At 29.9% G+C, this 57,027-nt stretch carries 61 protein-coding genes and 2 pseudogenes (1 of these 63 running past the window's edge); 34 read left to right on the forward strand and 29 right to left on the reverse strand.

Features of this window, described 5'->3' with window-relative positions:
- The 3 genes and pseudogenes from Q0L44_RS00990 to Q0L44_RS01000 all read right to left on the reverse strand — a co-directional run.
- Positions 1–167, reverse strand: the 5' portion of a protein-coding gene (locus Q0L44_RS00990) for a hypothetical protein (protein ID WP_296634043.1). It extends 97 nt beyond the left edge of the window; 167 of the gene's 264 nt are visible here — the first part of the coding sequence; it begins with the start codon at positions 165–167; its stop codon lies beyond the left edge, outside the window.
- Between the two features lie 48 nt (positions 168–215).
- Positions 216–389 (reverse strand): annotated as a pseudogene (locus Q0L44_RS00995) (sigma factor); the annotation flags it as partial.
- A 69-nt stretch (positions 390–458) separates the two neighbouring features.
- Entirely contained in the window at positions 459–938 is a 480-nt protein-coding gene (locus Q0L44_RS01000; protein ID WP_296634045.1) for a nuclear transport factor 2 family protein, read from the reverse strand.
- Between the two features lie 122 nt (positions 939–1,060).
- On the opposite strand from Q0L44_RS01000, the gene panB reads away from it, so the two are divergent.
- Genes panB through Q0L44_RS01020 form a run of 4 tightly spaced genes read left to right on the forward strand, consistent with a single transcriptional unit; the run spans position 1,061 to position 3,437 of the window.
- Positions 1,061–1,879, forward strand: coding sequence for a 3-methyl-2-oxobutanoate hydroxymethyltransferase (panB, locus tag Q0L44_RS01005; RefSeq protein WP_296634048.1), 819 nt, complete (start codon positions 1,061–1,063; stop codon positions 1,877–1,879).
- Entirely contained in the window at positions 1,860–2,096 is a 237-nt protein-coding gene (locus tag Q0L44_RS01010) for a hypothetical protein (protein ID WP_296634050.1), read from the forward strand. Before panB ends, Q0L44_RS01010 begins: the two co-directional genes overlap by 20 nt.
- A 4-nt stretch (positions 2,097–2,100) precedes the next feature.
- Positions 2,101–3,042, forward strand: a complete 942-nt coding sequence (locus tag Q0L44_RS01015; protein ID WP_296634051.1) for a 2-hydroxyacid dehydrogenase — start codon at positions 2,101–2,103, stop codon at positions 3,040–3,042.
- Positions 3,039–3,437: a DoxX family membrane protein gene (locus Q0L44_RS01020; protein ID WP_296634053.1), complete on the forward strand. Its 399-nt coding sequence runs from the start codon at positions 3,039–3,041 to the stop codon at positions 3,435–3,437. Before Q0L44_RS01015 ends, Q0L44_RS01020 begins: the two co-directional genes overlap by 4 nt.
- Before the next feature lie 140 nt (positions 3,438–3,577).
- Here the strand turns inward: Q0L44_RS01020 and Q0L44_RS01025 are convergent, their stop codons facing one another.
- The 4 genes from Q0L44_RS01025 to Q0L44_RS01040 are packed head-to-tail and all read right to left on the reverse strand — an operon-like array spanning position 3,578 to position 9,961.
- Positions 3,578–4,438, reverse strand: a complete 861-nt coding sequence (locus tag Q0L44_RS01025) for a class I SAM-dependent methyltransferase (protein ID WP_296634056.1) — start codon at positions 4,436–4,438, stop codon at positions 3,578–3,580.
- Between the two features lie 46 nt (positions 4,439–4,484).
- Positions 4,485–6,362 carry a tRNA uridine-5-carboxymethylaminomethyl(34) synthesis enzyme MnmG gene (gene mnmG, locus Q0L44_RS01030; RefSeq protein ID WP_296634058.1) on the reverse strand — a complete coding sequence of 626 codons (1,878 nt, stop codon included), beginning with the start codon at positions 6,360–6,362 and terminating at the stop codon, positions 4,485–4,487.
- A 44-nt stretch (positions 6,363–6,406) separates the two neighbouring features.
- On the reverse strand, positions 6,407–6,820 hold the full coding sequence (gene ybeY / locus Q0L44_RS01035; protein WP_296634060.1) for an rRNA maturation RNase YbeY: 414 nt from the start codon (positions 6,818–6,820) through the stop codon (positions 6,407–6,409).
- A gap of 3 nt (positions 6,821–6,823) precedes the next feature.
- Positions 6,824–9,961, reverse strand: coding sequence for a DUF4175 family protein (locus Q0L44_RS01040; RefSeq protein WP_296634063.1), 3,138 nt, complete (start codon positions 9,959–9,961; stop codon positions 6,824–6,826).
- Positions 9,962–10,340: 379 nt separating this feature from the next.
- Here Q0L44_RS01040 and Q0L44_RS01045 point away from each other — a divergent pair, with 379 nt between their 5' ends.
- The 4 genes from Q0L44_RS01045 (at position 10,341) to Q0L44_RS01060 (ending at position 14,360) form a co-directional block, all read left to right on the forward strand.
- Entirely contained in the window at positions 10,341–11,021 is a 681-nt protein-coding gene (locus Q0L44_RS01045) for a transporter (RefSeq protein WP_296634197.1), read from the forward strand.
- A gap of 191 nt (positions 11,022–11,212) precedes the next feature.
- Positions 11,213–12,736 (forward strand): glutamate--tRNA ligase, encoded by a 1,524-nt coding sequence (gltX, locus tag Q0L44_RS01050; RefSeq protein ID WP_296634065.1) that lies wholly within the window; start codon positions 11,213–11,215, stop codon positions 12,734–12,736.
- Complete coding sequence (locus Q0L44_RS01055) at positions 12,736–13,284, forward strand: hypothetical protein (protein WP_296634067.1); 549 nt, start codon at positions 12,736–12,738, stop codon at positions 13,282–13,284. Before gltX ends, Q0L44_RS01055 begins: the two co-directional genes overlap by 1 nt.
- Positions 13,285–13,433: 149 nt before the next feature.
- Positions 13,434–14,360, forward strand: a complete 927-nt coding sequence (locus tag Q0L44_RS01060) for an SPFH domain-containing protein (protein WP_296634069.1) — start codon at positions 13,434–13,436, stop codon at positions 14,358–14,360.
- A 77-nt stretch (positions 14,361–14,437) separates the two neighbouring features.
- Here Q0L44_RS01060 and tatA read toward each other — a convergent pair whose 3' ends face one another.
- From tatA to rnr, 3 genes are all read right to left on the reverse strand, one after another.
- Positions 14,438–14,635: a twin-arginine translocase TatA/TatE family subunit gene (gene tatA / locus Q0L44_RS01065; protein WP_296634199.1), complete on the reverse strand. Its 198-nt coding sequence runs from the start codon at positions 14,633–14,635 to the stop codon at positions 14,438–14,440.
- A gap of 42 nt (positions 14,636–14,677) precedes the next feature.
- Positions 14,678–15,367, reverse strand: a complete 690-nt coding sequence (locus tag Q0L44_RS01070; RefSeq protein WP_296634072.1) for a head GIN domain-containing protein — start codon at positions 15,365–15,367, stop codon at positions 14,678–14,680.
- A 103-nt stretch (positions 15,368–15,470) separates the two neighbouring features.
- On the reverse strand, positions 15,471–17,690 hold the full coding sequence (gene rnr / locus Q0L44_RS01075; RefSeq protein ID WP_296634074.1) for a ribonuclease R: 2,220 nt from the start codon (positions 17,688–17,690) through the stop codon (positions 15,471–15,473).
- A gap of 113 nt (positions 17,691–17,803) precedes the next feature.
- Here rnr and Q0L44_RS01080 point away from each other — a divergent pair, with 113 nt between their 5' ends.
- From Q0L44_RS01080 to Q0L44_RS01090, 3 genes are all read left to right on the forward strand, one after another.
- A complete protein-coding gene (locus Q0L44_RS01080; RefSeq protein ID WP_296634076.1) occupies positions 17,804–18,739 on the forward strand; it encodes a diacylglycerol kinase family protein in 936 nt (311 codons plus the stop codon).
- 834 nt (positions 18,740–19,573) lie between these two features.
- Positions 19,574–20,008 carry a ribose 5-phosphate isomerase B gene (rpiB, locus tag Q0L44_RS01085; protein ID WP_296634078.1) on the forward strand — a complete coding sequence of 145 codons (435 nt, stop codon included), beginning with the start codon at positions 19,574–19,576 and terminating at the stop codon, positions 20,006–20,008.
- Positions 20,008–20,448, forward strand: coding sequence for a GNAT family N-acetyltransferase (locus Q0L44_RS01090; RefSeq protein WP_296634080.1), 441 nt, complete (start codon positions 20,008–20,010; stop codon positions 20,446–20,448). The genes rpiB and Q0L44_RS01090 overlap by 1 nt, the downstream gene beginning before the upstream one ends.
- On the opposite strand, the pseudogene Q0L44_RS01095 reads toward Q0L44_RS01090, so the two are convergent.
- From Q0L44_RS01095 to Q0L44_RS01105, 3 genes and pseudogenes are all read right to left on the reverse strand, one after another.
- Positions 20,445–21,017, reverse strand: a pseudogene (locus Q0L44_RS01095) (pseudouridine synthase). The gene Q0L44_RS01090 and the pseudogene Q0L44_RS01095 overlap by 4 nt on opposite strands.
- A 188-nt stretch (positions 21,018–21,205) precedes the next feature.
- Complete coding sequence (locus tag Q0L44_RS01100; RefSeq protein ID WP_296634082.1) at positions 21,206–21,370, reverse strand: hypothetical protein; 165 nt, start codon at positions 21,368–21,370, stop codon at positions 21,206–21,208.
- A gap of 158 nt (positions 21,371–21,528) precedes the next feature.
- Positions 21,529–21,810, reverse strand: a complete 282-nt coding sequence (locus Q0L44_RS01105; protein WP_296634084.1) for a hypothetical protein — start codon at positions 21,808–21,810, stop codon at positions 21,529–21,531.
- Positions 21,811–21,922: 112 nt separating this feature from the next.
- Here Q0L44_RS01105 and recA point away from each other — a divergent pair, with 112 nt between their 5' ends.
- Both recA and Q0L44_RS01115 read left to right on the forward strand, forming a co-directional pair.
- A complete protein-coding gene (gene recA, locus Q0L44_RS01110; protein ID WP_296634086.1) occupies positions 21,923–22,930 on the forward strand; it encodes a recombinase RecA in 1,008 nt (335 codons plus the stop codon).
- Positions 22,931–22,983: 53 nt separating this feature from the next.
- On the forward strand, positions 22,984–23,520 hold the full coding sequence (locus Q0L44_RS01115; protein WP_296634088.1) for a GNAT family N-acetyltransferase: 537 nt from the start codon (positions 22,984–22,986) through the stop codon (positions 23,518–23,520).
- 34 nt (positions 23,521–23,554) lie between these two features.
- Here Q0L44_RS01115 and dut read toward each other — a convergent pair whose 3' ends face one another.
- Positions 23,555–23,986, reverse strand: a complete 432-nt coding sequence (dut, locus tag Q0L44_RS01120; protein ID WP_296634202.1) for a dUTP diphosphatase — start codon at positions 23,984–23,986, stop codon at positions 23,555–23,557.
- A 6-nt stretch (positions 23,987–23,992) separates the two neighbouring features.
- Positions 23,993–24,814, reverse strand: a complete 822-nt coding sequence (locus Q0L44_RS01125) for an alpha/beta hydrolase-fold protein (protein WP_296634090.1) — start codon at positions 24,812–24,814, stop codon at positions 23,993–23,995.
- Between the two features lie 135 nt (positions 24,815–24,949).
- On the opposite strand from Q0L44_RS01125, the gene Q0L44_RS01130 reads away from it, so the two are divergent.
- The 3 genes from Q0L44_RS01130 to Q0L44_RS01140 are packed head-to-tail and all read left to right on the forward strand — an operon-like array spanning position 24,950 to position 27,920.
- Positions 24,950–25,945, forward strand: coding sequence for an NAD(P)H-dependent glycerol-3-phosphate dehydrogenase (locus Q0L44_RS01130; RefSeq protein ID WP_296634091.1), 996 nt, complete (start codon positions 24,950–24,952; stop codon positions 25,943–25,945).
- 43 nt (positions 25,946–25,988) lie between these two features.
- The gene (locus tag Q0L44_RS01135; RefSeq protein ID WP_296634094.1) at positions 25,989–26,648 is read left to right on the forward strand and encodes a hypothetical protein; all 660 of its coding nucleotides are present in this window, start codon (positions 25,989–25,991) and stop codon (positions 26,646–26,648) included.
- Between the two features lie 3 nt (positions 26,649–26,651).
- Positions 26,652–27,920 (forward strand): MFS transporter, encoded by a 1,269-nt coding sequence (locus Q0L44_RS01140; RefSeq protein WP_296634096.1) that lies wholly within the window; start codon positions 26,652–26,654, stop codon positions 27,918–27,920.
- Here Q0L44_RS01140 and Q0L44_RS01145 read toward each other — a convergent pair whose 3' ends face one another.
- Genes Q0L44_RS01145 through Q0L44_RS01155 form a run of 3 tightly spaced genes read right to left on the reverse strand, consistent with a single transcriptional unit; the run spans position 27,921 to position 29,258 of the window.
- The gene (locus Q0L44_RS01145; RefSeq protein WP_296634099.1) at positions 27,921–28,469 is read right to left on the reverse strand and encodes a DUF547 domain-containing protein; all 549 of its coding nucleotides are present in this window, start codon (positions 28,467–28,469) and stop codon (positions 27,921–27,923) included.
- Positions 28,470–28,483: 14 nt separating this feature from the next.
- Positions 28,484–28,687, reverse strand: a complete 204-nt coding sequence (locus Q0L44_RS01150; RefSeq protein ID WP_296634101.1) for a hypothetical protein — start codon at positions 28,685–28,687, stop codon at positions 28,484–28,486.
- Between the two features lie 28 nt (positions 28,688–28,715).
- Positions 28,716–29,258, reverse strand: coding sequence for a pyridoxamine 5'-phosphate oxidase family protein (locus Q0L44_RS01155; protein WP_296634103.1), 543 nt, complete (start codon positions 29,256–29,258; stop codon positions 28,716–28,718).
- 81 nt (positions 29,259–29,339) lie between these two features.
- On the opposite strand from Q0L44_RS01155, the gene Q0L44_RS01160 reads away from it, so the two are divergent.
- Positions 29,340–30,815: a Na+/H+ antiporter NhaC family protein gene (locus tag Q0L44_RS01160; RefSeq protein ID WP_296634106.1), complete on the forward strand. Its 1,476-nt coding sequence runs from the start codon at positions 29,340–29,342 to the stop codon at positions 30,813–30,815.
- Here Q0L44_RS01160 and Q0L44_RS01165 read toward each other — a convergent pair whose 3' ends face one another.
- Both Q0L44_RS01165 and pheS read right to left on the reverse strand, forming a co-directional pair.
- Positions 30,816–31,211: a hypothetical protein gene (locus Q0L44_RS01165; protein ID WP_296634108.1), complete on the reverse strand. Its 396-nt coding sequence runs from the start codon at positions 31,209–31,211 to the stop codon at positions 30,816–30,818.
- A 72-nt stretch (positions 31,212–31,283) separates the two neighbouring features.
- Positions 31,284–32,303: a phenylalanine--tRNA ligase subunit alpha gene (pheS, locus tag Q0L44_RS01170; protein WP_296634110.1), complete on the reverse strand. Its 1,020-nt coding sequence runs from the start codon at positions 32,301–32,303 to the stop codon at positions 31,284–31,286.
- Positions 32,304–32,512: 209 nt separating this feature from the next.
- Here pheS and gdhA point away from each other — a divergent pair, with 209 nt between their 5' ends.
- The 14 genes from gdhA (at position 32,513) to Q0L44_RS01240 (ending at position 44,200) form a co-directional block, all read left to right on the forward strand.
- A complete protein-coding gene (gdhA, locus tag Q0L44_RS01175) occupies positions 32,513–33,856 on the forward strand; it encodes an NADP-specific glutamate dehydrogenase (RefSeq protein ID WP_296634204.1) in 1,344 nt (447 codons plus the stop codon).
- 91 nt (positions 33,857–33,947) lie between these two features.
- The gene (locus tag Q0L44_RS01180) at positions 33,948–34,787 is read left to right on the forward strand and encodes an alpha/beta hydrolase (protein ID WP_296634113.1); all 840 of its coding nucleotides are present in this window, start codon (positions 33,948–33,950) and stop codon (positions 34,785–34,787) included.
- Positions 34,788–34,840: 53 nt separating this feature from the next.
- A complete protein-coding gene (dinB, locus tag Q0L44_RS01185; RefSeq protein WP_296634116.1) occupies positions 34,841–35,929 on the forward strand; it encodes a DNA polymerase IV in 1,089 nt (362 codons plus the stop codon).
- Positions 35,922–36,371, forward strand: a complete 450-nt coding sequence (locus Q0L44_RS01190; RefSeq protein ID WP_296634119.1) for a GNAT family N-acetyltransferase — start codon at positions 35,922–35,924, stop codon at positions 36,369–36,371. Before dinB ends, Q0L44_RS01190 begins: the two co-directional genes overlap by 8 nt.
- Complete coding sequence (locus Q0L44_RS01195) at positions 36,372–37,481, forward strand: FAD-dependent oxidoreductase (protein WP_296634121.1); 1,110 nt, start codon at positions 36,372–36,374, stop codon at positions 37,479–37,481.
- Positions 37,481–38,614, forward strand: coding sequence for an NAD(P)/FAD-dependent oxidoreductase (locus Q0L44_RS01200; protein WP_296634124.1), 1,134 nt, complete (start codon positions 37,481–37,483; stop codon positions 38,612–38,614). The genes Q0L44_RS01195 and Q0L44_RS01200 overlap by 1 nt, the downstream gene beginning before the upstream one ends.
- Positions 38,614–39,324, forward strand: a complete 711-nt coding sequence (locus Q0L44_RS01205) for a methyltransferase domain-containing protein (RefSeq protein WP_296634126.1) — start codon at positions 38,614–38,616, stop codon at positions 39,322–39,324. The genes Q0L44_RS01200 and Q0L44_RS01205 overlap by 1 nt, the downstream gene beginning before the upstream one ends.
- Positions 39,325–40,377 (forward strand): type III polyketide synthase, encoded by a 1,053-nt coding sequence (locus Q0L44_RS01210; protein ID WP_296634128.1) that lies wholly within the window; start codon positions 39,325–39,327, stop codon positions 40,375–40,377.
- A gap of 55 nt (positions 40,378–40,432) precedes the next feature.
- A complete protein-coding gene (locus tag Q0L44_RS01215) occupies positions 40,433–41,230 on the forward strand; it encodes an SDR family oxidoreductase (protein ID WP_296634130.1) in 798 nt (265 codons plus the stop codon).
- A gap of 1 nt (position 41,231) precedes the next feature.
- On the forward strand, positions 41,232–41,672 hold the full coding sequence (locus tag Q0L44_RS01220; protein ID WP_296634133.1) for a hydroxymyristoyl-ACP dehydratase: 441 nt from the start codon (positions 41,232–41,234) through the stop codon (positions 41,670–41,672).
- Position 41,673: 1 nt separating this feature from the next.
- A complete protein-coding gene (locus Q0L44_RS01225; RefSeq protein WP_296634134.1) occupies positions 41,674–42,945 on the forward strand; it encodes a beta-ketoacyl-[acyl-carrier-protein] synthase family protein in 1,272 nt (423 codons plus the stop codon).
- Between the two features lie 9 nt (positions 42,946–42,954).
- On the forward strand, positions 42,955–43,209 hold the full coding sequence (locus tag Q0L44_RS01230; protein WP_296634137.1) for a phosphopantetheine-binding protein: 255 nt from the start codon (positions 42,955–42,957) through the stop codon (positions 43,207–43,209).
- Entirely contained in the window at positions 43,206–43,748 is a 543-nt protein-coding gene (locus Q0L44_RS01235; RefSeq protein ID WP_296634139.1) for a 4'-phosphopantetheinyl transferase superfamily protein, read from the forward strand. Before Q0L44_RS01230 ends, Q0L44_RS01235 begins: the two co-directional genes overlap by 4 nt.
- A 2-nt stretch (positions 43,749–43,750) precedes the next feature.
- Positions 43,751–44,200: a 3-oxoacyl-ACP synthase gene (locus Q0L44_RS01240; protein WP_296634141.1), complete on the forward strand. Its 450-nt coding sequence runs from the start codon at positions 43,751–43,753 to the stop codon at positions 44,198–44,200.
- A 20-nt stretch (positions 44,201–44,220) separates the two neighbouring features.
- Here Q0L44_RS01240 and Q0L44_RS01245 read toward each other — a convergent pair whose 3' ends face one another.
- The 4 genes from Q0L44_RS01245 to Q0L44_RS01260 form a co-directional block, all read right to left on the reverse strand.
- Positions 44,221–45,162, reverse strand: coding sequence for an ABC transporter ATP-binding protein (locus Q0L44_RS01245; protein WP_296634144.1), 942 nt, complete (start codon positions 45,160–45,162; stop codon positions 44,221–44,223).
- 5 nt (positions 45,163–45,167) lie between these two features.
- Positions 45,168–45,650: an ABC transporter ATPase gene (locus Q0L44_RS01250; RefSeq protein WP_296634146.1), complete on the reverse strand. Its 483-nt coding sequence runs from the start codon at positions 45,648–45,650 to the stop codon at positions 45,168–45,170.
- A 97-nt stretch (positions 45,651–45,747) separates the two neighbouring features.
- Positions 45,748–46,347 carry a thioredoxin family protein gene (locus Q0L44_RS01255; protein WP_296634149.1) on the reverse strand — a complete coding sequence of 200 codons (600 nt, stop codon included), beginning with the start codon at positions 46,345–46,347 and terminating at the stop codon, positions 45,748–45,750.
- 57 nt (positions 46,348–46,404) lie between these two features.
- Positions 46,405–47,352 carry an NAD-dependent epimerase/dehydratase family protein gene (locus tag Q0L44_RS01260; RefSeq protein WP_296634151.1) on the reverse strand — a complete coding sequence of 316 codons (948 nt, stop codon included), beginning with the start codon at positions 47,350–47,352 and terminating at the stop codon, positions 46,405–46,407.
- Between the two features lie 176 nt (positions 47,353–47,528).
- Between Q0L44_RS01260 and Q0L44_RS01265 the strand changes: the two genes are divergently transcribed.
- Both Q0L44_RS01265 and Q0L44_RS01270 read left to right on the forward strand, forming a co-directional pair.
- Positions 47,529–48,134 (forward strand): hypothetical protein, encoded by a 606-nt coding sequence (locus tag Q0L44_RS01265; RefSeq protein ID WP_296634154.1) that lies wholly within the window; start codon positions 47,529–47,531, stop codon positions 48,132–48,134.
- Positions 48,131–48,652 (forward strand): nuclear transport factor 2 family protein, encoded by a 522-nt coding sequence (locus tag Q0L44_RS01270; protein ID WP_296634155.1) that lies wholly within the window; start codon positions 48,131–48,133, stop codon positions 48,650–48,652. Before Q0L44_RS01265 ends, Q0L44_RS01270 begins: the two co-directional genes overlap by 4 nt.
- On the opposite strand, the gene Q0L44_RS01275 is transcribed toward Q0L44_RS01270, so the two are convergent.
- The 5 genes from Q0L44_RS01275 to Q0L44_RS01295 all read right to left on the reverse strand — a co-directional run bounded on the left by Q0L44_RS01275 (position 48,645) and on the right by Q0L44_RS01295 (position 55,821).
- On the reverse strand, positions 48,645–49,133 hold the full coding sequence (locus tag Q0L44_RS01275; RefSeq protein WP_296634158.1) for a regulatory protein RecX: 489 nt from the start codon (positions 49,131–49,133) through the stop codon (positions 48,645–48,647). The genes Q0L44_RS01270 and Q0L44_RS01275 overlap by 8 nt on opposite strands.
- Positions 49,134–49,207: 74 nt before the next feature.
- Positions 49,208–52,693, reverse strand: coding sequence for an efflux RND transporter permease subunit (locus Q0L44_RS01280; protein ID WP_296634160.1), 3,486 nt, complete (start codon positions 52,691–52,693; stop codon positions 49,208–49,210).
- Between the two features lie 11 nt (positions 52,694–52,704).
- Positions 52,705–53,874, reverse strand: coding sequence for an efflux RND transporter periplasmic adaptor subunit (locus tag Q0L44_RS01285; RefSeq protein ID WP_296634163.1), 1,170 nt, complete (start codon positions 53,872–53,874; stop codon positions 52,705–52,707).
- Positions 53,875–53,883: 9 nt separating this feature from the next.
- Positions 53,884–55,215, reverse strand: a complete 1,332-nt coding sequence (locus Q0L44_RS01290; protein WP_296634165.1) for a TolC family protein — start codon at positions 55,213–55,215, stop codon at positions 53,884–53,886.
- 6 nt (positions 55,216–55,221) lie between these two features.
- Positions 55,222–55,821, reverse strand: coding sequence for a TetR/AcrR family transcriptional regulator (locus tag Q0L44_RS01295; RefSeq protein WP_296634169.1), 600 nt, complete (start codon positions 55,819–55,821; stop codon positions 55,222–55,224).
- A 128-nt stretch (positions 55,822–55,949) separates the two neighbouring features.
- Between Q0L44_RS01295 and Q0L44_RS01300 the strand changes: the two genes are divergently transcribed.
- A complete protein-coding gene (locus tag Q0L44_RS01300) occupies positions 55,950–56,921 on the forward strand; it encodes a polyprenyl synthetase family protein (RefSeq protein ID WP_296634173.1) in 972 nt (323 codons plus the stop codon).
- Positions 56,922–57,027: the final 106 nt, after the last annotated feature.

Below are 57,027 nucleotides of genomic sequence, written 5' to 3' on the forward strand. Positions count from 1 at the left end.
TAAAAAAAACTTAATAATAGGTTTTGTTTTGTGTAAAGTTTACAAATTACACAATTTAAAAAGTGAATCTTTAATTTTATCTTTTCTAAAACTGTCGCCTCTCCATATTGACTTTTATCACAAATTTTTGTGGCTTCATCACAAGTTATATTTAACCTTTTAAACATCTCTTAATTATTAAACCAGTTATCTTCCATACATTTTCTTAATTGCGTTACTTTTCGCTTTAAAATAGATACAAGCCAAGTTCTTTCAGAAGCTTTACCTTGAAAGTTTTTTGCAGATTTTAACCCTACAAAAAAGGTGTCTTGCACCAAGTCTTTTGCTAAATCGCTATTGTAAACACGAACTACAGCATAGTTAAATAGATCGTCTGCATAATGATCTATCCATCTTTCTGGGTTTAATGTGTTTTGTTATGGGTGCATAGGGTTAAATAAGAATAAGCCAAATATAGTTTATTTTTTTACTTTACCTACATTACACTTATCTCTTCTTCTCATATCAACCAAATAAATGATTTTCCAATTGGTTTCATTTTTAAAAAGTTGAAATGAATTAGCTCCACAATGGCTAAAGTTATTATTAAAATAAAACTCATAGGGTGTCCAAACAGAGGCTATATTTCCATCAATTTTAATAGTATAAGAAAGTAATTTTTCTAAGTATACATGTTCTGGGTTTTTATTAGCAATAGCTGTAAGTAATTTTACTCTAGAATCTGTTTGTAATAAACCATTAGGACCACTCATACTAGAAGTGGTTTGAATTTTAATGTCTTTATGTAGGGTAGAAGCCATTAAAGTACTATCTCCTTTATGTAGTCCTTCAAAAAAGGTTTCAATTACTTGTTTAACCTCATTTTCGGGTGAGTTATCTTGAGCATTAAATGATAAAGAGCATACCAAAACAATAATAAAAACAATACTTTTTTGCATATCAATAAATTTATAATGTCTAAATCTAACTAAAAAAAGCATATTAATAAAATTATAGAAAGTATTAACGCCCTAAAAATCTACGATTATTTATTACTTTTACCCCTGTCAAAAAACATATTATGTCTGTAGCAAAAAAAGAGTACAAAAGAGTTACTGTAAAATCTTTAGTAGAAATGAAAGCCAATGGAGAAAAAATCTCTATGTTAACTGCTTATGATTATACCATGGCTAAAATATTAGATAATGCAGGTGTAGATGTATTACTTGTAGGTGATTCTGCCTCTAATGTTATGGCTGGGCATGAAACTACATTACCTATTACTTTAGATCAAATGATTTATCATGCAAGTTCTGTGGTTAGGGCTATAGACAGATCTTTAGTTGTTGTAGATTTACCTTTTGGTAGTTACCAATCTGACCCTAAAGAAGCTTTGCGTTCTGCAATTCGAATTATGAAAGAGAGTGGAGGTCATTCTATAAAATTAGAAGGTGGTAAAGAAATTAAAGAATCTATAAAGCGTATTTTAAACGCGGGTATACCTGTTATGGGACATTTAGGTTTAACTCCACAATCTATTTATAAATTTGGCACATACACTGTTAGAGCCAAAGAAGAAGAAGAAGCAGAAAAGCTAATGGAAGATGCTTTAATGCTAGAGAGAATTGGTTGTTTTGCTTTAGTTTTAGAAAAAGTACCAGCAAAATTAGCTCAAAAAGTAGCAGAAGCAATTTCAATTCCTGTAATCGGTATTGGAGCAGGAAATGGAGTTGATGGGCAAGTTTTAGTTACTCACGATATGGTTGGAATGACGCACGAATTCAACCCAAGGTTTTTACGTAGGTATTTAGATTTATATAAAGAAATGACAGGTGCATTTCAAAAATACATAGCTGATGTAAAAAGTAAAGATTTTCCAAATGAAGAAGAACAATATTAAACTTATTTTAGAGAGTATTTCTTACATTTCTTTAATTACTGCTGCAATTCTCTATATTTTAGATTTATTTTTTGAAGTTCAGTTTTCTGACAATAACAGCCTAAGACAAGCTTTTGTTTTAGTTTATTTAATTACCAGTTTATATTATAAAATGGAGTTGAAAGACAAAAATGAACGAATACAAGAACTAGATCAAAGGTTAATGAACAAAAAATAACCTTATGAAAATACTGCATTTAGACAGTAACCATCCATTACTTATTCAACAATTAAATGATTTAGGTTTTGCCAATTATGAAGATTATACTTCATCAAAGAGTGAAGTAGAAGCTAAAATTCAAAACTATGATGGTTTAATCATTAGAAGTCGTTTTAAGATTGATAAACTATTTTTAGACAAATGCACAAATCTAAAGTTTATAGGTAGGGTAGGAGCTGGTTTAGAAAATATAAATTGCGATTATGCAGAAAGTAAAGGAATAAAACTAATTGCGGCTCCAGAAGGTAACAGAAATGCAGTTGGTGAGCATTCTTTAGGCTTACTACTTTCTTTATTTAACAAACTTAATAAGGCAGATAACGAAGTTAGGCAAGGAAAATGGTTACGTGAAGACAATAGAGGTTTAGAATTAGATGGTAAAACTGTAGGCCTAATTGGCTATGGAAATATGGGTAAATCTTTTGCCAAAAAACTAAGAGGTTTTGATGTAAATGTACTTTGTTGTGATATTAAACCCAATGTTGGTGATGACAATTGTACCCAAGTTTCTTTACAAGAATTGCAAAATAAAAGTGATGTTCTAAGCTTACATACACCACAAACTGAGCTTACTAAAAACATGATAAACAAAGAATTTATTAATAATTTTAAGAAAGATTTCTGGTTGATAAATACTGCACGTGGAACATCTGTAGTTACCCAAGATTTAGTTACTGGCTTAAAATCTGGTAAAATATTAGGTGCTGGCTTAGATGTGTTGGAGTACGAAAAATCATCTTTCGAAAACCTATTTTCTAACAACAATATACCAGAAGCTTTTAACTATTTGATTCAATCAGAAAATGTAATTTTAACTCCACATATTGCAGGTTGGACGATTGAAAGCAACCAAAAATTAGCACAAACTATCGTCAATAAAATTAAAATAAATTTTAAACCATGAACATTTTATCAAACTACCCTGCAGAGGTATTAATACTATTATTTTTAACAGTAACTTTTTTACAATCAGGAATAGACAAATTATTAGATTGGAGTGGAAATGTTTCTTTTTTAAAAGAACATTTTAAAAACTCTCCTTTTAAAAATAGTGTTCCTTTATTATTGGCTGTTATTTTGGTGTTAGAAATAATTGCTGGTTTATTAATGGTATTAGGTGTTTATCAATTGTACACATCAGGTGCAAAAGAATTTGCTTTATTAGGAGCAGAGCTTTGTGCTGTAGTTTTAATTTTCTTGTTGATAGGACAACGTCTAGCAAAAGATTATGCAGGAGCAATGAGCTTAGCAGTCTATTTTATTGTAACACTTTTAGGTGTATATTTGCTAAATAGCTAAAAATTATACCAATTAATTTTATCATAATCAACAGCTATACAAAAACCTCTTAAAACACGTGTTTTAAGAGGTTTTTGTATTTTCAAAAGGTTTTATCCTATATTTACTAATGAAGATTAAAATAAAGCCACTTAAAACAATTATTTACCTTCCTTAATAACATAAATTAGAGAAGAATACTCACCAGTCTTATTTGCCTTTCTATTTGAAAGAAATCCTCTGTAAAAAGCTGAAGCAGGTTTCATTTTTCCATGCTTGTACTTTTCACTTAATAATGAAACATAATAAGAATCAAATTTCATAGGTAGTGTTTTCTCTATAATCATATTTTCTGTCTCAAATAATTTTGCGATTGATGTTTGAGAGAAATGCCACAAATGTCTTGGAACATCAAAAGCAGCCCAAATGTCTTTATAGTAATTGGCATCAAAACTTTTAAAATTTGGTACAGCTACAATTATTTTTCCATTGCTTTTTAAAAAACTTTTTAAAGATTTTATATAGTCTTGCAAATTTTCTACATGTTCTAAAACGTGCCAAAGTGTAATTACATCAAATTTTTTAGTAGTTAATTTTAATAAATCTTCTTGTAATAAAACTCCTTTTTGCTCTGCAAATTTTCTTGCGTCAAAATTGGGCTCAGTTCCTAAAACTTCCCAAGAATTGTTTTGACAAACTTTTAAAAAATCACCTGTACCTGCACCAACATCTAAAATCGTTTTTGTTGTTGTGTTGAAAGAATTAATCAACTTTAACTTTCTTTTTAAAGTGATATTTTTTACAGATTGATAAACTTTATCAAACAACGATTCTTTTGCATCTGTATGTGAAATATAATTTTCGCTTTTGTAATAATCTCCCAAGTTTTTTGGAACAGGAGTTGTTACAAGCATCTCAAATTCTTTATTCAATTGAACTTGATAAACCTCACCTGAAACTGTATAATCTTTACATTCTAAATAAGGCTGTAAATTTTTATAAAAATCGATCTTATTTGACATAAAATTGGATTGTTCCTCGTGGAACATTATACTATTTTGAAGTAAACTATCTACCCATATACACCAATAAAACAGAAATATCACTTGGCGAAACTCCACTTATTCTACTTGCTTGAGAAATAGAAGTTGGTTGAATTTTAGTTAACTTTTCACGTGCTTCAAATGATAAAGATTGTAACTTTTGATAATTAAAAGAAGCAGGAATTTTCACATTCTCTAATCTATGTAATTTATCTGCATTATTCTTTTCTTTGTTGATATAACCAGAATATTTTAAATGTATTTCTGCTTGCTCTATGATCTCTTTATCAATGTCGTTTTCAATTAAAAAATTATTTAATATTTCTACAGATTTAAAATCAGAAAAATCTAATTGTGGTCTAGCAGCAATTTTAAATAACTTCATAGACTGATTAATTAAAGCCAAATTCTTAGCTTCTAAAATTGGATTAATCTCTTCTTTTTTAACACTAGTTTTTTCTAGAAACTGAATTAATAAATCCGTTTTACGTTGCTTCTCTAAAACACGACCCATCCTTTCTTGAGAAGCTAAGCCAAGTTCAAAACCTTTAGGCGTTAATCTTAAATCTGCATTATCTTGTCTTAATAAAGTTCTATATTCTGCTCTTGATGTAAACATTCTATAAGGCTCTTCTGTACCTTTTGTAATTAAATCATCTATTAAAACAGCGATATAAGCCTCATCTCTTTTTAAAATGAATGGTTCTTTGCTCTGTACTTTTAAAGCAGCATTTACACCAGCCATTAAACCTTGAGCTGCTGCTTCTTCATAACCAGTAGTTCCATTAATTTGGCCTGCAAAAAACAAGTTCTCTATCAACTTTGTTTCTAAAGAATGTTTTAATTGTGTTGGTTGAAAGAAATCATACTCTATTGCATAGCCATATCTTAAAAACTTTACATTTTCAAAACCTGCTACTGCACGAATTGCTTTATCTTGAATATCTTCTGGTAAAGAAGTAGAAAAACCATTTACATACATTTCTATTGTAGACCAACCTTCTGGTTCTACAAATATTTGATGTCTCTCTTTTGTCGCGAAACGATCTACTTTATCTTCAACTGAAGGACAATATCTAGGACCTGAAGATTGTATTCTACCATTAAACATTGGTGATCTATCAAAACCTTCTCTAAGCAAATTATGTACTTCTGGGTTGGTATACGTTAGCCAACAAGAGCGTTGATTTTGCAAAGCACTAGTGGTTGGTAAATACGAAAATTTTTCGGTGATTTCGTCTCCTGGTTGCTCTGTCATTTTAGAATAATCTAAAGACCTTCCGTCAACTCTTGGTGGTGTTCCAGTTTTCATTCTACCAGCTTCAAAACCTTTAGCAACTAAATCTTCTGTAATACCTTTTGAGGCTCCTTCACCAGCTCTACCTCCACCAAAACTTTTATCACCAATATGAATTAATCCATTTAAAAAAGTACCTGCTGTAATAATTATGGTTTTTGCATTTATCTCTATACCTAATGCTGTTTTAACCCCTACAATTTTATCGCCATTAAATACTAAACCATTTACAGAATCTTGATAAAAATCTACATTTTCTGTTTGCTCTAGCATTATTCTCCAACATTCAGCAAACTGCATTCTATCAGATTGTGCTCTTGGACTCCACATTGCAGGCCCTTTAGATTTGTTAAGCATTTTAAATTGTATAGCAGTTTTATCTGTTACAATTCCACTGTAACCACCTAAAGCATCAATCTCTCTAATTATTTGACCTTTTGCAATACCTCCCATTGCTGGGTTACAACTCATTTGCGCTATATTTTGCAAATTCATTGTAATTAATAAAGTATGTGCACCCATATTTGCAGCTGCAGCTGCAGCCTCACTACCTGCATGACCTCCACCTACTACAATAACGTCATATGTTCTTGAAAATAAACTCATTTCTTATAGTTCCACGTGAAACTTTTACATTATATACTTGATTATCAAATACTTAATTTATTTAAAGCTAAGTTCTCCTGATTTCTCATTATCTTTTTTTCGTCGCTTGACTTATCTTTATAACCCATATAATGCAAAACTCCATGTATCATTACTCTGTGTAATTCATCTTGGAAAGAAACCTTAAAATCAGATGCATTATCTTTAACTCTTTCTACAGAAATAAAAATATCACCATTTAATAATTTACCTAAAGAATTATCAAAACTAATAATATCTGTTAACGTATCATGATCTAAAAATTCAACATTTAATTTATGTAAATAAGCATCATCACAAAAGATATAATTGATTTCACCAACCTCAAAATCTTGTTCTGCAGCAACTGTGTTAATCCAAACTTTTAAAAAAGATTCATCTTCTAAAATAAAATCAGTTTCGTAATTAAATTCAATCATTAATTATTCATTCTTTGTATCAGAAAAATAGGCTCTCACCTTCTTTTTATAATTTTGTTGCAAAGGTAATGATTGTCTGTTTAATATCTCTATTTGATTATAAAACTGCTTTTTGAATTTTAACGCCCTTGCTTTATTCCTTTCACTCTCAAATTTATTCGCGTTTGCTTTACGCTGTCTATCCTTCCCTTGTTCTAATGCAGCTTTATCTAGCTTTAATAACTCATAGTTTAAATTCTGCATTTTTTGTAACGTATTTGTGTTGAAACCCTTATCTAGAATTTCGTTTTCTAACTGCTCCATTGTTTTTAGAGCTTTCTTAGCAGATCCATTTCCTCCAGGTTTACCATTCTCACTTTCCTTTATTACGTTTTGCAGCTCTTGTCTTAACTGACTTTGCTCTTTAAAGATTTCATACAATTCACCATCTAAATCATCATTGGTGTTACCTTCTCCATTTTTACCCTCAGAACTTCCTTTTTCTCCTTCCTTTCTGTTTTTACCTTTATCACCATGGTTACCGTTTTTATCGGGTTTTTCTCCTTTCTTTCCTTCACCCTTTTTCTCTCCTTTCTGCATTCCTTTTTGCATCTTTTCAGATAAACCTTTTTGTTTCTGAATTAAATCTGGCAAATTAAAACCTGGCTTATCACTCTTTTTCCCTTTGCCCGTTTTCATAGACATATTATTCTGCATGCTATTTAAAATATTACTTAAATAATCTGCTAAATTATTGGTGGCTGTCATTACATATTGTTGATTAGACAAGCCGATATTAAATCTGTTTTCAGAAAAGTTTTCTAAAGATTGTTCTAAATTATAATGTGCAGCAGATAAATCATCTTGAATTTTTGTTGAAATTTTTGGAACACGCATTGCTAAGACATACAAACTGTCATCTATATGTTCAAAATAGGTTTTAATTTCATTTTGCTTTTTTAAGTCTTTTCCAAAATCTGGATGAGAAGTAGAGCCTTCACTAAACTTATCCATCAATTGCTCTTGCTGAAAAGAAAAAACAACCAAGTTTTCTAGAATTTTACGTAAATCATTCATGTTTTCTTCCATAGATTCAGATTGCATATCCATCATAGATTTTTGCATTTTAGCGCTCATTTCTTTCATCTTCTCAGATGCATTTTTCTGACTACTTTTTGCTTTTGGAGATTGTTTACTTTCAATAAATTCTTCAGATTTTTTTAGCTCCTCTTCAATTTGCTTTTCCTCTTTATCTACCTCTGGCAAATCCACAGGTGTTTTTAATTTCTCATTATCTTTCTGAAGTTCTTTTAAAGCTTTCTGAATTTCATCAAATTGCTTAGTAATCTCTTTTTGTGCCTCTAAATTATTCTCTTTTTGTTCTAGTTCTTTTTGCTCTTTAGACAATTCTTCAACCTTATTCGCAATTTGCATAGTTTTTTGCTCCACATAAAAACGCTTTACCATTTCTAGTGTCTTTTCTAAACTTCGTTGTTGCTGTTTGTTTTGTTGTGCTAATGCTTTAGCCTTTTGTACTAAATCTTCTTTATTTAATTTATCAGCCATTTTCTGAATTTCTTCTAGCAACTTTTGTTGTTTACTTAATTGCTTTAATTCTTTAATGCGCTCTTTTAAATCTTGCTTCTTTTCTAGTAAATCAGGATCATTTTCTTTCTTTTCATCTAAATTTTCTTGAAGCTGATCTGTTTGTCTTTGCATCATTTTTTTGTGTTGTTCTTGACGCTTTATAAAACTCTCTACCTTCTTTTTATCATTCCAATTGATACTTTTTTTATTCTGTAAATCTTCCTGAATATCTTCTAATTGCTGTTGTTGTTTTTTCTGATTTTGTAGAGCATTTTCTAGATCGTTAATGGTATTTCTTTGTTCTTGAAACAACTCCTCTTCTATTTCTTCTTTTGTTTTTTTCCTGTAATTAAAAACTTTACTTTTTGATGATTTAGAGCCTCTTACGCCATCATTATCAAAAACCTGAAAATACATTTCATAATTTATACCTTCTTGTAAATTTAATCCTTCAGGAAATTTATAGAAAAATGTTTGAATATTTTGCTTGCTAACATCCAATAAGAATTCCTTTTTTATTTCAGCAGAATCTTCATCATAATAAACCAACTGCAACTTTCGAATTCCATAATCATCAGAAATTTGACCTGCAAATTGTGCTGCTCCACGTGAAATACTGTCAATATTTGAACTTACAGAAATTACAGGAAATTCATCTTTTACAACAGATACAGAAAATTGTAGATTTTCAAAATCCTTTAAATTATCATTTGAAGAAGCTATTTGATAATTTATTGGTGATAAAATACGCCTCTGATATTGGAAGTTATCATTTGAAATTTTGTCAAACGCTGTTCTTTCAGCATTATTGATAAAATTTAAGTTTGTGGTTTTATTTGTGCTTGCTTTCCAAGTAACAATAGTACCTTCAGGTACAATCACGTTACCTGAATTCTGAATGTTTTTATTTTTTTGACCTATATAATTAGGGTAATTTAAATCTAAAGTAATGTTGCTAATAGTTGGAGTACCAATAACCATTATTTGATAAAATTGAGATTGCACACCATTTGCTTCAACATAAAAATCAATTGATTTTTGAACATCAGAAAACGTATAGGAAAATGTTGCATTACCTTCTAATTTTAAATAATAACTCTGATCATCAAAAATAATTTTACCCTCATTTGGTAAAATACTTCCAATGGTTTTAAACTGCAAATTTATAGATTCGCCTTGTATAACATACAGAGTTTGGTTAGTTAAAGAAAAAGCAAAAGGAGCAGGAGGATTATAGGCAGTTCTGTGATGTACAACACGTTCTAAACTTTTACCTAAATTTATTGAATTACCTGTAAATAAGTTAATTACAAATATTAAAACAGGAATTATTCCATATTTTAAATATTTAGTATTGGATTTAAAATCAATTGCTTTTGTAAAAGGTATTGGTTTTAACGCCTCAGATTTTTGGTTGATACTCGCCAAAATTAAATCTGACTGATTGCTGTTTTCTTGTAGTTGCAAAACATTCAGTAACTTATCTTCTACTTCAGGAAAATGAGCGCCAATAATCTTTGATGATTCTTCTAAAGAAATGCCTTTTCTAAACCCAATTAACTTAGTAATAGGCATGCAAATAAATTTGATGATCAAGAATAATTCTACAAGAATAAAAATCCAGAAAAGTACAGTTCTAGCCGTAGGTTTTAACCATAAAAAATATTCTATAAAAAGAATAAAAAATAGGTATAAGAAGCCTAGTGACAAAAACAAGATGCTACCTTTTATCAACTCATTCGTGTAAAATTTACGTGTGAATTGATGTAACTTTTTCTGTATGTTTTGGAAATGGCTCATAATCAACAAATAAAAATACTATTTTTGATAAGATTCACCATCAAATAATTGTTAAAACAGTTTGTAAGTATTTCTAAGAAAGTACAACTAAATCAGCATAAAACTAACTTATGAAACCTATTTATATTTTAATTGCCTTTTCTTTTCTTTACAAATAACTGCTCAAAGCCCTTGGACACAAGAAAAAGGACACTTTTTTGCAAACCTATCTTATTCTTCATTTTCTGATTATTCTGAAATGTTTGGAGAACCAGATTTTTCCCTTTCTGGTACAATTACAGACAGAACTTATCAATTTTATGGCGAATATGGTTTGACCAATAAAACTAGTTTACTTGTAAACATGCCTTTAAAATCAATAGATATTAACAACTATGTAGACCCTGCAATATTATGTGTGGGAAATTGCGCACAAAGTTTTAATGAAACTGCTTTTGGAAATATTGCACTAGGTTTAAAACACAATTTTCTAAAAAAGAAATGGGTTTTATCTGGTCAATTAAGTATGCAAATGAATACAGGTACTTATGATGAAACTTCAGCAATAAGAACTGGTTTTGATGCCTATACTTTTACTCCTTTATTATTAGCTGGTACAAATTTTGGTAAAAACTACTTTCAGTCTTTTATTGGTGCAGATATTAGAACCAATAATTATAGCTATAACTTAAAAATCGGTGGAGAAATTGGTAGAAAACTAACTCAGAATATATGGCTTATTGGTTTTGTAGATGTTTCTCAATCTTTAAACAATGGCGATATTTCTTTCCAAGCAAACAATGCAGCAAACAGTTTGTATATAAATGACCAAGAATATTTAGCTTATGGGTTATAAGGTATTTTACAATTTAGCGATTTTGGTTTAACAACTGGATATAGCTAAGCGTTGTCTGGTAATAATGTACCTAAAAAAGTAGCCATTTCTTTTGGTGTTTTTAAGACTTTCTAAGAAAATAAAAATTCTTTGTTTCTCTTATTTCTATTCTCTTTTTAGAAAAAGTATCTTTGCATTTTAAATTTAATAAAATGGAATCTAATGTTCGTGTACGTTTTGCACCAAGCCCAACAGGACCTTTACATATTGGAGGTGTAAGAACAGCTCTATACAACTATTTATTTGCTAAAAAACACAATGGAACTTTTGTTTTAAGAATAGAAGATACAGACCAAAATAGGTATGTAGCAAATGCAGAACAATATATAATTGATGCTCTAAACTGGTGTAATATTCCTTATGATGAAGGCATTAACAAAAACGAAAAGTTTGGGCCTTACAGACAATCTGAACGTAAAAACTTATACAAGAAATACGCAGATATTCTTTTAGAAAAAGGCTGGGCTTATTATTCTTTTGATACCTCAGAGCAATTAGATGCACACAGAAAAGGACATGAAGCAGAAGGTAAGACGTTTATTTATAACTGGCACAATCGTGAAAAAGGGCGTTTGGTAAACTCTTTGGTTTTATCTGATGAAGATGTACAAGAAAAAATAAATTCAGGAGAGAATTACGTAATTCGTTTTAAAAGTCCACAAGATGAAACTTTAGAAATGAAAGATGAAATTCGTGGTAAAATTTATATTGATACTAACACCTTAGATGATAAAATTCTATTTAAAAGTGATGGAATGCCAACTTATCATTTAGCAAATATTGTAGATGATCATCTAATGGAAATTAGTCATGTAATTCGTGGTGAAGAATGGCTACCATCTATGGCTTTACATGTTTTATTATACAGAGCTTTTAATTGGCAAACACCTAAATTTGCACATTTACCATTAATTTTAAAACCAGTAGGTAAAGGTAAATTAAGTAAAAGGGATGGAGATAAATTAGGTTTTCCTGTATTTCCATTAGCCTATACAAACGAAAAAACCAACGAAGTTTCACGTGGTTATAAAGAAGATGGTTATTTCTCTGAAGCAGTTGTTAATATGTTGGCTTTCTTAGGATGGAATCCTGGAACAGAGCAAGAAATATTTTATTTAGAACACTTGATTAAAGAATTCGATTTGAAAAGAGTTAGTAAATCTGGAGCCAAATTTAACCCAGATAAAACAAAATGGTTTCAACAGCAACACATGCAACAAAAAAGTGATGCTGAATTAACTTCTTTATATTTATCTATTTTAGCAGAGAAAGGTATTCACAAAGAGGAAGCTTTTGTACAAAAAGTAGTTTCAACTATTAAAGAAAGAGCTGTTTTTATGGAAGATTTTTGGGATTTATCTCATTTCTTTTTTCAAACTCCAAAAGAATATGATGCGAAAGCTAGCAAGAAAAATTGGAAAACGGATACAGGAGCATTAATGCAAGAATTAACTACTGTAATTGCTAATATTGAAGATTTTTCGTCAGAAAATACAGAAAAAGTGATTAAAGAATGGATTTCTGGCAAGGAAATTGGGTTTGGTAAGGTAATGCAACCTTTACGTTTAAGTTTAGTTGGTAAATTAACAGGCCCTCATTTATTTGATATTATTGCTATGATTGGCAAAGGAGAAACTATTTTAAGAATTAAAAACGCAATAGAAAAAATATCATAATGAAAAAATATCTTTTAATAATTACGTTATTAACAAGCTTTTTAGCGCAGAGTCAGCTAAACAGAGGGGGAATGAGAAATGGTCGTCAAAGACAAATGATTCAAAACCCTAGAAAAGCTCCAGAACCTAATTTTCAAGTAGAAAAATACTTAGGTATTGTTATTTACGATATAGAAAAAGCAGTAAAAAAATCAAGTATTAAAACTTCGTCAACTGAAGGTAAATTATTTTCTAAATTACTTTTAGAATACAATAAAGAAATCAAAGGAATTAGACGTATAAATAGTTTTACATTAAGAAGCACTAAAGAAATGATGGAAAACTTTCAAAAGAAAGCTAGAGAATCAGGAAGCTTTTCAGATAGAACTAAAGTTCAACAAAAGATGATTAAAAACCTTACTCCAATTTCTGAAGCACTAAAATTAAAAGATAAAAAGTTTAATGCCTCTGTAAAGCGAATTTTGTCTGAAAAACAATATAAAAAATGGATTAAATATAATCGAAAATTATATAAAGTATTTCCTAAAGACAAAGAAGAAAAAAACTAATAAAAAACCCTGAATAATTGATATTTAGGGTTTTTTTATTACAATTCAATATTTAAAATGTAACAAATTAAAAATAGTTGCGTCCAATAATTGCTATCTAAAAATAGTATCTTTACTTTAATGATTATTAACTCTTTAAAATAAAATATATGAATCCAATCTTTAGTATTATTGTTGTTGTTTTAATTCTAATACTTTTTGCCTCATTCTTTTTGGTAAAACAACAAACAGCAGCTATCATAGAACGTTTTGGTCGTTTTAATTCCATAAGACAATCTGGTTTACAATTAAAAATTCCGCTGGTAGATAAAGTTGCTGGTAGGGTAAGTTTAAAAATTCAACAGTTAGATGTAATTATAGAAACAAAAACACTAGATGATGTTTTTGTAAAATTAAAAGTATCTGTTCAATATATGGTTATAAGAGAAAAAGTCTATGATGCTTTTTATAAATTAGATTATCCTCATGATCAAATAACTTCATTTGTATTTGATGTAGTTAGAGCAGAAGTTCCAAAAATGAAGTTAGATGACGTATTTGTTAAAAAAGATGATATTGCAATTGCTGTTAAAAGAGAGTTAAAGGAATATATGTCTGATTATGGTTTTGATATCATAAAAACCTTAGTTACAGACATAGATCCAGATGCACAAGTAAAAGCAGCTATGAACAGAATTAATGCTGCAGATAGAGAGAAAACGGCTGCACAATTCGAAGGAGATGCACAACGTATTTTAATTGTAGAAAGAGCTAAAGCAGAGGCTGAAAGTAAGCGTTTACAAGGACAAGGTATTGCAGACCAAAGAAGAGAAATTGCACGTGGTTTAGAAGAATCTGTAGAAGTATTAAATAAGGTTGGCATTAACAGCCAAGAAGCCTCTGCTTTAATTGTAGTAACACAACATTACGATACTTTACAATCTATAGGACAGGAAACTAACAGTAATCTAATTTTATTACCTAACTCACCACAAGCAGGTAGCCAAATGTTAAATGACATGGTTGCTAGTTTTACTGCAAGTAATCAAATAGGTGAAGCAATGAAAAATGCAAAACCTAAGAAATTAGATAAATAAAAATTAGTCATTAATTTAAAAAGCTCTATGTAGATTACATAGAGCTTTTATAATTTTATAAAGAATGGAACTATATGTTAGTTCTTCTCTTTTAATTTTTCTTCTTTTTCTTCTTTATTATCTTTAGAAGCCTTTTTAAACTCCTTAATACCACCTCCTAAACCTTTCATTAGTTCAGGAATTTTTTTACCTCCAAAAAGTAATAAAACAACAACAACAATTAAAATTATTGAGTATCCTCCTGGAATTGCTAAAAAAGTAAATAAGCTCATGATTTTATTTTTATTTTGTTTTACAAAGATACAAAAAGGATTTTATTAATCTCTTTTTTGAATAATACCACCTATAACTTTTTTATCTTTTAAAACTTTTGGATTTCCTTTATAAAATATAGAACCACCAAAACTAACTTTAGCTTTTAAGGTTTCACCTGCAAAAATTTCTGCTTTTGCTCCTGTTCCGGATTTTACATCAGTATTTGTTAACACTTTTAAACCATAACCGTTATAAATACCATACAAATCTACACTAACCTCTTGGGTTTTAGTTGTTCCTGTCAGTTTTATAATACCACCTGAAGATGCTCTAACTTTTAAATATTTAGTTTTAGTTACTAAATTAATAAAAGCTCTTTCTTGTGCATTTACTTCTAATATGTCTTGTATAATTTTCTTTCCTTTTATAGTTGCCCCTTCATTAGCATCTATGATTGCTATAGGATTGTTATAAAATAATTGTACTAAAACCTCACCGCTAGCACTATTATTCTCTGGATTAATAGAAAATGGTAATGCAATTTTTAGTGTATTATCTATATTTTTAATTGTTACTTTTTCTGATTTATTCCCTGTTATTATTAATTTTGATTCAGTAGATTCAATCAATTCTAATTCTATTCCATTATATACTTTTACTACATTAAAATCTCCTAGATTCTTTGAAATTTTAGACTGAGAAAAAAAGGGTAAGGAAATACTGAATAAGAGTATGTTAAAATAATTTTTCATTTAATAATATTTTTCTTTTTCGAAAAGCAATATATAAATTATAAACCGATTATTATTAGAATTTATTGGAGTAAATAATAGAATTAATCAAATTAATAACCCTTTAATCTTCTACTAAATTAAAATCTAAATGTTTACGTTCTAAATCTGTTTTTTTAACTTGTACTTTAACATTATCACCTAATTGATACATGTGTTTTGTAGACTGACCCACAATAGCATATTGATCTTCATTAAAAATATAATAATCGCTTTTTATATCTCTAATTCTAACCATTCCTTCACATTTATTTTTAGTGATTTCTACATAGATTCCCCATTCTGTAACCCCTGTAATTACACCTTTAAAAACTTCATCTTTATGATCTTGCATGTATTTAACTTGCATGTACTTTATTGATGAACGTTCTGCTTTAGAGGCTAATTCTTCTCTTTTAGAAGAGTGTTTACATTTTTCTTCATAAAGATCTGCTTTTAGGCTTTCTCCTCCATCTAAATAATGTTGCAGTAATCTATGGGTCATTACATCTGGATAACGCCTAATAGGAGATGTAAAATGACTGTAATAATCAAAAGCTAAACCATAATGTCCAATATTGTGAGTTGTATACACAGCTTTAGACATAGATCTAATAGCTAAAGTTTCAATCATATTAGATTCTGCTTTACCTTGAACATCATTTAATAACTGATTTAAGGATTCTGATGTTGATTCTTTTGTATCTGTATTAATTTTATAACCAAATTTGCTAATAATATTTTGTAAAGAAGCTAATTTTTCTACATCTGGTTCATCATGAACCCTATAAATAAATGTTTTATTAGAAGGTTTACCTTGTTTACTACCAATATATTCTGCTACTTTTCTGTTAGCTAATAACATAAATTCTTCAATTAATTTATTAGCGTCTTTATAACTTTTAAAGAATACACCAACAGGACTTGCATCTTCATCTAAATTAAATTGCACCTCTACTCTATCAAAAGAAATTGCACCTTGTTTCATGCGTTTTTTACGCAGAATTTTAGCTAATTTATCTAACTGTAGGGTAGCTTCTACAACATCGGCCTTTACTTCATAAGTAGCATCTGTAATAGAAATATCTACAGGCATTGTAAAAGGTTTAACTTCTTCTGTTAGTTTACAATTTTCTATAATATGTTGTGCTTCTTCGTATGCAAAACGTTGATCTGAATAAGTAACTGTTCTACCAAACCACTGATTTTTAATTTGTGCTTTTTCATTGATCTCGAATACAGCAGAAAAAGTTAATTTTTCTTCATTTGGTCTTAAAGAACAAACACCATTACTTAACATTTCTGGTAACATTGGTACAACTCTATCTACTAAATACACAGATGTTGCTCTATCAAAAGCTTCGTCATCTAAAATAGTTTTTGGTTGTAAATAATGAGAAACATCTGCAATATGAATACCAATTTCATAATTACCATTCTCTAGTTTTGTAAAAGATAATGCATCATCAAAATCTTTTGCATCTTTTGGATCTATAGTAAACGTTAAATCGCTTCTCATATCTCTACGTTTGGCAATTTCCTTTTCTTTTATTTCTATTGGTAATTCTTGTGCTTCTTTTTCTACTTCTGGTTCAAATTTATAAGGTAAATCATATTCTAAAAGAATAGAATGCATTTCTGTAGTATGATCTCCAGGTTTACCTAAAACTGTAGTAATTTTTCCAAACGGATTTTTAGAGTTTTCTGGCCAATCAGAAATAGTAGCTTGTACTTTATCTCCATGTTCTGCACCATTTAATTTATTCTGTGAAATAAATATATCAGCATACATTTTATGGTTATCACAGATTACAAAACCAAAGTTTTTATTTTTTTGTAATATCCCAACAAATTCTGTTTTAGCTCTTTCTATAACTTCTACAACATCAGCCTCTAACTTATGACTTCTTTTACGTTTATATACATATGCTCTTACAACGTCTCCATGTAAACCTTTACCTAAATTAATGTTTGGTAAAAAAATATCATTCTCATAATCGTCCGTTACAAAATATCCATTTCTATTAGATGTAATATCTAAAGTACCAATAGAATATTTACGATCTTCATTTGTTTGAAATTTACCTCTATCAATTTCTTTTATTTTTTTGTTAGCTTTTAATTCAGCTAACTTTTTTAATATTTGAGTTTTACCATCAGTATCCGAAACGTTTAATTTAGATGCTATTTGCTTATAATTGTAAAACTTACTACTATCTTTATTTAATATTTTAAATATATTTCTTGTTAAATCTTTGATGACTTTTCCTTTCTTTTTAAATATTTTTCTTTTCTTTCTTGTCATTAAATTTTATTCTATTATAATAATTACCAAAGTACTAATTATTTAAGTTTTATTAGGTTAACAAACTATTATAATTCAATTTTATACATTGAAGTTTTTTAATTCTATATTTTATGTCTGAATTCATCAATCAAACTGATGAAAATTCTTGGTTTATAATTGCAAACCCTACTGCAGGAAACAAGATTTTTAACAAACAGTGGAAAGAAATTAAAACGCAATTATCACTAAATAATATTAGTTATTCTTTTTCTTTTACAGCTTTTTCTAAACATGAAATTGAACTAGTACAGCAAGCTATTCAAAAAGGATTTAGAAAAATTATTTCTGTAGGTGGAGATGGTACGCTACATCATGTAGTTAATGGTATTATGTTGCAAACATACGTAAAAACTACTGATATAACTATTGGTGTAATTCCTATTGGAACAGGAAACGATTTGGTAAAGACTTATAAAATTCCAAATAATACTACTAAAGCTATAAAAATTATTAAAAAAAATTCAACTATTTTACAAGATGTAGGCTTATGTAAAACAGTAAATAATACTTTTGATTATTTTATAAATGTTGCTGGTATTGGTTTTGATGGATATGTAATTTATAAATTAAACAATTTAAAAAAGTTTGGAGCTATTGGTTATTTATTAGCTGGTATTAATAGTTTATTATCTTATAATACGTCAAAATTTAAAATTTCTTTTAATAATAAAATTATAGAAACAAAATCATTATTAACAATTGTAGGAATTTGTAAATATGCAGGTGGTGGGTTACAGTTTACTAATAACGTAGATCCTGCAGATGGTTTATTTGATATTACCATCGTAAAAAATATTAAAATAATAACGATATTATTAAATATAAATAAGTTATTTAAAGGCTCGCTTTATAAATTAAAGAAAATTTCTAATTATAAAAGTTCTAAAATAACGATAGAATCTAGCAATACTACTACTTATATACAAGCTGATGGAGAATTAATTGGTACTAATAAAGTTAGTTTTAATGTTATTAAAAAAGCAATAAGATTTATAGTAAATACTTAAAAAATTAAAGAATTCTTAAAATATATGTAACAATTTGCATTTTTTTATGTCTTAAATAATGAAGGTTAACTATTTACCATGAAAAAATTACATAAAGTTATTGCATTATTCTAGGTAATCTTTGTTGCAGGAATTTTAATTACTTTTTTTTATTGTAAACACTACATTAAACAAAACAGAAATTCCGAAAGAAACTGGAGTAGTTCAAGAAAACACTCATTCTATTACTAATACAAAAAACAAAACTATTTAATTTTACCTTCATTACTATTTTAATTCTTTTGCTTTTCTAAATATTCATATTTTTAAACTTATTAACATTATATAATATTATATTTTTTCTTTTAAAAAAATTTAAAAAACAATGATGTTTATAATAGTATGTGAATATATATAATAAAAATTTATTTTAAAATTTAATAATATCACTTATTAAAAATAATTGACATCTTATAAATAACTCAATAACTTAAAAATCAACACAAAAATACAGTTATTAACAAGACTTATAAATAGTAGTTCACATAGTTTTCTTTATAATTATTTTTAATTTTAATGTAAACTAATAGTATATTTTATGTTGATAAACTTTTATTAAAAAAGAATAATAAAAGTTGTGTATATGGTTTAGTTACTTCTATTGTAATAAAATTTAAAATCACCAAAAAAACTTTCGAGTTTTTAATGATAAGTTTTTAACATTTACTTAAAACAGATAAATAACTTAAAAATAAATAGTTATTAAAAATTAATAAGTTTTAAAAATTTGTACCTGTTCATAACCATTAAATTCTATATTTTTGTACCTGTTAAACGCAATAAAATCAATTTATTATGACAGTTGCCATAGGTAATGATCACGCAGGAACTGAATACAAGTTCGAAATTATAAAACACTTAAAACAAAAAGGTTTTACTGTTTTAAATTTTGGAACAGATACTAACAGTTCTATGGATTATCCAGATACTATTCATCCAACAGCAGATGCAGTTGAATCTGGTAAAGCAGAGCTAGGTATTATTTTATGTGGTTCTGGTAATGGTGCACAAATAACAGCTAATAAACATCAAGGTATTAGAGCTGCTTTATGTTGGAATAATGAGTTAGTTGCTTTAACAAGACAACATAACAATGCAAATGTATTAACGATTCCTGCACGTTTTGTATCTCTACAACAAGCTATTGGTTTTGTAGATGTATTTTTAAATACCGAATTTGAAGGTGGACGTCATGCAAATAGAGTTAACAAAATTTCCTGTGCTGGTTAATGAATATCCAAGTTAAAAGCTTTATTGAATTAAATACTACAGAACTTTACAATTTACTTCAATTACGCTCTGAAGTTTTTGTGGTTGAGCAAGATTGTGTATACCAAGATATAGATTTTAAAGATCAAAAAGCATTACATGTTTTAGGTTACAAAAATGATGTATTAATAGCTTATACACGTATTTTTAAACCAGGAGATTATTTTAAAAACTCTAGTATTGGAAGAGTTGTTGTAAAAGATTCTGAACGAAAATTTAATTTTGGCCATCAAATAATGAAAGCTTCTATAACAGTAATTAAAAGTAATTTTAAGGAAGATAAGATTACTATTTCTGCTCAGAAATACTTAAAAAAATTCTATGAATCTCATGGGTTTTATCAAGTTAATGATGAATATTTAGAAGATGAAATTCCACATATTAGAATGGATAAAGATTAAGGTAGTTGAGATATTTCTTTAACTTCACCATTTTGTAAATTATCTAAGGTAAATGTATCTATTCTAACACGCACTAAACGTAAAGTTGGGTAACCAACAACAGCTGTCATTTTACGCACTTATCTAAACTTACCTTCTCTAATGATTTCAGAAATCCAACTTGTAGGTCCATATCTATCATCTCTAATTTTTTAACTTCGTAAAGGAAAGTTAGGATCTTCTATTTTAAAAACTTTACCTGGTTTTGTGATGTATTTTTTACCCTCAAAACCAATTTCTACCCCTTTTTTAAGCGCTTCAATTGCGGTTTGTGTAATTAAACCATCTACTTGTACATAATATTCTTTCTCATATTTATTACTTCTAATTTCTTGAGAAAATTTACCATCTATTGTTAATAAAAGTAAACCTTCAGAGGTAAAATCTAAACGTCCAATAGCCATTGTTCCTTCAGGAAAATCATATAATTCTCCCAACATTTTTTTCTTTCTTTTAGTTTGATTTGTTATAAACTGAGACAAATAACCATAAGGTTTATTAAATATGAAATGAAGGTGTTTTTTTTCCAAGTTAAATAAGCTTAATATGTATTGAAAATTTATTTATTCCTTTAGAAATACTCATATTTTCTTCAGAAAATTTTTGATTTATATATGAAGTATATTATGTAATTGGTTCTATACATAACATGTTATCCACTTGCGTTCATAACATAAAATTGTTAAAAACTTTAGTAATAATTTCTAAATGTTTTCTATCAAGTATTTTGTAAAACTATTTTTTCTGTATTCAAAACAGGAAAAGCATTATGCCCTACTTTATAAACATCTTTTAAAGTAATTTTTTTATCATTCGCTATTAAAATATCCTTACTAGTATTAGATAACATAAAAGCAGGATGATAACCTAACATATAAGGCATTCCTTTCTCAGATATTATCTTAAAATCTATTTCTCAGATTCCTTCTTTTAAAGTAAAACGTTTTTCGAAACTAAAATCAAAAGGCCAATTTAAATTGGTTCAGTAGATTTTTCTGGAAATTTTGTATTGGTTATTTTAGTATTTTTAGCATAATTTTACTAAAATTTAGCAGAAGTATCACTACTATAATATAATTTATACGTTAATTCACGAAGCAAACCGTGCTGATCCTGAATAGCATTTCCTTTTTTGGTATGTATTATATAATTGTTTTTAGAAGTGGGTCCTATTACAGGAAACATTTCATCATCCGATTTTCGCCATCCTTTGTCTCCTTTCTGATGAATAAATTCCTCAGCATTAAAAATAAAACTAATTAATTCACCTTTTTCTAAACGAACTTTACTGTTATTATTTTCTAAAACAATTATCGATTTCATATTTGATAAATTTTAGTAAAAATAAGATAAAATGAAGATCTTTTGTTATGTAAAAGAGAAGAGTTTTTTGTAACTTGTGGACATTATAATAATATTAATATTTGTAAGATATATGGCAGAAGATAAAGAAAAAACAGCAAAACTTAAAGCATTACAACTTACTTTAGATAAGTTAGATAAAACTTATGGAAAGGGTTCTGTAATGAAGTTAGGAGATGTAGTAACAGAAGATGTAGACGCTATTTCGTCTGGTTCTTTAGGTTTAGATTTAGCTTTAGGAGTTGGTGGTTATCCAAGAGGAAGAGTTATTGAAATTTATGGTCCAGAATCATCAGGTAAAACAACCTTAACCATACATGCAATTGCAGAAGCCCAGAGAGCAGGTGGTATTGCAGCGTTTATTGATGCAGAACACGCTTTTGATAAATTCTATGCAGAAAATTTAGGTGTAGATATAGATAATTTAATTATTTCTCAACCAGATCATGGAGAGCAAGCATTAGAAATTGCAGATAATTTAATTAGATCTGGAGCAATAGATATTGTAGTAATTGATTCTGTGGCAGCACTTACACCAAAATCTGAGATTGAAGGTGAAATGGGTGATTCTAAAATGGGTCTTCATGCACGTTTAATGTCGCAAGCCTTACGAAAATTAACAGGTACTATTTCTAAAACAAATTGTACAGTAATTTTTATTAACCAGTTAAGAGAAAAAATTGGAGTTATGTTTGGCAACCCAGAAACAACAACTGGTGGTAATGCATTAAAATTTTATGCTTCTGTTCGTTTAGATATTAGAAGAAGAACGCAAATTAAAGATGGAGATAAAGTTATTGGAAATAGCACAAAAGTAAAAGTTGTTAAAAACAAAGTAGCTCCACCTTTCCAAATTGCAGAATTCGATATTATGTATGGACAAGGAATATCTAAAGTTGGTGAAATTTTAGATATTGGTGTTGAGTTAGGTATTGTTAAGAAAAGTGGATCTTGGTTTAGTTACGGAGATACCAAACTAGGGCAAGGTAGAGATTCTGTGAAAGGCTTAATTAAAGACAATCCAGAATTAATGGAAGAACTAGAAAATAAAATAAAAGAAGCTATTGAAAATCAAGAGTAAATTATTTTAAGCTGCTATAGAACTAATCAATCTATAACGGTTTTTCTATACAAATGATATCTATTACACAAAATATAGCTTTAAGAAAAATTACAGAACAAGATGTAGATGTTCTGAGTAACTTAATGAGTATAATTTATCCTGCTGCATATAGCTTTCTGTGGGCAGATAACGGTGTTTGGTATATTAATGAACAATATTCTAAAGCTAATATTTTAAAAGAGCTAAAACAAGAAAAGGCAAACTATTATTTTGTTTTAGTAAATGATGAGATTGTTGGAAACTTTAGAGTTGTTTGGAATGAACCCCTTAAGAACCAACAAATACTAAATCTGGTAAAATTACATCGATTGTATTTACACAAAAACCTTCAAGGAAAAGGAGTAGGAAAAGCTATAATGAATTGGTTAGAAAAAGAAGCTTTACTAAAGAATTATAAAGCAATTTGGTTAGATGCTATGGATGCCAAACAACAAGCTTTCGAATTTTATAAAAAGTTAGGTTACCAATATCATACTCATGTTTTCTTATCTTTTAAGTTGTTGAAAAAAGATGTTCGTAAAATGAGTCAACTTTATAAGTTATTATAGCTTTTAAAAAAAGGATATTTAACCTTTTTGTTAATTAAACCCCTGTACTTCCAAATCCTCCTGAACCACGTTCAGTTTCCTCTAAAACAGTTACTTCTTTCCAACTTATACGTTCGTGTTTTGCTATGACTAATTGTGCAACTCTTTCACCGTCATTTATAACAAAATCTTCATTAGAAAGATTTACTAAAATTACTCCAATTTCTCCTCTATAATCTGCGTCTACAGTGCCTGGTGAGTTTAATACAGTAATTCCATTTTTAGCTGCCAAACCACTTCTAGGTCTTACTTGAGCCTCAAAACCTACAGGTAAAGCTATATATAAGCCTGTTTTAATAATAGCTCTCTGTAAAGGTTTAAGTATTATTGCACCTTCTATATTTGCTCTTAAATCCATACCAGCTGCACCCTCTGTTTCGTAATTAGGAGTTGCATGTTTAGATTTGTTTATAATTTGAACGTTCATCATATTTTAGTTGTATAAAAATAGTATTGTTTCTAAAAATTCATCTTTCCAAAATGATTCTGTGTGTTTACCACCAGCAACAATTTTGGTCTTTAAGTTTTCTTTTGGAAAACCCTTTTCTAATAGTAACTGTTCCATTTTTTCTGTATCAGAAACCATAGAGCCACCTTCTTTATCACCTATCAATAAATACAGTTTTGTGTTTTTTGTATTGCTATTTCTTGAAGCAAAAGCATAACTATTGTTAGAGAACCAAAAAGAAGAAGAAAGTGCACCTATTTTACCAAAAACATCAGGATATTTTAGACCTCCATAAAAGGAAATTAAACCTCCTAGAGAACTACCAATAATTGCAGTATGATTGGATTTGGTTTTTGTTCTGTAATTTTCATCAATATAAGCTTTCAGTTCATTTACTAAAAAATCTATATAGACCGCTCCTTTTCCTCCACCATATTTTTTGTTTGGCCAAGGTGTATATTCTTCAATTCTTTTTTCTCCTCCATTTTCTATACCAACAACAATAAACCCTTTTTTAGTAGTTTTAAAGTAGTTGTTTAAAGTTTCGTCTACGTTCCATTCACCCGCATATGAGGTTTTAGCATCAAATAAGTTTTGAGCATCATGCATGTAAATTACAGGATATCTTTTTGTAGATGTTGCATAATTAGGAGGTAAATAAACCCAAACCTTATGAGAAATTGTATTTAAGTTCTTAATAATAAACTCCTTTTTTAAGATTTGAACATTCTTAGACCTTGAAGAATTTTGGTCTAAAATATCAGTTTTAATTCCTTCTTTTACTTCTGTACTTTTACAACTAATCAATGAGGATAAAAGTAAAAAAATAAATAAAAAACACTTATTCATAAAGCTTAAAATATTAAACAAATATAATAAATGACAACTCCTTTCTTTTATAACTTAATACTTTTCTTATTTTTGATCATTAAATAATTAAGTATGGATAACAAACAGAAAATTGCTGTTATTGGAGGAGGAAGCTGGGCAACTGCAATTGTTAAAATGCTCACAGAAAATAAAGATCAAATAGGGTGGTATATGAGGAATATACATTCTATTGAACATATAAGAGCAAACAACCACAATCCTAAATACTTATCATCTGCAGATGTAGACGCCAAGTTTTTAGACTTATCAGATGATATAAATTACATTGTTAAAAGTTACTCTATTTTAATTTTTGCTGTACCATCTGCTTTTTTAACAAGCGAATTAAATAAACTTACAGCATCTTTAGATAGTAAAACTATTTTCTCTGCAATAAAGGGTATTGTGCCAGAAACAGGTTTAATTATTGGCGAACATTTTAATGAAGAGTTCAATATACCTCTAGAAAATATAGGTGTAATTACTGGACCTTGTCATGCAGAAGAAGTAGCTATGGAGCGCTTGTCTTACCTAACAATAGCTTGTATAGATGAAGATAAAGCAAAGTTTATGGCTAAAGCCATTGAAAGTTGGTACATAAAAGTTAAAATTTCTGATGATATCATAGGTACAGAATATGCTGCAATGCTTAAGAATATTTATGCTGTGGCTGCAGGTATTGCTCATAGTTTGGGTTATGGAGATAACTTTCAATCGGTTTTAATGAGTAATGCAATTCGCGAAATGAAACGTTTTATTAAGAAAGTACATAAAATGAAACGTAACATTAATAACTCTGCTTATTTAGGTGATTTGTTAGTAACTGGATATTCTGTTTTTAGCAGAAATAGAATGTTTGGCAATATGATTGGTAAAGGTTACACTGTAATTTCTGCTCAACACGAAATGAGCATGATTGCAGAGGGTTACTATGCTACTAAAAGTGCTTTTAAAATAAAAGAAAATAATAATGCTAAAACACCAATTATAGACACCGTTTATAGTATTTTGTATGCTAATAAGAATCCAAAAAAAGAATTTAAAAAGTTAACTAATAAGTTGGATTAATTGTTTAATTTTGAACGTTATTGTAATATATTAAACAATTACTATGAAAACAATACAAGAAGTTGTTGAAAGTACAATTAGAAAAACGCCTTTTATAGAAGAAGCACTTCATGAAAAGCTAATTAATGTTTCTTCTCTTGCTAGAATTATTTTACCAGAAGTTTCCAAGACTTTAAAGAAAGAAGTTAAAGTGGGTGCAGTAATGATGGCTATTAACAGATTATCTCCTGCAAGCGAATTACGTATCCGAAAAAATATTAAAAAGCTAGCTTTAGATTTAGGTGATGTTATTGTACGTTCTGATTTGTGCGATTTTACTTTTAAAAATACAACATCTTTACTAAGAGAAATTGCTAAAATACTTACAAAATCCTCAGAAAGTTCAGATTATTTTCTAACAGTTTCTCAAGGTATTTTTGAGACAAATATTGTAACGAGTAAAAACTTAAGACCGTTTGTTGAGGACATTTTTGAAGACGAATCGCTTACAAATAGTATGTTAGATTTAGCCTCAATTACAATTAAATTACCAAAGGAAAATCTAGAACAGTCTGGTATATATTACTTCATTTTAAAACAATTAGCTTGGGCAGATATTTCGTTACAAGAAATTATCTCAACGACTAACGAAATGACAATTGTTGTAAATGAAGAAGACATCAACCAAACATTTGCTATTTTAATGGACATGAAATTAAATTAAAAAATGGCAAAGCAAGACCCTTATGCAGCACTAAGAATTAGAGAATTTAATATTTTTTTATTTGCGAGATTTCTTTTAGTTTTTGGATGGTCTATGCAGTTTATAGTCATTGAATGGCAAGTATACTCAATTACGAAAGATCCTCTTTCTTTGGGTATTATTGGTTTAATGGAAATTATTCCCGCCTTTTCTATGGCCTTATTCGCGGGCCACATTGTAGATCAAAAAGAAAAACGAAACTTACTAGCCCTCTGCACTGCAACCTTTTCTTTAATAAGCTTAGGTTTGTTTTTACTAACTTCAGATGAAATTATAAATAACTGGCCTATAAATGCGGTTTTGTATTGCATTTATGGGTTTGTATTTTTTGGTGGATTTTTAAGATCATTTTTTGGCCCAACTATTTTTTCTTTAGTGGCTTTATTGGTGCCTAAAAAAATATATCATAATGCTGCAACCTGGAGCTCAAGTACATGGAAGATAGCTGCTGTTTCTGGGGCTTTATGTGGAGGTTTCCTTATAAGTTTGATAGACGTTGATAACACTTTATTATTCGTATTTATTTTGGTAATTCTTTCGCTAATATTTATATTCTTAATTAAAAAGAAGCCTATTTTAAATAAAAAAAAAGGTGAACCAATTGGAGAAAGTTTAAAAGCAGGTATAAAATTTGTATTTAGTAATAAAGCTGTTTTAGGCGCATTAACCTTAGATATGATTGCGGTTTTGTTTGGTGGAACAGTCGCTATTTTATCTGTTTTTGCTCAAGACATTTTAAAAGTTGGACCAGAGGGTTTTGGACTTTTAAATGCTTCTATTTCTGTTGGTAGTATAATAACGATGTTGCTAACAACATATATACCTATTAATAAAAATACAGGTAAAAAGATGTTGATATCTGTTTTTATCTTTGGTTTGAGTATTATTGCTTTTGGTTTATCATCTATCTTTTGGGTGAGTTTATTAGCCCTTTTTGTAAGTGGTGCTGCAGACGGTATCTCTATGGTAATTCGCCAAACTATTTTGCAGTTAAAAACACCAGATGAAATGAGAGGAAGAGTATCTTCTGTAAACTCTATGTTTGTTGGTTCTTCTAATGAGTTAGGCGCTTTTGAAAGTGGCTTAGCAGCTAAAATTATAGGACCAGTTGCAGCTGTTGTTTTTGGTGGTACTATGACCATAATTACTGTAGCCACAACAGTAGTAGTTAGTCCAACAATTAGAAATTTAGATCTTACTACAGATATTGAAGAAAACGAAAAAGAAGGGTAACTACTTTGGTATTATTCTATAATTAGCCAAACTAAGCGTCCAATCATAATTTGTAAAAACTAATCGGTTTGGCATTTCAGGGACAATTTTATAATCGATAAGAATTTTTTTTACACCTTTAATTCCTTTAAAATCTCCTCTAAACCAAGAGAATAGCGTTGTTGTCTTAACTGTTTTATTTTTTAAGTTATAAGTAGTTTGAGTCTCTAAGAATTCTTTTGTGGCAAAATTTAGTGCTGTATTCAAGTTTTTAGGGGAATATATTTGAACAGGTGGACAATTTTTAGCACCACAATTCAGTGCAAAATGAATTCGCCAGTCTATTTCTCCTTGAATTCGAAGCTCTAACTCCCATTTTGGTCTAAATATTTTTTTTAAATATCCTAAACTTAGTTTTACGGTAGACTTTCTAAGTATACCGTGCTCAATATTATCAAAAGACAGCAATTGGTTGGCAATCTGTATCCGAGGTTTTTTAAAAAAACGACTTCTGTTTTCATATTCTTTAGGGTTTTTTGTTAATGATATTTGTATAAACGCATTGTACACATTAATCCAAAAAGCTATTTTTTTTCGTCTGTATTTAGTTCTAAAATAAGATCTTTTAAACTGCCTTTTGCAAGTGTTTTAACTTCTGCTCTAAAAGGTTTATTTTCTATTAGGTTTTGAAGTAATTTCTGGCTAGTTTTAGTATAGTTTATTGTTTGCTTGGCAAACAAATTTAATGAACACCAAAAAAGTGTAAGTGTAATAATTTTTTTAATCATATTTAACGATACAAATGATGTTCATTTTTTAGTCTAATATTTTTGTTGGCAAACCATCTATGCTGTTTTGGTTTTTATCGCTCCAATATTGTTTTATACCCTCCTTACCCTTCTTACTGGCCCAATTATTTAAATCTTCTCTTTCGCCTTTGTAGTCAAAATACGGAATTGACATTCCACAAGATGTTTGTGCAGACTCAATTGTAATATCAAAAATTTGTCGAGTTCCTGGGGTTGCAGGAAATAGCTTTATCAAATCGATCCAAGAGGCATCACCTTCCTTAATCTCTTTTCCTTTTCCGTACAATCTTAAAATGTTTGGAGCACCTTCAAATGCACAAAACATTAGAGTTATGCGTTTGTTTTCTATGAGATGTGCAGCTGTTTCGTTACCACTACCAGTTACATTTAGCCATGCTACTTTATTTTCGTTTATCACCCTAAAAGAATCCATGCCTTTTGGAGACAAATTAATTCTTCCTTTATTTGGGGAAGTCGTAACAAAAAATATTTTTTGAGCCTCAATAAATCGAACTAGTTTAGAAGTAATTTTAGTGTAAAACTTAGCCATAATATATAAGAGTTTTAAAACTCTAAATTACGATATCTAAATTTATTAATTTAGTACCTTTAGCAAAATAAATTCTTTACTATGGAGTATGGTTTCTTGTCTGTGATACCACCAATTGTTGCAATTATTTTAGCGTTAAAAACCAAGCAAGTTTATATTGCTTTGCTTTTTGGAATTTGGTTTTCTTGGTTAATTGTAAAAGGCTGGAATCCTTTAGAAGGAACTTTAGCAATGATTGAGGGAATGGTTAATGTTTTTCAATCGAAAGGAAATACAAGAACCATAATTTTTAGTGCTTTAGTAGGTTCTTTATTGGTTTTTATTCAATATTCTAGAGGAGTTGAAGGTTTTATAAATATCATTAATAGTAGGTTGGTAAAACTAGAAAATAAGAAATCTGGTTATGCTAGAATAATGGTTCAAATTTTAGCAACGCTTACAGGTTTGTTACTTTTTGTAGAAACTAGTATATCGTCTTTAACAGTAGGTACTTTATACAGACCAATATTTGATAAACTAAAAATACCCAGAGAAAAACTAGCCTACATTGCAGATTCTAGTTCTGCACCATCATCAATATTAATTCCTTTTAATGCATGGGGTGCTTTTATTATGGGTTTATTGCTAACACAAGGAATTGATAAACCTTTCTCTGTGATGATAGCCTCTATTAAATATAATTTTTATCCTTTATTAGCAATCGGAATTTTGTTTTTTATCATTTTATCAAAAAAAGATTTTGTTTTGATGAAAAAGGCAGAAAAAAGAACTAAAGAAACGGGTTTGTTAATGAATGAAGGCTCTAAACCTGTGGTTTCTGATGAGGTAACTTCTTTCCCGCCAAAAGAAGGAATAGAAGCAAAAGCATACAACATGATTGTGCCACTTTTGGTAATGGTTTGTATGATGCCAATCAACCTAATTTATACAGGTTGGGATGCAGTAGAAGAAGCAACATCATTTTTGAATCATGCTTCGCAAGCAATAGGAGAAGGCTCTGGATCTTCATCTGTTTTGTATGCAGTAATTTCTGCAATTTTAGTTGCGATTACCATGTATTTTATTCAGGGAATCTTAAAACCAAAAGAAGCTGTAAACTTAACTTTAAAAGGGATTAGCGAATTAATACCTTTGGCTTTACTAATGCTTTTAGCTTTTGCAATTGGAGACGCATGTAAAGTATTAGACACAGGAAATTATGTGGCTAATATTACAGAAAGTTGGCTGTCTCCAGAATTGTTGCCAGCAGTTGTTTTTATTGTAAGTTCTTTTATTGCATTTTCTACAGGAACTTCTTGGGGAACCTTTGCAATAATGTTGGCAATTTCTCTACCTATGGCTAATATTCATGGAGCAGATATTACTATTGTTGTGGCTGCAACTTTAGGAGGAGGAATTTTTGGAGATCATTGCTCACCAATTTCTGATACTTCAATTATATCTTCTATGGCTTCTGCTAGTGATCATATAGACCACGTAAAAACACAACTGCCTTATGCTTTATTTGGAGGTTTAATAACAGTAATACTATATTTGATTATTGGGTTTTTTGGATAATTAATTAGCTAAAACCCCGTGTTTTTTTATTTCATCAATCATTTTTAAAGCACCTTCTTTAATAGTGTTTGCTTTGAATAAAAACGTTTTTTCGTACAAGGAGTTACCTTCAAAGAAAGTAACTTGAAAACGGTTGTTTATCTTGAATAACTCTGGCTGAATCAACTCAATTTTAGCAAAAGAATTTGCAGGGAGTTTTTCTAATTTTTTACGTAATAAAGAAGTAGTTTTAGTATCAGAAAAACCTTGAGAAACAATAACCAACATTTCTAAATCAACAACTTTATTATTGATTAGATATACATTCCAATCAACAGTTTTATAAATATCATTGTATTCATAAATAACAGCCATTTCTACACCTGTAACTTCTGGTATTTGGATGTCTTTTTTCATATATGCTGAACTTGTTTCAGTATCTGTTAAAAAAACAGAAGAATTATTGAAAGAAGCTGAACTAAATTCAGCTTAAATTACACTTTTAAATTGCTCTAAGAAACGCTTGTCATTTTCATAAAACATTCTAATATCTGGTATTTGATATAACAACATTGCAATACGTTCTATACCCATACCAAAAGCATAACCAGAATATTTTGTAGGGTCTATGTTTGCATTTTTCAAAACATTTGGGTCAACCATTCCACATCCCATAATTTCTAACCAACCAGTACCTTTTGTAATTCTATAATCTGTTTCTGTTTCTAAACCCCAATATATATCTACTTCTGCACTTGGCTCAGTAAACGGGAAGTAAGAAGGTCTTAATCTAATTTTAGACTTCCCAAACATCTCTTTTGTAAAGTATAAAAGTGTTTGTTTTAAATCGGCAAAAGAAACATCAGTATCTATATATAAACCTTCCACTTGATGAAAAATACAGTGTGCTCTAGCAGAAATATCCTCGTTTCTAAAAACACGACCAGGAGAAATTGTTCTAATTGGTGGTTTATTTTCTTCCATATAACGCACTTGTACAGAAGAAGTGTGTGTACGTAATAAAATATCAGGATTTTGTTCGATGAAGAACGTGTCTTGCATGTCTCTTGCAGGATGATATTCAGGTAAATTTAAGGCTGTAAAGTTATGCCAATCATCTTCAATTTCTGGACCTTCAGAAACTGTAAAACCAATTCTGTTAAAAATCTCAATAATTTGATTTCTTACCAATGATATTGGATGACGTGAACCCAACTCAATAGGTTCAGAAGGTCTTGTTAAATCCCCATAAACTCCTTTTTCTTCAACAGCACTTTCTAAAGCTTCATTTAATTCTGTAACTTTATTTTCTGCAGATTTCTTTAAGTTGTTTAATGCTTGACCACAATCTTTACGTAAATCAGCATCTACGTTTTTAAATTCAGAAAAAAGGTCTTTTAATAACCCTTTACTTCCTAAATATTTAATTCTAAATGACTCAACTTCGTCTTTGGTAGTTGCTTTAAAAGATTGCACCTCACTAATTAATTCCTTTACTTTATCTAACATTTTTATCAAAAATTGATAGCACAAATTTAAACTTTTTTAAAGAGTTTAATATTATAAAAGTTCAGAAAAGAACAATAGCCAACGAAATCGATTGAAATCAATACATTAACAAATAGTTAATATTTTTTTTTGCATTTGAGAATTAAGAAATTAACTATCTTTGTAGCGTTAAATTTTTATAAAATTCATAAATAATTATGTCTAATAATATAGAGTTAAAAATAAATGAGTTTATGGATATGGTTAAATCAAGAAACAACCATGAGCCAGAATTCTTACAAGCTGTTCAAGAAGTAGCAGAAACTGTAATACCATATATTGTAAATCATGATATTTATCATGGTAAAAATATTTTACTAAGAATGGTAGAGCCAGAAAGATTATTGTCTTTTAGAGTTTCTTGGGTAGATGATGATGGAGAAATACAAGTAAACAGAGGGTACAGAATTCAAATGAATTCTGCAATTGGTCCTTACAAAGGAGGTTTACGTTTTCACCCAACAGTAAATGCAAGTATTTTAAAGTTTTTGGCTTTTGAACAAGTATTCAAAAACTCGTTAACCACTTTGCCTATGGGCGGAGGAAAAGGAGGTTCTGATTTTGATCCTAAAGGAAAATCAGACAATGAAATCATGCGTTTTTGCCATGCTTTTATGAGTGAATTGTTCAGACATATTGGTCCAAATACAGATGTACCTGCAGGAGATATTGGTGTAGGAGCTAGAGAAATTGGTTTTATGTTTGGTATGTATAAAAAACTAAATAACGAATTTACTGGTGTTTTAACAGGTAAAGGTCAATCTTGGGGTGGTTCTTTAATTAGACCAGAGGCAACAGGATATGGAACTGTATACTTTGCAGATAACATGTTAAAGCTTAAAGGAGACTCTTTTGATGGTAAAAAAGTGGTGATTTCTGGTTCAGGAAACGTTGCTCAATATGCAGCAGAAAAAGCGATTGAATTAGGTGCTACAATTTTAACATTATCAGATTCTGGAGGATATATTTTAGATGAAGATGGTATAGATACAGAAAAGCTAGAACACGTTATGTATATTAAAAACAAAAAACGTGGTAGAATTAGTGAGTATTTAAATAAATATTCAGGCGCAAAATATGTAGAAGGTGGTAGACCTTGGTCTGTAAAATGTGATATTGCTTTACCTTGTGCAACTCAGAATGAGTTAAATGGGCAAGAAGCAAAAACATTAATCGAAAACGGATGTATGTGTGTTTCTGAAGGAGCAAATATGCCTTCTACACCAGAAGCAATTCATGAATTTACCAATGCAAAAATATTATTTGCGCCAGGTAAAGCTTCTAATGCTGGTGGTGTTGCAACTTCTGGTTTAGAAATGTCTCAAAACTCACTAAGAATTTCTTGGTCTAGAGAAGAGGTAGATAGCAGATTAAAAGATATTATGGAAGATATTCATGATTCTTGTGTTCAATATGGAGAGCAAGAAGATGGTTCTATAGATTACATTAAAGGTGCAAATATTGCAGGTTTTGTAAAAGTAGCAGATGCAATGTTAGCACAGGGCGTTATCTAATTCTTTTTAGAATCACTAAAATTATGAAACGCATCAAGTAATTGATGCGTTTTTTGTTTCTTTGTATTGCTAATAGTTAGAATTAGATCTTATGCGTATTCTTAAGAACCTTCTCGTAAAAGGGCAACATTCTAAACCAATTGTAACCGATGTTTTTTACAAAGAAACACGTCAGCCTAAAAAAATAATTATATTTTGTCATGGTTATAAAGGTTATAAAGATTGGGGTGCTTGGAATTTAATGGCAGAAACCTTTGCTAATGCTGATTTCTTTTTTATTAAGTTTAACTTTTCTCATAATGGAGGTACCCCAGAAAACCCTATCGATTTTCCAGATTTAGAAGCTTTTGGTAATAATAATTATACCAAAGAACTAGATGATTTAGAAAGTATCATCGACTGGATTTCTACAAATTCAACTTATAAAAATGATGTAAATTTAAATGATATTTCAATTATTGGTCATAGTAGAGGAGGAGGAGTTGTGTTGCTTAAAGCCAATGAAGATGAAAGAGTAAAACAAGTAATTACACTTGCTGCAGTTTCAGATTTTGGTTCTAGAAGTTCAACTATTGGCGATTTAGAAAATTGGAAAAAAACAGGAGTTAAGTATGTTGTAAATGTTAGAACAAAGCAGCAAATGCCACACTTTTATCAGTTTTATAAAAATTTTAAAGCGAATGAATCTCACTTAAATATTCAAAACGCAGTTAAAAATTTACAAATTCCTTTACTTATTATTCATGGAGATCATGATACCTCTATACCAATAAAAGAAGCCCATCAAATTCATAATTGGCAACCAAATAGCACTTTAGAAATTATTAAAAATGCAGACCATGTTTTTAATGTTTCACATCCTTGGCGAAAAAAAGTGCTTTCAGAGGAACTGAGCCAAATAACACAATTGTGTATTGATTTTTTAACATAGAAAATGTTTTTTCTTAGGTGTAAAATTTGCACGATACTTCGTAAATTAGAGGTATGGAATTGCAACCTCCTTTTCGTAAAATAATTCATGTAGATATGGATGCTTATTATGCTTCTGTAGCAGAATTAGACAATCCAGAATTGAGAGGAAAAGCCATTGCAGTTGGTGGTGGAGGTGATAGAGGTGTTGTTTCTGCAGCTAGTTATGAAGCAAGAAAATTCGGAGTAAAATCTGCAATGAGTAATGTGTTAGCCAAACAAAAATGTCCTCATATCATTTTTGTAAAATCAGATTTTGCACGTTACAAAGAGCTCTCTGCACAGATAAGAGAAATTTTTTTTGAGTACACAGATTTGGTTGAACCTTTATCTTTAGATGAGGCATATTTAGATGTTACAGAGAATAAAAAAGGTAACCCATCTGCTAATGAAATTGCAAGAGAAATTCGTCAAAAAATATTTGATAAAACAGGTTTAAGAGCATCAGCAGGTATTTCTATCAATAAATTTATTGCAAAAGTTGCTTCAGATATTAATAAACCTAATGGTCAAAAAACCATACACCCAGAAGAAGTCATTCAGTTTTTAGAAGAGTTACCTGTCAATAAATTTTATGGAGTGGGTAAGGTAACTGCAGCAAAAATGTATAACTTGGGTATTTTTGTGGGCAATGATTTAAAAAAGAAAACGTTAGAAGAATTATCGATACTTTTTGGTAAGTCTGGTTTACACTATTATAATATTGTAAGAGGTATTCATAAAAGTGAAGTGAAACCTAATAGAATTCGTAAATCTGTAGGAGCAGAAAGAACGTTTAGAGAAAATATTTCTTCAGAAATTTACATGTTAGATAAACTAAATGATATTGCTGATGAAATTGAAAAACGTATGGAAAAAAGCAACTCAAAAGGTAAAACTATAACTTTAAAAATTAAATATTCAGATTTTACTCAGCAAACAAGAAGTAAAACAATAGGTCAGTTTTTAAGCAAAAAGAAAGAGTTTTTTCCAATAGTTAAAGAGCTTTTATATCAAGATAAATTAGAGAATTCAGTTCGTCTTTTAGGGTTGTCTTTCAGTAATTTAAACAATAACATTCAAGAACCTGTTTGGGTACAATTACAATTTGATTTTAATGATTAAATTAATTAGAACCACTTCCGAAAATAAAGATTTTATCAATTTGGTAAGGGATTTAGATGCCTATCTTAAAATTACTGATGAAGATGAACACGATTTTTACAATCAATTTAATAATATTGATGTAATTAAGCATGTGGTTATTGGGTATCATGAAAATACACTTGTTGGTTGTGGAGCTATTAAACATTTTGACGAAGATTCTGTTGAAGTAAAACGAATGTTTGTATCACCTATAGCAAGAGGTAAAGGTTTTGCACAACAAATTTTATTAGACTTAGAGCAATGGGCCAAAGAATTGGGATATAAAAGTTGTATTTTAGAAACTGGAAAAAGACAGGTTGAGGCTGTAAAATTTTATCATAAATGCAACTATTCAATAGTACCAAATTATGGCCAATATGAAGGTATGAAAAACAGCATCTGTTTTAAAAAAGGAGTGTAAATGAATTACAGTTATTGGGAGTTAAAAGAATGGTTTTCTAATGTAGATTTTACAATTGTAGGTAGTGGAATTGTAGGTTTAAACTGTGCAATTGCATTAAAGGAAAACCACCCAAAAGCAAAAACTCTAATTGTAGAGAAAGGCATGTTGCCCCAAGGTGCTAGCACAAAAAATGCAGGTTTTGCTTGTTTTGGTAGTTTGTCTGAATTGATAGATGATTTAAATTCTCATACAGAGCAAGAAGTTTACAATCTAGTTGATAAAAGATGGAAAGGACTACAATATTTGAGAGAAAATTTGGGTGATAAAGGAATTGAATTTCAGCAGAACAAAGGTTTTGAATTATGTGATTCTCAAGATTTTTTTGATGATTGTATCTCTAAAAAAGAGAATATAAATCAATTACTAAATCCAATATTTAAGGCAGATGTATTTTCTACTTCTGATAATGTTTTTGGTTTTCAAAAAATTCATTCAAAGTATATTGTAAATAATTTTGAAGGGCAATTAGATACTGGTAAAATGATGACGCAATTACTTTTAAAAGCTCAAAAATTAGGTGTTAAAATTTTAAATAACATTGAGTTTGAAAGTTATCAAGAAAATTCACAGAAAATTAAGGTAAAAACCAACAGATTAGATTTTTACACAAAAAAATTATTGATTGCAACTAATGGTTTTTCTAATAAATTATTAAAAGAAAATATAATACCAGCAAGAGCTCAAGTACTCATCACTAAACCCATTAAAAACTTAAAAGTAAAAGGAACATATCATTTAGACAAAGGATACTATTATTTTAGAAATATTGACGATAGAGTTCTTTTTGGTGGAGGTAGAAATCTCGATTTTGCAACAGAGGAAACTATAGAATTTGGTCAAACAGAAATCATTCAAAATAAGCTTGAGAAAATTTTAAAAGAAACCATTTTACCAAATACTATTTTTGAAATTGAACATAGATGGAGTGGAATTATGGGTGTAGGAGATCAAAAGAAAGCCATTGTAAAACAAGTTTCTAATAACGTTTTTTGCGGAATTCGTTTAGGAGGAATGGGTGTTGCTATAGGTAGTTTGGTTGGTAAAGAATTAGCAGAATTGTTAAATTAATGGATAGAACAACAAACTTTGATGTTATTATAATTGGTGGTGGTTTAGCGGGCTTATGTAATGCTATTCACCTTTCTAAGTTTGGTAAAAATGTTTTGCTAATAGAGAAAAACACCTACCCAAAACACAAAGTTTGTGGCGAATATATATCTAATGAAGTGTTGCCTTATTTGTCTTTTTTAGAGATAAATCCTTTTGATTTTGGCGCAGTTAAAATTGATAAATTCCAACTCTCAACAACCAATAATAAATTAATTGACGCAAAATTACCTTTAGGAGGTTTTGGAATTTCGCGTTTTCATTTAGATTATATTTTAGCTGAAAAAGCAGAAGAAAATGGAGTCACAATTTTACAAGACACAGTTTTAGAAACTAGCTTTGAAAACGAAATATTTACAATTACAACTAAGAATAATCAAAAATTTAGATCAGAAATTGCAATTGGTTCTTTTGGGAAACGATCTTTGTTAGATGTAAAATTAGAAAGAGATTTTATCAAAAAAAAATCACCTTATTTAGGAGTTAAAATTCACGTAAAAGGAGAATTCAAGGCAGACTTAGTGGCTCTTCATAATTTTAAAGGAGGTTATTGTGGTGTTTCTAAAGTAGAAAACGATGCTATAAATTTGTGTTACATAACCAATTTCTCGTCCTTTAAAAAGTACAAGAATATTACCGATTTTCAAGAAAATGAGGTTTTTAAAAATAAATATTTAAAAGATATTTTTAAAAGTTCAGAGCCTCTCTTTGATGAACCTTTATCTATTAGTCAAATTTCTTTTGAAACTAAAAACCCAATCAAAAATCACCTAATGATGTGTGGTGATTCTGCAGGAATGATTCATCCTTTGTGTGGAAATGGAATGAGTATGGCCATTCAATCTGCGCAAATTGCATCTAAACTCATTCTAAACTATTTAGATGGCGAAATTTTATCGAGAAATGAGTTAGAAAACAAGTATATTTCAAAGTGGAACAAACAATTTAAATGGCGTTTAAAAGCAGGTCATTTTATTGCAATGTTGTTTAGAAATGATAAAATGGCTAATTTTTTATTACAAATTGTAAGAAGAATTCCGTTTTTATTACCCATCATTATTAAACAAACCCATGGAAAACCAATAAAAATATAATGGACTTTTTTATCAGCACAAAACAAAGAACAGACAAAGAAGAATTGATGGATGATTTTTCTATTGGAGGTGATTTATTGCTTGATACATTGGATAAATTAGAAAATATAAATAGATGGCTAGGAGGTAATAAAGTAACCATTAATGGTTTAAAAACTATTTTAGAAAATCACCCAAAAGAACAAGAAATAACCATTGTAGATATTGGTTGTGGTCATGGAGATATTTTAAGAGATGTTGCAAAATTTGGTAGAAAACATCACTATAAATTTAGGTTAATTGGTGTTGATGCAAACCCAACTGCAATTGATTATGCCAATGAATTATCAGTAGAATATCCTGAGTTGAGTTTTGAAACACAAGATATTTTTTCTGAAGCCTTTAAAGCAAGATCTTTTGATGTTGTTTTAGCAACACTGTTTTTACATCATTTTAAAGAAAAAGAATTAACTTCATTTCTAGATAGTACAGTAAAACAAACTAAAGTTGGTGTAGTTGTAAATGATTTACACAGGCATAAATTGGCTTATTATTTATTTATGTTGTTATCAATTTTCATTAGCAATAAAATGATAATTGAAGATGGTTTAACCTCGGTCTTAAGAGGTTTTAAAAGAAAAGATTTATTAAAAATGTCGCATAAAATTAATGTAAAACCTACTATTTCTTGGAAATGGGCTTTTCGTTATTTATGGACTTTAAAAAGATAAATGGCAGTAAAAATAACATCGGTTGCAAAGCAACTTCCAAAATATTATAGAGAAACTAAAGATATTATTCCTTTTGTAAAATTATGGATGCAAGATCAAGACACCCGTTTTCAACGAAAAGTAATTAAACTTTTTGAAGGTGCAGCTGTTGATAAGCGTTATTCTATTATGGATCCTGAAGAGGTGTTTACAGCAACTTCTTTTGAGGAAAAAAATAACATTTATAAAAGAGAAGTTACTCAATTGGCTGAAAAATCGTTGCAAAAATCGTTAGATAAAGCCAACCTAAAAGCTACTGATATAGATTACATTATCACTGTAAGTTGCACAGGTATCATGATTCCTTCTGTAGATGCATACCTGATCAATTCATTAGGTATGAAACAAGATATTGTGCGTTTACCAGTTACAGAAATGGGTTGTGCAGCAGGTGTTTCTGGTATTATTTATGCAAAGAATTTTCTAAAATCGAATCCAAATAAAAGAGCTGCAGTAGTTGCTGTTGAAGCTCCTACAGCTACATTTCAGTTAGAAGATTATTCAATGGCCAACATTGTAAGCGCTGCTATTTTTGGTGATGGAGCATCTTCAGTAATTTTGTCTTCTTATCAAGACGATGAAGGACCAGAAATTGTAGATGAAGCCATGTATCATTTTTATGATGCTACACATATGATGGGTTTTAACTTGGTAAACTCAGGTTTACAAATGATTTTAGACAAAGAAGTTCCTCAAAAAATTGCAGATCATTTTCCAAAAATTATACATCCATTTTTAGAAAAAAATAATTTAAGTATTGAAGATGTAAATCATCTAATTTTTCATCCAGGAGGAAAAAAAATTGTACAAACTGTAGAAGAGTTATTTGGGGTTTTAGGTAAAAATATAAATGATACAAAAGAGGTTTTACGTTTGTATGGAAACATGTCTAGTGCAACAGTTTTGTATGTGTTAGAACGTTTTATGGATAGAAATCCTAAAAAAGGCGAACGTGGAATTATGCTAAGTTTTGGTCCTGGTTTTTCAGCACAAAGAATATTATTAGAATGGTGACAGAATTAAGTTTTGTCTTGCTGAACCTGTTTCAGCATCTCATAAAATATAAGAAATGAATAAAGAATTTGAATATAAAAACGAATGGGCAATCATTTTAGGAGGTTCTAGTGGATTGGGTTTAGCTACTGCAAAAAAGCTAGCAAAACACGGTTTAAATATTTGTATTGTTCATAGAAACTCAAGAGCACAGAAAGAGGAAATAGAGGAACAATTTAAAGAAATTCAAGATCAAAATATAGAGTTCTTAAGCTTTAATATTGATGCTTTAAATATAGCCAAAAGAGAAAATTGTTTGGTAGAATTAAAAGTACAATTAGGAGAAAAAGGTAAAATAAAAACGTTAATTCATTCCATTGCTAAAGGCAATTTAAAACCAATGATTTCAGAAGAAAATCAAACGCTTCAAAATGATGATTTTCAAATTACCATAAATGCAATGGCTGTTAGTTTATATGATTGGTTTAAAGCTATTTTTGATAAAAACCTATTTTCCAACGATGCAAGAATCATCAGTTTTACAAGTGAAGGCAATACAAAACCTTGGCCAAATTATGCAGCAGTTTCTGCAGCAAAAGTAACCTTAGAAGCTATTTCTAGAAACATTGCTTTAGAGTTTGCAGCCTTTGGAATTAGAGCAAATTGTATACAAGCAGGTGTAACAGATACAGCCTCTTTAAATATGATCCCAAATAGTGATGCAATTAAAAAGCACACATTAAAAAGAAATCCTTTTCAAAAATTAACAACACCTGAGAATGTTGCAAATGCAGCCTATTTATTATGTAAAAAGGAAGCTTCTTGGATTAATGGAACAATTCTTAAAGTTGATGGAGGAGAAAGTTTGAATTAAGATGAAAACAACTGAAATCATAAATTTATTGCCTTATCAAAAACCATTTTTGTTTGTTGATGAATTGACAGAGCTCTCAGAAAACGGTATTTCTGGTTCCTATACATTTAAAGAAAATGAGTTTTTTTACGAAGGTCATTTCAAAGAAAACCCTGTAACTCCAGGTGTTATACTAACTGAAACTATGGCTCAAATTGGTGTAGTTTGTTTAGGTGTTTTTTTAATGAAAGATAAAATTTCATCAACCAGAAAACCAAAAATTGCACTAACTTCTAATCAAGTTGATTTCTTTTTACCTGTATTACCTAATGAGAAAATTACAGTAATTTCAGAAAAAGAATATTTTAGATTCAATAAACTAAAATGCAATGTTAAAATGCTAAATGTGAATAACGAATTGGTTTGTAGAGGAACCATTTCTGGAATGATAATCGTAAAATAAAATGAACAATAGAGTTGTAATTACAGGTTTAGGAGTTGTTGCTCCAAATGGAGTTGGTCTTGACCAATTTACAAATGCTATTCAAAAAGGTAAATCTGGAATTCAATTTCATCAGCACTTAAAAGACAAAGGCTTTTCTTGTTGTATAGGAGGTATACCTGATGTTTCTGAAGCTAAAAAACAACAATATTTAACAGCTTTGCACCTAAGAGGTTTTAATAGCACTTCTATTTTATATGGATGTATGGCTGCTATTGATGCCTGGAAAGATGCAGGTTTTTTGGTTGATGAAAACTCAGTTTTAGATTACAATTCAGGGGTGATTTTTGGAACGGGTACATCAGGAATCGAAAAGTTTAGAGAATCTATTTATAAGATAGATGATAATAAAGTAAGGCGTTTAGGAAGCACTTCTGTTGTACAAACAATGGCAAGTGGAATTTCTGCGTATTTAGGAGGTATTTTAGGTTTTGGCAACCAGATCACTACAAACTCTTCTGCTTGTACAACAGGGACAGAAGCATTGCTAATGGGTTTTGAACGTATAAAAACAGGAAAGGCAAAACGAATGTTAGTAGGTAGCTCTAGTGACAGTTCTTTATATTCTTGGGGTGGTTTTGATGCTATGAAAGTAATGACTTATAAGCATAATGATTCTCCAGAAAAAGGTTCAAGACCCATGAGTGAAACAGCATCTGGTTTTGTGCCAGGAAGTGGTTCTGGAGCTCTAGTTTTGGAATCTTTAGAAAGTGCTTTAGAGAGAAATGCCTCTATTTATGCTGAGGTTTTAGGAGGAAATATAAACTCTGGAGGTCAAAGAAATGGAGGTACTCTTACAGCTCCAAATGCAGAAGCAGTGCAAAAATGTATTGTTGATGCATTATTAGATTCTAATATTTCTGCTGTTGAAATTGATGCCATAAATGGCCACTTAACAGCAACTAGCAAAGACAGTTTAGAAATTGAAAACTGGACCAAAGCTTTGCAAAGAAAAGGAAATGATTTTCCATTCATAAACTCTCTGAAATCGCAAATTGGGCATTGTTTAGCAGCTTCAGGTGCTATAGAAACTGTAGCTTCTGTTTTGCAAATTAAAGAACAGTTTGTGTTTCCAAATATAAATTGCGAAGACATGCACCCTGAAATTTCTGAGTTAATAGCAATAGAAAAAATACCAACTAAAAGCATAAATAAAGAAATCAATATTGTAGCAAAAGCAAGTTTTGGTTTTGGTGATGTAAATGCTTGTGTTATCTTTAAAAAATATTCTTGATTTTAGAACATGAAAAAAGAAGTACTTATTGCCAAACTAAAAGAAATTGTAAAGCCTTACATTCAAGATGAAGAGGCTTTTAACAACTTATCTGAAAACACAGATTTTATCAACGATTTAAAAATAAATTCTGCTAATTTAGTAGATGTAGTTTTAGATGTAGAAGATGAATTTGACATCGAAATAGATAATGATTCTATGGAGAAAATGCTTTCTGTAGAAGCTGCAATAGAAATTATTGAAGCAAAGTTAACTGCAAAATGATAGGTAATGATGTTGTCGATTTACAGCTTGCAAAAACACAAAGCAATTGGCAACGTAAAGGCTTTTTAGAAAAACAGTTTTCAGAAACAGAAATCAGAGACATTGAAAAAGCTCAAAATTCGTTTGAATTGGTATGGCTTTTTTGGAGCATGAAAGAAGCTGCTTATAAATGCTATATTCAAACTGATAAAAAGCGTTTTTTTGCGCCTAGAAAATTTAACTGTTTTATCACCTCAAAAAATGAAGGTGTTGTTGAGTATTTAGGGCATAAATTTAAAATACAATATCAATTGACAAAAGAGTACATCCATTCTTGGGTGGTAAAGGAAGGTATTGTTCAAAAGTCCTTCTATATAGATAATATCACAAAACAATCAATAACTACAAATCAAAATTTGCTGAATAATTTTTGTACAGAAACTTTTATCAGAAAAGATGAATTTGGTGTTCCTTATCTGTTTAAAGAAAATCAAAAATTACTAGTATTTATATCTACGGCTCATCATGGAAATTATGGTGCTTATGTAATATTTAGTTAATTATGGAGCTCAAAAAACAACTTTTAGAATCTTGTAAATCGTTTGTAAATGAGCGGTTGCAAACTGTACACCAAACCATATCATCTCATCAAAAGGCTTTAGCTTCAGAAGCAAAAAGTTCTGCAGGAGACAAGCATGAAATAGGTAGAGCCATGTTACAGTTAGAAATGGAAAAAGCAAGTCAGCAATTGGCGGGAATTTCTGAAATGAATACAATTTTATCTAAAATAAACACAAGTAAAACTTCTAAGATTGCTCATTTAGGAAGTATCATTTATACAAACATAGGCGCTTATTTTTTGAGTATATCTGCAGGCAAAATACTTATAGAGGATAACGAGTATTTTGCAGTATCTGTCTCATCACCTATCGGAAGAATTTTACTAGGAAAGCAAGAAAAACAGAGTATTTTGTTTAACAACAAAAACATTCACATTACTAAAATCGAATAATTTTACGTTTTATAAATTTTTTAATCTTTTTTAATCGTTTTTGTAAAACCAAAACAAACTTTTGTTTTTTTTTCTATACTGTTTGTGTGCTCTATAAATAGTTTCTGTGTATTGTGTTTTACTTCTAAAAGCCAAGAATTTCCTTTAAACTCGTTGTTTAAAACCGTTGCTTTTAGTTTAGATTTTTCAACAATTTTTATTTGATGAGGATATAATAATTGTTTCTTATGATCAATAATCAGTTCGTTTACATCATCAAATAAAGAGGCCACATATTTTTCTTTTGGGTTTGCGTAAGCATCTTCAGGTTTTTCGTTTAAGAGTATTTTATTGTCTTTAATGACCAGTAAATAATCAGCAAAAGAAAGTGCATCATTTTTGTCATGAGTAGCCACTACACAAGCTATATTTTTTTCTTTTAAATATTGAAATAGGTTTCTACGAAGTGTATTTTTCTTAAAGTTATCTATTTGGCTAAATGGTTCATCTAATAATAAAAGCTTAGGTTCTTTAGCTAAAGCTCTTGCAATGGCCACTCTTTGTTTTTGCCCACCACTTAAGTTTTTAACTTTTGTATTTTTGAACGCTTGCATTTCTATAACTTCTAAAAGTTCTTGAGTTCTTTGCTCACTTTCTTTAGGATAAAAACGGGATAGGTATTTTTTTATGTTTTCTGAAACAGAAATATAAGGCATCAAATCAAAATCCTGAGCCACGTATTTAAAAGTGTCAAATCCAGGTACTAGATTAAATTTGGGACCAAGAACTTGCTCATTTTTCCAATAAATAGACCCTTTATTTATATCTAATAAACCATAAATAGCTTTTAAAAGTGTCGATTTTCCGCATCCACTTTCACCCATTACACAAAGATGTTCTCCTTTATTTAAGGTAAAGTTAAAATCATCTAAAACAATTTTTGATTTAGAATAGCGAAAAGAAATATGGTTTACACTAAGCATAAAAATTATAAAAATCGGTTGTACCAACTGTCTTCAATCGGCATTTCCCAGAAGTTTTTGAAATCATGATTGTTATTTACAAGGTTATCAAAAATGATAGATTTACCTGTTAGCGCTTTGTTTTTAAGAAGTTTTTTAAAGTCTTTTAGTTCCTTGTATTGTACAAATTCACCTTGCTTGAAACATACATTCATTTTATCTAAAAGTTGTACTTTATAGGTTTCTTGTAGTCCTAAAATAAAAGATACAGATGCATCTACAATAGCGTTTGAAATAGCATTTTCTGAATATTCAACAACGAATACTATAAACCTATTGTATAAAAACTGGTAAGATGCTTTAAAGTTTTCATCATCTTTTTGCCAATTTCCCACAAACGATTTTATACAACTTTCAAGTTCTTCAATTTCTGTGTTGTAAAACTTTCTGCTAGAAGGATAAATCCAAACTTTAGCATCATCAGAAATTTCACTGTAATCAACAAACATGGTTCTTTTTTGTGCAAATATAAGCAAAGAAAAACCGCAAACTTATTAATTTCAGTTTGCGGTTTTTTAAAGTTTTTTGATAAGAACTACAGCTCTTTTAAGAATGATTTTGAATCATTTCTACAAAATCGTTCTGAGTACTCTGTCCTTTGTCTTTATTATACCAAACTTGTAAATCTTGTTTAAAAGCCGCATCTAAAGCACCATTTTTTGCTTTATAATCTGCAACCATTTTAGTAGCTACTTTTGGTCTTGGACCCCAAGTGTTCTTCACATTTAGGTTTTTGTCTAAGATGATTAATTTAGGAATAGACTTACCAGCATTGGTTAGAAATAAGTCCATTAAAGCTAAATTTTCATCACGCAAAACCAATTTTAACTCAATATTCGAGTTTAAACTAGCCATTTTATTTATTACAGGTAAATTTTGGGCAGCATCTCCACACCAACCTTCTGTAAGTACAAGCCAGGTTTGTGGTTCAGTAACTTTAGCAATTTCTAATTGCGTAGTTTCATTTATTTTAATGGTTTTGTCTAAACGCTTCATTCTCCTATCGTTTAATAGACTATAGTTTGTTAAATCTTCAGATTGATTAGGGCCAGTAGATTTGCCTTCAGCTAAAAGGTGTTTTACCACATTTTTATATTCTAAATAGGTGTAGGTGTTTTTTAAACTTTCTTGTATGATGTCTTTCATTTCGATGTGTACTAAATTCAGTTTTTTAGACGAAAACTTTTGCAATACTTACAAAAACTATTCTTGCTCTTTTAAGCTATTAAGAATGTCTTCTGTCATCGATTTTAAATTGAAATTATGTGTCCATTTCCAATCTTTTCTTGCTTCAGAATCATCTATAGATGAAGGCCAACTGTCTGCAATGGCTTGTCTAAAATCTGGATTGTAAGAAATTTCAAATTCAGGAATATGCTTTTTAATTTCCTCGGCAATTTCTTTAGGAGTAAAGTCTGTAGCAGATAAGTTATAGGCTGTTCTAATTTTTACCTCTTCTGGTTTTGCCTGCATTAACTGTATGGTTGCATCTACAGCATCATTCATATACATCATTGGTAAACGTGTATTTTCAGACAAGAAGCACTCAAATTTTTTCTTTTCTAATGCTTTAAAGTAGATGTCTACAGCGTAATCTGTTGTTCCTCCTCCAGGTTTAGTTTTCCAAGAAATAATACCAGGATAACGTAAACTCCTTACATCTACCCCAAATTTTTCGTGATAATAATTACACCAAAACTCGCCAGAAACCTTACTAATTCCATAAACAGTAGAAGGCTGCATAACAGTTTGCTGAGGGGTGTTTTCTTTTGGTGTTAAAGGCCCAAAGACAGCAATTGAACTTGGCCAATAGACTTGTTTAATATGTTTTTCTTTGGCTAAATCTAAAACAGCTAAGAGCGAATTCATGTTTAAATTCCATGCTTTCTGGGGGATTTTTTCTGCAGTTGCAGAGAGCATCGCAGCTAATAGATATACTTGAGTAACTTTATATTTAGATACGGTTTCTAAAATAGCTTGTTTATCTGTAGCATCTATAATCTCAAAAGGTCCAGAGGCTACAAATTCATCACTACCTTTTCTTATATCTGAAGCAATAACATTTGTATTGCCATAAATTTTACGCAATTTTTGCGTTAATTCATTGCCAATTTGGCCACTTGCCCCTAAAACTAGAATTACTGTTTGCATTCTTTTTAATTGTAAAATTAACAAGAACAAAGATACTTAATTTTGGTATTCGTAAATAGAATATATTAAATCATTATTTGGTTAACAATTCAATAATTATTTTCAGTTAATTTAATAATTTACATATCTTAATAGGTATTTAAATTTGTTTATTTTTACATCTCTAATCAATGCTTTTGAAAAAAATAATTTACATTTTGATTTTAGTTGCCATTTTTTCTTGCAATACGAGGCAGAAAGAAACATTGTTGCTAAAGGAAGAGCAACCTTCAATGAGTGTGGTTCGTAAATACCCATCAGCAAAAGAAATACGTCCCGTTTATAAAGAAGAAACTGAAAATTGGACGCAGTTAAAAGCGGTTGCTGATTTTTTAGATCGATTTAAAAATGTTTCCGCAAATGAAATTTTGAGTAACGTTATTGAGTTAGAGGCTTTAATAGCCGCACTAAAAAAACAAGAAAGTCCTGATTTATTTAATACCGCATCTTTTAAAGCAAGAGTAAATATACTACACAACGAATCATTACGACTTTTAGATATGAGGATTATTCCTGCTATTACTGTAGACGAAGTAGATGCCCAAACTAAAAAGATAATTGTTGCTTTTTCTTCCGTAAATGAAAAAATTAACACCACCTTATCTAAAAAAAGGTTTGAAGACGCAATTACTATAGACGCAAAATATATTGGATTAGATTCTTCAAAAATAGATAATGTGTCTAAAAAATCTATTAATAACAGTTTACAGCGTAAACTAGAAGAAAAAACAATCAACCAATGAAAAAATTAGCACTTTTTGTATTTGCCTTAGTAAGCCTATTTGCTTGTAATACTAATGATAAAAAACAGAGTTCTAAATTAAATTTTACCAAAGAGATACAAGTTGTAAATTCTTTTATGGATGATTGGCATTTGGCAGCTACTGAAGCGAATTATGAAAATTACTTTTCAAAGTTAGATACCACTTCAATTTTTATTGGAACAGATGCCGCAGAAAATTGGACTAAACAAGAGTTTCAAGGTTTTAGTAAACCCTATTTTGATAATGGTAAAGCTTGGGATTTTAAACGTTTAGAGCGAAATATCTATTTTAGTAAAGATGCTTCTATTGCTTGGTTTGAAGAGTTATTAAACACTTGGATGGGTACTTGCAGAGGTTCTGGAGTTTTAGAGAAAAATGAAAATGGTTGGATTTTAAAACACTATGTCCTTTCAGTTGCTATACCCAATGATGCTGTTCAAGATGTTATTTCAGTTAAAAAGGAGCAAGATGATATTTTTCTTCAGAAGTTTAAATAGGTTCATCTAAAACATCATTTACAGTTTTAAAAATAAGTTCATTTTCAAAACCTTTCCGCATTAAAAAACCAATAAGCTTTTTCTTTTTTATGTAGTTATTAGTTTCAGAAATAGAAGTGCTTCTTTTTTCTGTAATACTATAAATGGTCTTTAAATACGCTTGCTCATCTATTTCTTTTAGTGCCGTTTTAATGTTGTAAGCAGAAATATCTCTGAATTTAAGTTCTCTTGTAATTCTTTGTTTTCCCCAACTTTTAATTCTGAATTTACCTCTAGCAAAGCTTTTTGCAAAACGTTCTTCATTTAGAAAGTTATCTTGCATTAGGCTTAGTAAAATCATTTCTTTAGCTTCAGGAATTAGCTCATAATCTCGCATTTTTTGCTTAACTTCTTTGTGACATCTATCTTGATAAACACAATATTGTTCTATCTTGCGTTTAATTTCATTTACTGTAAATGATTTTTTTTTCTTTTCAAACATGTGTTTCAAACCTATAAAAAAAAGCTGATATTACAATCATATCAGCTTTTTTTAATAAAATATTTGCTTATTCTTTAAGCCAATTTTGTCTTTGTTCTGTTCTTGTAAAACCACATTTTAAACCTAGTAATTAAATTAAATAAAATAGGCACTACAATTAAAGTTAAGAATGTAGCTACAAAAAGTCCGTAAATTACTGTCCAGGCTAATGGCCCCCAGAAAATAACGTTATCACCTCCCATATAGATTTTTGGATCAAATTCGCTAAATAGTGAGAAGAAATCTATATTTAGACCAATGGCTAAAGGAATTAAACCTAAAATAGTAGTAATTGCGGTTAATAACACAGGTCTTAAACGAGCTTTACCAGCTTTAATTACTGCTTCTAATAACTCCTTTTTAGGCAAATAAGCATTTTCTTCTAAGTTTAGCTTTTCTTTCTTTCTATCAATTAAAAGTTGTGTATAATCTAATAGTACTACTCCATTATTTACAACAATTCCTGCCAAAGAAATAATACCCATCATGGTCATCATAATAACAAAAGAAGAGCCTGTTAAAACAATACCTCCAAAAACTCCAATAAAGCTTAAGAAAATTGCAATCATAATGATTCCTGGTTTAGAAACAGAGTTGAATTGGAAAATCAAAATAAAGAAAATTAACGCTAATCCTTTAAAGAATGCACCACCTAAAAAGGCTTGTTGCTTATTTTGCTCCTCAATTTGACCGGTATAATCTATATTGATATTCTCAGGTTTCCCTTCGAAGTTTTTCATTTCCTCTTTAATCTGATTTACAACTGCAGCAGCATCTACATAACCAGGTGCAAGCTGAGAGTAAACAGTTACAACACGTTTTGTATCTCTATGCTTAATAGCACTAAAACCTGAACTATTGCTTTGTGAAGCTACAGCAGAAACAGGTATAGCTCTTATTTGGCCAGAAGCCATATCTCTAAACGTAATTTTTTGATTAAATAATGCAGATTTGTTATATCTGATATCTTCTTTAAAACGTACGTTAATATCATAATCTTCTCCATCTTCTTTATAAATACCTGCTTTAGCACCAAATATTGCATTACGTAACTGTTGCCCAACTTGCCCTGTAGACACGCCTAATTCACCAGCTTTCTTACGATCAACAATTACTTTCATAGATGGTTTATCTTTATTTACATCTATTTTTAATTCGTCTATACCAGGCACATTTCTAGTATTAACATATGCACGCATTTTTTCTGCGGTTGCAATTAGTTCTTCATAATCGTTCCCTTCTAACTCAATGTTAATTGGCGCTCCTGTTGGTGGGCCATTTGCATCCTTTTCTACTGAGATTAAAACACCAGGATAAATTCCAGTTAAGGCCTCTTGTACTTTTTGTCGCAATTCTTCACTATCTAAACCACGCCTGTATTTGTACTGACGCATAGAAGCTGTAATTTTACCTTTATGAGGCATTTCTGCAGAAGAACCACCATCTGTCTGTGGGTTTCCTGCCCCTTCACCAACTTGAGAAACAGAGCTCTCTACCATAAAGTTGTAGTCATTGTCCATATACATATCTTCATTTAAGACACTATATACTTTTTCTTCTATTTCTTTTGTTATGGTATTTGTTTCAACAATATCTGTTCCTTGCGGGTATTCTATATACACTACAACCTGGTTCGGTTTATTGTCTGGAAAAAACTCAATTTTGGTTCTTTGTGTTCCTACAGACCATCCAAATCCTCCAAAAGCAGCAAATAATAATAAGAAAGTACCAATCGTAATTCCAATTGGTTTCCATCCTTTTAAGGCTCCTTTTAATACTTTTTCATAGGTGTTTTCTAGCCATACAAGTGTATTTCTTTGAAAATAATTCGCAGCTTTTCGCAATACAATTCGGTAGACCCACAACATTATTGCAGTAAACACCATTACAGAACCTAAACCTCTGTAGGCACCTCCAAAAATTAAGATAACAATACCTATACCACCAATAATTGCGGAAGTTTTTATAATCTTTCTTAAAGGCATTTCTTTGTCTTCAGTTGTCATGAATTGTGATACTAAAACTGAATTAAAGAAAATAGCTACTACTAAAGATGAACCAAGAACTACAGATAATGTAATTGGGAAATAGATCATAAACTGCCCAAATAAACCTGGCCATAAACCTAAAGGAACAAAAGCGGCTACTGTGGTTACTGTAGATATAATAATTGGATAAGCAATTTCGCCAATCCCTTTCTTAGCGGCTTCAATTCTACTCAACCCTTCCTCGTCCATTAAACGATACACGTTTTCTACAACAACAATTCCGTTATCTACCAACATTCCAAGTCCCATTATTAATCCAAAAAGAATCATGGTATTTAGGGTATAACCCATAGCTCCTAGAATCATTAAAGACATAAACATAGACATTGGTATTGCAAAACCAACAAATAGTGCGTTTTTAAAGCCTAAGAAAAACATTAAAACTGTTACAACTAGTATAATTCCAAAAATAATGTTGTTTACTAAATCATCTACTTGACCAATAGTTTTATCAGAAAGATCGTTAGTTATTGTTACGTTTAAGTTAGCAGGAAAATAATTTGTTTTTGCTTCTTCTACAAGTCTTTTTACTTCATCAGCAGCAGCTATCATATTTTTTCCAGCACGCTTTTTAACATCTAACATTACTACTTGCTTTCCTTCTTTTCTAGCATAGGTAGTTCTGTCCTTTTCTCTAAAGGAAACTTTAGCAATATCTTTTAAGTAGATTGCGTTGCCTCTTTCAGATTTTATTACAAAATTTTCTAATTCTACAGGACTTTCAATTTCCCCTAAAATTCTGATTGTTCTTCTTTGTCCGCTGGCAATAAGGTTACCTGCAGAAGAAGTAATGTTGCCTCTTTGTATTGCAGAAGTAATGTCATCGAAACTCACTTCTACAGCCATCATTTTATAGATGTCTACAGCAATTTCAACTTCTTTGTCTTGTACACCTCTAATGTCTGCTTGTTTTACTTCTGATAAATCTTCAATATCATCTTGCAAGTATTCGGCAAATTCTTTTAATTTTTGAAGGGTATAATCTCCAGAAATATTAATGTTTAAAAACGGAATTTCTTCTGACATACTCAAGTCAAAAGCATTAGGATCTACCTTTGCACCATTAAATGTGGGCCAATCTTCAGAAGCTTTTTCGGCATCTAATTTGTCTTTTACACGTTGTTTGGCAACCTCTACATTCATATCATCATCAAACTCTACAATAATCATAGAATAGTCTTCTTGTGAAGTAGAGGTTATTTCTACAACCCCACTTAAGCCTTTTAATTGATCCTCTAAAGGGTCTGTGATTAACTTTTCTATATCTTCTGCAGTATTACCAGGATATAAAGTGCTGATGTAAATTTTAGTTTCCTTAATTTCTGGAAAATCTTCTCTAGGCATACTAAAGTAGGCAGAAATTCCCAGAACAAGAATTAAGAAAATAGCAACGTACATTGTGGTTTTATTGTTGATTGCCCACGACGAAAGCTTAAATTCTTTCTCTGTTTTATTTTGTTGATTTTTGTTCATCTTTTGTTCAATTAAGATTTAGAAATTTTAATTTCCTGTCCATCTTTTACACTTCTTGCTCCTGCTTTTATTAGTTGATCACCAATAGCAATACCTTCTAAGATTTCAATAACATCTCCTTGTGTTTTGCCTGTTTTAACCACCACTTGCTGTGCAGTTCCAAACACATTATTTAGCCCCGTTATTTTGTAAACATATTGTTCGCCTGCAGCATTTTCTGAAATAATACTTTGTGGAATTAAAATTGCCTCTGTGCTAGTATAGTCGTTAATTTTAAGTTTAGCAGTTAAGTTTGGTTTAATGCTTTGATCTTTATTTGGCACACCAATTTCTACTCTAAAGGTTCTGTTGGTTGGATTGATAAAATTACCAGTCTGGCGAACCTTGGTTGCTAAAGTTGTTCCTAAAACAGGAAACTGAATTTCTACAGCTTTACCAGGTTTAATTGATGTTACGTAAGATTCAGGAACATCAGCTTCTATAAACATATTGTCTAAATTCACAATACGAAATACTTCAGCACTAGGCCCTGGTGCAACAACTGTTCCTTGGTCTTTAAATACATTGTCTATAATGCCATCAAAAGGAGCTGTAATGGTAGCTTTGTCTAGTTGTTTTTTTAATTGCGCAAGTTGGTTTTTTGTAGCTTCATAATTTGTTTTTGCTTGTAAAAACTGAATTTCTGAACCAATCTTTTGACTCCATAATTTTTCTTGACGTTCAAAAGTAGTTTTTGCTAACGCAGTTGTAGCTTCTAACTGAGCTACTTGTTGTTGCATTCCTCCATCATCTATTTTTGCTAAAACTTGCCCTTTGGTTACCTTTTGCCCTTCTTTTACAGCAACTACTTCTAGAGTACCTGGCATTTCAGGGTAAATTAAAACATTTTGTTTTGTTTTTACATTTCCTTGTAATTCTAAATAGTGATTAAAAACCTCACTTTTTACGCTAATTGCAGTCACTAAAGGCACTCTTTTTAGGGTGTCTAATAATTCTATCTGAACATTAAGTTTTTTAATTTCTTCAGAAATTTCTTGCACCTTTTTATCTAATTCAGATTTTTTAGTACGTATTTGTTTAATGTCGTTTGTAGTAATTATATCTTCTGTAGATTGTGCTTTTTTGTCTCCACAAGAAAATAAAATTAGAGAAGCTAGTACTAGTGAATATATATTTTTCATATCAGATAATTATTTAATAGGTAAGTTTAATGCGTTTTCTAAAGCTGCCTTTTTTGTTATAACAGAGAGCATAGATTGTATATAATTTTGCTGTTGAGTATATAATTGAGTTTGCGCTTGCAATAAATTAAAACTCGTTGAAAGTCCTTCAAAAAATTTGATGCGTTGCTTTTTTTCGACTCTCTCTGCTAAGCCTAAATTTCTTTTTGTGGTTTGATAGGTTTCTACACTAAGTTGATAATCACTTTTTGCTTTTTTTGCTTGAAGCTCTAAGCGTTGCTTAGTTTCTTCTAATCTTAAATCTGCTGTATTTAAAGCAATTTTAGCCTGTGTGGTTCTAGACTTTCTTGCAAAACTACTAAAAATAGGTACTTTTAAACTAATTCCTAATAAAGAAGATTGAAACCAAGTTTGACTGCTATTAAAGAAAGAAAATTCATTCGAAAAAGCTTGTGTCCCATAGTTTACAAAGGCATTTAAACTTGGTAAACTTTTACTTTTTTCCAGTTTTACCATTAAGCGTTTGGTTTCCTTATCGTTTGCCGCAATTCTATAATCAATATGATCTTCAAATAGAAATTGCTTTCCCAAGATTTCTATTTTTATATTATTTTCAGTTAATGAGTCTAAACTATCTGTTAAAACAATGTCGGTATCAATTTTATTACCCAAGGCTAAGTTTAGCATTTGATAAGCAATTGCTTTAAGTCTTTTAACGCTGTTTAATTGATTCTTCACATCACCTAATGTTATTAAAAGTTGTTCTACATCTTCTTCTTCGCTCAATCCGTTTTCATAGATTTTTTTAGCGTCAGTGTAATTTTTTTCTAGAATTTTTAAGTTACTTTCTAGTATAGATTTACTGTTTTCAGAAATTAAGACGTTTCCATAAGCATTAATTACAGCCTCTCGTGTAAGTAATGCAGTTTTTTCTTTTGCTTGTTCTGAGATTTTTAAAAATGTTTTGGCAGACTGTAAACCAACTAAATAGGCGCCATCAAACAATAATTGAGACAAAGTAACAGATCCGTTTATATTTTGCTCTGTTCCAAAAACAAACTCTTCGTTAACACCATCTCCATTAATATCTGCAACTGTAATGGGTTGTTTTAAAAAGCGCTGATAGTCTAAGGCACCATTTATTTGTGGTAGTCCAATAGTGGTGGTTTCCCAAACTTTCTCTTTTGCAGTGGCCATATCGTTTTCGGCAGCTCTTGCGTTGTAGCTATTTTTTAAGGCTACCTCTATTGCTTTATCTAAAGACAAGCGCAAGGGACTGTCTTGTGCTTTACTGGTTAAAGTAAGCGCTATAAAAAAGCAAGTGTAAAAATATTTATTCATAGAAGTTTAATTGTATTGTTGTTGATTTTTTAATTGTTCTAAGCCTAAAGGAGTTATAATTGCCCTTAAATGATAATCTAAAAATAGATTCATTAAGGTGTTCATAGCATAGTTTTGAAGAGGGAATAAACGTTGGTCTTTAATACCTGTTGCTCCGTTAAAATACATTCTACTTATAAAATCGATATCAATGTCTTTTCTAAAAATGCCAGCTTGCACTCCTCTCTGTAAGTTGTCTTGAAAAGTTTCTTGCATTACTTCGAATTGCTTTTCTTTTAAAGAATTATAAATTTTAGGGTAATATTTTTGTAGCTGATATAAAGGTGACGACTTTTCGTCCTTTAAATGCTCCATAACAATTCGCTTTATATGAAATAACTCATCTATAGGGTTCATTTTTTGTTTAGACACTTCATCGATGCTAACACAAACGGTATCGAACATAAAATTTACTACAGAACCTACTAAATTGGTTTTGTTACTATATTCTTTGTATAAGGTTTTTTTAGAAATACCCAGTGAGTTAGCAATTTCGTCCATAGTAACGCTCTTAAAACCTAAGTTTAAGAATAGTTCTTGTGCCTTTTCTAAAATTTTGTCTTTCATAAAACGGATGCAAAAATACAGCAGGAAACTTTAGAAACAAAAATAGTTTCCAAAGTTTTAATCATTTTTTAACATTGTAAGCAAATACTCCGAATTCTTTACATTATTTTTACATAAAAATTAGAGATTTGGACATTCAACATTATCAAGAAAATTTTATATCTTTTTTAGATTCAAAAGAATGGGTACAAGAACCTAAAAACTTGTACGAACCTGTAGATTATATTTTAAAGTTGGGAGGTAAAAGAATCCGACCAGTTTTAACTTTAATGGCGACAGATATTTTTGGAGGTAGCTTTAAAGATGCTTTACCAGCAGCATTAGCCATAGAGGTTTTTCATAACTTTACATTAGTACATGATGACATTATGGATGCTGCTCCTTTACGAAGAGGGCAAGCAACAGTTCATGAAAAGTGGGATATTAACACAGGCATTCTTTCTGGAGATGCGATGTTAATATTAGCCTATAAATATTTGGAAAACTACAAACCAGAAGTTTTTCAGAGTTTAGCTAAGTTATTTAGCAAAACCGCTTTAGAGGTTTGTGATGGGCAACAATTGGATGTTGATTTTGAAACTCGTAAAAAAGTAACAATTGATGAGTATTTAAATATGATTTGTTTAAAAACATCGGTATTGGTTGCTGCTGCACTAAAAATGGGTGCTATTGTTGCTGAGAGTGATGCTAAAAATGCAGATTTAATTTATGATTTCGGACTAAATTTAGGCTTGGCTTTTCAGTTACAAGATGATTATTTAGATACCTTTGGTGATCCAGAAACGTTTGGAAAGCTAATAGGAGGAGACATTATAGAAAACAAAAAAACCTTTTTATATTTAAAGACTTTAGAGGTTGCAGACAAAGAAACCAAAAAGAAGCTTAAGTATTTTTATAAAAAAAAGTTGAAAGACAATAGCTTAAAGATTGTAGAGGTTACTCGCATTTTTAAAATGAACGATATACCGTTTTTAATTGCCAAAGAAATAGAAAAATATACACAAAAAGCCTTTGATACATTAGCATATATGGATATTTCAGAGGCTAACAAAACAAATTTAAGAAACTTTGGTCTGTGGTTAATGAAAAGAACGGTGTAATAATTCTTTGTTTTTTTTACGAATAATTTAAAATAAATAGTACATTTGCACCCTAAATTATAGGTCCTATAGCTCAGTTGGTTAGAGCACCTGACTCATAATCAGG

The sequence above is a fragment of the Polaribacter sp. genome, from assembly GCF_024639685.1.
Lineage (GTDB): Bacteria > Bacteroidota > Bacteroidia > Flavobacteriales > Flavobacteriaceae > Polaribacter.

Excerpts from the sequence above, each read along its gene's own strand:
- Q0L44_RS01105 (WP_296634084.1), bottom strand. The coding sequence starts at position 21,810 with ATGAAATCGATAATTGTTTTAGAAAATAATAACAGTAAAGTTCGTTTA.
- Q0L44_RS01220 (WP_296634133.1), top strand. The coding sequence starts at position 41,232 with ATGAAAACAACTGAAATCATAAATTTATTGCCTTATCAAAAACCATTT.
- dinB (WP_296634116.1), top strand. The coding sequence starts at position 34,841 with ATGGAATTGCAACCTCCTTTTCGTAAAATAATTCATGTAGATATGGAT.
- Q0L44_RS01130 (WP_296634091.1), top strand. The coding sequence starts at position 24,950 with ATGGATAACAAACAGAAAATTGCTGTTATTGGAGGAGGAAGCTGGGCA.
- Q0L44_RS01270 (WP_296634155.1), top strand. The coding sequence starts at position 48,131 with ATGAAAAAATTAGCACTTTTTGTATTTGCCTTAGTAAGCCTATTTGCT.
- Q0L44_RS01230 (WP_296634137.1), top strand. The coding sequence starts at position 42,955 with ATGAAAAAAGAAGTACTTATTGCCAAACTAAAAGAAATTGTAAAGCCT.
- Q0L44_RS01020 (WP_296634053.1), top strand. The coding sequence starts at position 3,039 with ATGAACATTTTATCAAACTACCCTGCAGAGGTATTAATACTATTATTT.
- dut (WP_296634202.1), bottom strand. The coding sequence starts at position 23,986 with ATGAACGTTCAAATTATAAACAAATCTAAACATGCAACTCCTAATTAC.
- Q0L44_RS01165 (WP_296634108.1), bottom strand. The coding sequence starts at position 31,211 with ATGAAAAAAGACATCCAAATACCAGAAGTTACAGGTGTAGAAATGGCT.
- Q0L44_RS01115 (WP_296634088.1), top strand. The coding sequence starts at position 22,984 with ATGATATCTATTACACAAAATATAGCTTTAAGAAAAATTACAGAACAA.
- Q0L44_RS01015 (WP_296634051.1), top strand. The coding sequence starts at position 2,101 with ATGAAAATACTGCATTTAGACAGTAACCATCCATTACTTATTCAACAA.
- Q0L44_RS01055 (WP_296634067.1), top strand. The coding sequence starts at position 12,736 with ATGAAAAAATATCTTTTAATAATTACGTTATTAACAAGCTTTTTAGCG.
- gltX (WP_296634065.1), top strand. The coding sequence starts at position 11,213 with ATGGAATCTAATGTTCGTGTACGTTTTGCACCAAGCCCAACAGGACCT.
- ybeY (WP_296634060.1), bottom strand. The coding sequence starts at position 6,820 with ATGATTGAATTTAATTACGAAACTGATTTTATTTTAGAAGATGAATCT.
- Q0L44_RS01025 (WP_296634056.1), bottom strand. The coding sequence starts at position 4,438 with ATGTCAAATAAGATCGATTTTTATAAAAATTTACAGCCTTATTTAGAA.
- Q0L44_RS01155 (WP_296634103.1), bottom strand. The coding sequence starts at position 29,258 with ATGGCTAAGTTTTACACTAAAATTACTTCTAAACTAGTTCGATTTATT.
- Q0L44_RS01140 (WP_296634096.1), top strand. The coding sequence starts at position 26,652 with ATGGCAAAGCAAGACCCTTATGCAGCACTAAGAATTAGAGAATTTAAT.
- Q0L44_RS01240 (WP_296634141.1), top strand. The coding sequence starts at position 43,751 with ATGGAGCTCAAAAAACAACTTTTAGAATCTTGTAAATCGTTTGTAAAT.
- Q0L44_RS01080 (WP_296634076.1), top strand. The coding sequence starts at position 17,804 with ATGTCTGAATTCATCAATCAAACTGATGAAAATTCTTGGTTTATAATT.
- Q0L44_RS01280 (WP_296634160.1), bottom strand. The coding sequence starts at position 52,693 with ATGAACAAAAATCAACAAAATAAAACAGAGAAAGAATTTAAGCTTTCG.
- Q0L44_RS01190 (WP_296634119.1), top strand. The coding sequence starts at position 35,922 with ATGATTAAATTAATTAGAACCACTTCCGAAAATAAAGATTTTATCAAT.
- Q0L44_RS01090 (WP_296634080.1), top strand. The coding sequence starts at position 20,008 with ATGAATATCCAAGTTAAAAGCTTTATTGAATTAAATACTACAGAACTT.
- Q0L44_RS01245 (WP_296634144.1), bottom strand. The coding sequence starts at position 45,162 with ATGCTTAGTGTAAACCATATTTCTTTTCGCTATTCTAAATCAAAAATT.
- mnmG (WP_296634058.1), bottom strand. The coding sequence starts at position 6,362 with ATGAGTTTATTTTCAAGAACATATGACGTTATTGTAGTAGGTGGAGGT.
- Q0L44_RS01290 (WP_296634165.1), bottom strand. The coding sequence starts at position 55,215 with ATGAATAAATATTTTTACACTTGCTTTTTTATAGCGCTTACTTTAACC.
- Q0L44_RS01150 (WP_296634101.1), bottom strand. The coding sequence starts at position 28,687 with ATGATTAAAAAAATTATTACACTTACACTTTTTTGGTGTTCATTAAAT.
- panB (WP_296634048.1), top strand. The coding sequence starts at position 1,061 with ATGTCTGTAGCAAAAAAAGAGTACAAAAGAGTTACTGTAAAATCTTTA.
- Q0L44_RS01250 (WP_296634146.1), bottom strand. The coding sequence starts at position 45,650 with ATGTTTGTTGATTACAGTGAAATTTCTGATGATGCTAAAGTTTGGATT.
- Q0L44_RS01235 (WP_296634139.1), top strand. The coding sequence starts at position 43,206 with ATGATAGGTAATGATGTTGTCGATTTACAGCTTGCAAAAACACAAAGC.
- Q0L44_RS01070 (WP_296634072.1), bottom strand. The coding sequence starts at position 15,367 with ATGAAAAATTATTTTAACATACTCTTATTCAGTATTTCCTTACCCTTT.
- Q0L44_RS01255 (WP_296634149.1), bottom strand. The coding sequence starts at position 46,347 with ATGAAAGACATCATACAAGAAAGTTTAAAAAACACCTACACCTATTTA.
- rpiB (WP_296634078.1), top strand. The coding sequence starts at position 19,574 with ATGACAGTTGCCATAGGTAATGATCACGCAGGAACTGAATACAAGTTC.
- Q0L44_RS01215 (WP_296634130.1), top strand. The coding sequence starts at position 40,433 with ATGAATAAAGAATTTGAATATAAAAACGAATGGGCAATCATTTTAGGA.
- Q0L44_RS01205 (WP_296634126.1), top strand. The coding sequence starts at position 38,614 with ATGGACTTTTTTATCAGCACAAAACAAAGAACAGACAAAGAAGAATTG.
- rnr (WP_296634074.1), bottom strand. The coding sequence starts at position 17,690 with ATGACAAGAAAGAAAAGAAAAATATTTAAAAAGAAAGGAAAAGTCATC.
- Q0L44_RS01100 (WP_296634082.1), bottom strand. The coding sequence starts at position 21,370 with ATGCCTTATATGTTAGGTTATCATCCTGCTTTTATGTTATCTAATACT.
- Q0L44_RS01200 (WP_296634124.1), top strand. The coding sequence starts at position 37,481 with ATGGATAGAACAACAAACTTTGATGTTATTATAATTGGTGGTGGTTTA.
- Q0L44_RS01060 (WP_296634069.1), top strand. The coding sequence starts at position 13,434 with ATGAATCCAATCTTTAGTATTATTGTTGTTGTTTTAATTCTAATACTT.
- Q0L44_RS01180 (WP_296634113.1), top strand. The coding sequence starts at position 33,948 with ATGCGTATTCTTAAGAACCTTCTCGTAAAAGGGCAACATTCTAAACCA.
- Q0L44_RS01195 (WP_296634121.1), top strand. The coding sequence starts at position 36,372 with ATGAATTACAGTTATTGGGAGTTAAAAGAATGGTTTTCTAATGTAGAT.
- Q0L44_RS01160 (WP_296634106.1), top strand. The coding sequence starts at position 29,340 with ATGGAGTATGGTTTCTTGTCTGTGATACCACCAATTGTTGCAATTATT.
- Q0L44_RS01135 (WP_296634094.1), top strand. The coding sequence starts at position 25,989 with ATGAAAACAATACAAGAAGTTGTTGAAAGTACAATTAGAAAAACGCCT.
- Q0L44_RS01295 (WP_296634169.1), bottom strand. The coding sequence starts at position 55,821 with ATGAAAGACAAAATTTTAGAAAAGGCACAAGAACTATTCTTAAACTTA.
- Q0L44_RS01275 (WP_296634158.1), bottom strand. The coding sequence starts at position 49,133 with ATGTTTGAAAAGAAAAAAAAATCATTTACAGTAAATGAAATTAAACGC.
- recA (WP_296634086.1), top strand. The coding sequence starts at position 21,923 with ATGGCAGAAGATAAAGAAAAAACAGCAAAACTTAAAGCATTACAACTT.
- Q0L44_RS01040 (WP_296634063.1), bottom strand. The coding sequence starts at position 9,961 with ATGCCTATTACTAAGTTAATTGGGTTTAGAAAAGGCATTTCTTTAGAA.
- Q0L44_RS01225 (WP_296634134.1), top strand. The coding sequence starts at position 41,674 with ATGAACAATAGAGTTGTAATTACAGGTTTAGGAGTTGTTGCTCCAAAT.
- Q0L44_RS01260 (WP_296634151.1), bottom strand. The coding sequence starts at position 47,352 with ATGCAAACAGTAATTCTAGTTTTAGGGGCAAGTGGCCAAATTGGCAAT.
- Q0L44_RS01000 (WP_296634045.1), bottom strand. The coding sequence starts at position 938 with ATGCAAAAAAGTATTGTTTTTATTATTGTTTTGGTATGCTCTTTATCA.
- Q0L44_RS01210 (WP_296634128.1), top strand. The coding sequence starts at position 39,325 with ATGGCAGTAAAAATAACATCGGTTGCAAAGCAACTTCCAAAATATTAT.
- Q0L44_RS01285 (WP_296634163.1), bottom strand. The coding sequence starts at position 53,874 with ATGAAAAATATATATTCACTAGTACTAGCTTCTCTAATTTTATTTTCT.
- pheS (WP_296634110.1), bottom strand. The coding sequence starts at position 32,303 with ATGTTAGATAAAGTAAAGGAATTAATTAGTGAGGTGCAATCTTTTAAA.
- Q0L44_RS01010 (WP_296634050.1), top strand. The coding sequence starts at position 1,860 with ATGAAGAAGAACAATATTAAACTTATTTTAGAGAGTATTTCTTACATT.